The organism is Streptomyces sp. PR69 (assembly GCF_026420845.1).
Taxonomy (GTDB): Bacteria; Actinomycetota; Actinomycetes; order Streptomycetales; family Streptomycetaceae; genus Streptomyces.
In genome coordinates this window covers 229,135-286,121 of record NZ_JAOWCB010000003.1, presented here as the reverse complement: position 1 = coordinate 286,121, position 56,987 = coordinate 229,135, and the positions used below count along the sequence as shown (strand labels likewise).

At 72.0% G+C, this 56,987-nt stretch carries 53 protein-coding genes, 2 tRNA genes and 1 riboswitch (2 of these 56 only partly in view); of the genes, 39 read left to right on the top strand and 16 right to left on the bottom strand.

All coding sequences use genetic code 11. From position 1 onward, the window contains the following. The 18 genes from OF819_RS04575 to OF819_RS04490 all read left to right on the top strand — a co-directional run. A protein-coding gene (locus OF819_RS04575; RefSeq protein ID WP_416370472.1) for a DUF5941 domain-containing protein crosses the window boundary here: on the top strand, positions 1-340 show its 3' portion. 1,799 nt of this gene lie to the left of the window's left edge; the window shows 340 of its 2,139 coding nt (coding positions 1,800-2,139); the start codon falls outside the window, past its left edge; its stop codon occupies positions 338-340. After that, positions 337-1,086, top strand: a complete 750-nt coding sequence (locus OF819_RS04570; RefSeq protein ID WP_267242018.1) for a phosphocholine cytidylyltransferase family protein — start codon at positions 337-339, stop codon at positions 1,084-1,086. The genes OF819_RS04575 and OF819_RS04570 overlap by 4 nt, the downstream gene beginning before the upstream one ends. Continuing rightward, positions 1,074-2,135, top strand: a complete 1,062-nt coding sequence (locus OF819_RS04565; RefSeq protein ID WP_267242017.1) for an iron-containing alcohol dehydrogenase family protein — start codon at positions 1,074-1,076, stop codon at positions 2,133-2,135. Before OF819_RS04570 ends, OF819_RS04565 begins: the two co-directional genes overlap by 13 nt. Continuing rightward, entirely contained in the window at positions 2,113-2,892 is a 780-nt protein-coding gene (locus tag OF819_RS04560; protein ID WP_267242016.1) for a CDP-alcohol phosphatidyltransferase family protein, read from the top strand. Before OF819_RS04565 ends, OF819_RS04560 begins: the two co-directional genes overlap by 23 nt. Before the next feature lie 20 nt (positions 2,893-2,912). Continuing rightward, the gene (locus tag OF819_RS04555) at positions 2,913-3,785 is read left to right on the top strand and encodes a glycosyltransferase family 2 protein (protein ID WP_416370471.1); all 873 of its coding nucleotides are present in this window, start codon (positions 2,913-2,915) and stop codon (positions 3,783-3,785) included. A gap of 79 nt (positions 3,786-3,864) precedes the next feature. Next, complete coding sequence (locus tag OF819_RS04550; RefSeq protein ID WP_267242014.1) at positions 3,865-4,794, top strand: ABC transporter permease; 930 nt, start codon at positions 3,865-3,867, stop codon at positions 4,792-4,794. Continuing rightward, entirely contained in the window at positions 4,787-5,581 is a 795-nt protein-coding gene (locus tag OF819_RS04545; protein WP_267242013.1) for an ABC transporter ATP-binding protein, read from the top strand. Before OF819_RS04550 ends, OF819_RS04545 begins: the two co-directional genes overlap by 8 nt. Positions 5,582-5,923: 342 nt before the next feature. Further along, the gene (gene hpnC / locus OF819_RS04540) at positions 5,924-6,862 is read left to right on the top strand and encodes a squalene synthase HpnC (RefSeq protein WP_267242012.1); all 939 of its coding nucleotides are present in this window, start codon (positions 5,924-5,926) and stop codon (positions 6,860-6,862) included. Between the two features lie 8 nt (positions 6,863-6,870). Beyond that, on the top strand, positions 6,871-7,809 hold the full coding sequence (hpnD, locus tag OF819_RS04535; RefSeq protein ID WP_267242011.1) for a presqualene diphosphate synthase HpnD: 939 nt from the start codon (positions 6,871-6,873) through the stop codon (positions 7,807-7,809). Between the two features lie 79 nt (positions 7,810-7,888). Then, positions 7,889-9,277 carry a hydroxysqualene dehydroxylase HpnE gene (gene hpnE / locus OF819_RS04530; protein ID WP_267242010.1) on the top strand — a complete coding sequence of 463 codons (1,389 nt, stop codon included), beginning with the start codon at positions 7,889-7,891 and terminating at the stop codon, positions 9,275-9,277. Beyond that, positions 9,274-10,392 (top strand): polyprenyl synthetase family protein, encoded by a 1,119-nt coding sequence (locus OF819_RS04525; protein WP_267242009.1) that lies wholly within the window; start codon positions 9,274-9,276, stop codon positions 10,390-10,392. The genes hpnE and OF819_RS04525 overlap by 4 nt, the downstream gene beginning before the upstream one ends. A 147-nt stretch (positions 10,393-10,539) precedes the next feature. Continuing rightward, on the top strand, positions 10,540-12,549 hold the full coding sequence (gene shc, locus OF819_RS04520; RefSeq protein ID WP_267242008.1) for a squalene--hopene cyclase: 2,010 nt from the start codon (positions 10,540-10,542) through the stop codon (positions 12,547-12,549). After that, complete coding sequence (locus OF819_RS04515) at positions 12,549-13,235, top strand: 1-hydroxy-2-methyl-2-butenyl 4-diphosphate reductase (RefSeq protein ID WP_267242007.1); 687 nt, start codon at positions 12,549-12,551, stop codon at positions 13,233-13,235. Before shc ends, OF819_RS04515 begins: the two co-directional genes overlap by 1 nt. A gap of 5 nt (positions 13,236-13,240) precedes the next feature. After that, entirely contained in the window at positions 13,241-14,263 is a 1,023-nt protein-coding gene (gene hpnH, locus OF819_RS04510) for an adenosyl-hopene transferase HpnH (RefSeq protein WP_267242006.1), read from the top strand. 36 nt (positions 14,264-14,299) lie between these two features. Further along, complete coding sequence (gene dxs, locus OF819_RS04505) at positions 14,300-16,183, top strand: 1-deoxy-D-xylulose-5-phosphate synthase (protein ID WP_267242005.1); 1,884 nt, start codon at positions 14,300-14,302, stop codon at positions 16,181-16,183. Then, positions 16,180-17,586 (top strand): aspartate aminotransferase family protein, encoded by a 1,407-nt coding sequence (locus OF819_RS04500; protein WP_267242004.1) that lies wholly within the window; start codon positions 16,180-16,182, stop codon positions 17,584-17,586. The genes dxs and OF819_RS04500 overlap by 4 nt, the downstream gene beginning before the upstream one ends. A gap of 77 nt (positions 17,587-17,663) precedes the next feature. Continuing rightward, the gene (locus OF819_RS04495) at positions 17,664-18,311 is read left to right on the top strand and encodes a helix-turn-helix domain-containing protein (protein WP_267242003.1); all 648 of its coding nucleotides are present in this window, start codon (positions 17,664-17,666) and stop codon (positions 18,309-18,311) included. A gap of 25 nt (positions 18,312-18,336) precedes the next feature. Beyond that, positions 18,337-18,474, top strand: coding sequence for a DUF6126 family protein (locus tag OF819_RS04490; protein ID WP_267242002.1), 138 nt, complete (start codon positions 18,337-18,339; stop codon positions 18,472-18,474). A gap of 17 nt (positions 18,475-18,491) precedes the next feature. Here the strand turns inward: OF819_RS04490 and OF819_RS04485 are convergent, their stop codons facing one another. After that, on the bottom strand, positions 18,492-19,304 hold the full coding sequence (locus OF819_RS04485; RefSeq protein WP_267242001.1) for a tyrosine-protein phosphatase: 813 nt from the start codon (positions 19,302-19,304) through the stop codon (positions 18,492-18,494). A 488-nt stretch (positions 19,305-19,792) separates the two neighbouring features. Beyond that, positions 19,793-19,961: riboswitch (cyclic di-AMP (ydaO/yuaA leader) on the top strand. Positions 19,962-19,965: 4 nt separating this feature from the next. Here OF819_RS04485 and OF819_RS04480 point away from each other — a divergent pair. Next, positions 19,966-20,994 (top strand): M23 family metallopeptidase, encoded by a 1,029-nt coding sequence (locus OF819_RS04480; RefSeq protein WP_267242000.1) that lies wholly within the window; start codon positions 19,966-19,968, stop codon positions 20,992-20,994. 207 nt (positions 20,995-21,201) lie between these two features. After that, positions 21,202-21,993: an SGNH/GDSL hydrolase family protein gene (locus tag OF819_RS04475; RefSeq protein ID WP_267241999.1), complete on the top strand. Its 792-nt coding sequence runs from the start codon at positions 21,202-21,204 to the stop codon at positions 21,991-21,993. A gap of 707 nt (positions 21,994-22,700) precedes the next feature. On the opposite strand, the gene OF819_RS04470 is transcribed toward OF819_RS04475, so the two are convergent. Together OF819_RS04470 and OF819_RS04465 are read right to left on the bottom strand one after the other, a co-directional pair. Beyond that, positions 22,701-23,321, bottom strand: a complete 621-nt coding sequence (locus OF819_RS04470; RefSeq protein ID WP_323748895.1) for a TetR/AcrR family transcriptional regulator — start codon at positions 23,319-23,321, stop codon at positions 22,701-22,703. Positions 23,322-23,508: 187 nt separating this feature from the next. Further along, the gene (locus OF819_RS04465) at positions 23,509-24,105 is read right to left on the bottom strand and encodes a carboxymuconolactone decarboxylase family protein (protein WP_267241998.1); all 597 of its coding nucleotides are present in this window, start codon (positions 24,103-24,105) and stop codon (positions 23,509-23,511) included. Between the two features lie 148 nt (positions 24,106-24,253). On the opposite strand from OF819_RS04465, the gene OF819_RS04460 reads away from it, so the two are divergent. From OF819_RS04460 to OF819_RS04425, 8 genes are all read left to right on the top strand, one after another. After that, positions 24,254-24,694: a PPOX class F420-dependent oxidoreductase gene (locus tag OF819_RS04460; protein ID WP_267241997.1), complete on the top strand. Its 441-nt coding sequence runs from the start codon at positions 24,254-24,256 to the stop codon at positions 24,692-24,694. 74 nt (positions 24,695-24,768) lie between these two features. Then, a complete protein-coding gene (locus OF819_RS04455; protein ID WP_416370470.1) occupies positions 24,769-25,932 on the top strand; it encodes an MBL fold metallo-hydrolase in 1,164 nt (387 codons plus the stop codon). Between the two features lie 363 nt (positions 25,933-26,295). Then, the gene (locus OF819_RS04450; protein WP_267241995.1) at positions 26,296-28,143 is read left to right on the top strand and encodes a sensor histidine kinase; all 1,848 of its coding nucleotides are present in this window, start codon (positions 26,296-26,298) and stop codon (positions 28,141-28,143) included. Positions 28,144-28,150: 7 nt separating this feature from the next. Beyond that, positions 28,151-28,585 (top strand): roadblock/LC7 domain-containing protein, encoded by a 435-nt coding sequence (locus OF819_RS04445; RefSeq protein ID WP_267241994.1) that lies wholly within the window; start codon positions 28,151-28,153, stop codon positions 28,583-28,585. Between the two features lies 1 nt (position 28,586). Next, entirely contained in the window at positions 28,587-28,961 is a 375-nt protein-coding gene (locus tag OF819_RS04440; RefSeq protein ID WP_267241993.1) for a DUF742 domain-containing protein, read from the top strand. Beyond that, on the top strand, positions 28,939-29,577 hold the full coding sequence (locus tag OF819_RS04435; protein ID WP_267241992.1) for a GTP-binding protein: 639 nt from the start codon (positions 28,939-28,941) through the stop codon (positions 29,575-29,577). Before OF819_RS04440 ends, OF819_RS04435 begins: the two co-directional genes overlap by 23 nt. Then, positions 29,574-30,176 carry a GAF domain-containing protein gene (locus tag OF819_RS04430; protein ID WP_267241991.1) on the top strand — a complete coding sequence of 201 codons (603 nt, stop codon included), beginning with the start codon at positions 29,574-29,576 and terminating at the stop codon, positions 30,174-30,176. Before OF819_RS04435 ends, OF819_RS04430 begins: the two co-directional genes overlap by 4 nt. A gap of 109 nt (positions 30,177-30,285) precedes the next feature. Beyond that, a tRNA-Pro gene (locus OF819_RS04425) sits at positions 30,286-30,359 on the top strand. Between the two features lie 98 nt (positions 30,360-30,457). Here the strand turns inward: OF819_RS04425 and OF819_RS04420 are convergent. Then, entirely contained in the window at positions 30,458-31,579 is a 1,122-nt protein-coding gene (locus OF819_RS04420) for an amidinotransferase (protein ID WP_267241990.1), read from the bottom strand. A 300-nt stretch (positions 31,580-31,879) separates the two neighbouring features. Here OF819_RS04420 and OF819_RS04415 point away from each other — a divergent pair, with 300 nt between their 5' ends. Both OF819_RS04415 and OF819_RS04410 read left to right on the top strand, forming a co-directional pair. Next, a complete protein-coding gene (locus tag OF819_RS04415; RefSeq protein ID WP_267241989.1) occupies positions 31,880-32,668 on the top strand; it encodes a hypothetical protein in 789 nt (262 codons plus the stop codon). 954 nt (positions 32,669-33,622) lie between these two features. Continuing rightward, positions 33,623-34,342, top strand: coding sequence for a sigma-70 family RNA polymerase sigma factor (locus OF819_RS04410; protein WP_267241988.1), 720 nt, complete (start codon positions 33,623-33,625; stop codon positions 34,340-34,342). 43 nt (positions 34,343-34,385) lie between these two features. Here the strand turns inward: OF819_RS04410 and OF819_RS04405 are convergent, their stop codons facing one another. From OF819_RS04405 to OF819_RS04380, 6 genes are all read right to left on the bottom strand, one after another. Then, entirely contained in the window at positions 34,386-35,459 is a 1,074-nt protein-coding gene (locus tag OF819_RS04405; RefSeq protein ID WP_267241987.1) for a pyridoxal-phosphate dependent enzyme, read from the bottom strand. Beyond that, positions 35,380-36,480, bottom strand: a complete 1,101-nt coding sequence (locus tag OF819_RS04400) for a GHMP kinase (protein WP_267241986.1) — start codon at positions 36,478-36,480, stop codon at positions 35,380-35,382. The genes OF819_RS04405 and OF819_RS04400 overlap by 80 nt, the downstream gene beginning before the upstream one ends. Beyond that, positions 36,477-37,301, bottom strand: a complete 825-nt coding sequence (locus OF819_RS04395; RefSeq protein ID WP_267241985.1) for a Rossmann-like domain-containing protein — start codon at positions 37,299-37,301, stop codon at positions 36,477-36,479. Before OF819_RS04395 ends, OF819_RS04400 begins: the two co-directional genes overlap by 4 nt. Positions 37,302-37,420: 119 nt before the next feature. Next, positions 37,421-38,221: an ABC transporter ATP-binding protein gene (locus OF819_RS04390; protein ID WP_267241984.1), complete on the bottom strand. Its 801-nt coding sequence runs from the start codon at positions 38,219-38,221 to the stop codon at positions 37,421-37,423. Further along, positions 38,218-39,864, bottom strand: a complete 1,647-nt coding sequence (locus OF819_RS04385; protein ID WP_267241983.1) for a FecCD family ABC transporter permease — start codon at positions 39,862-39,864, stop codon at positions 38,218-38,220. Before OF819_RS04385 ends, OF819_RS04390 begins: the two co-directional genes overlap by 4 nt. Then, positions 39,854-40,885, bottom strand: coding sequence for an ABC transporter substrate-binding protein (locus OF819_RS04380; RefSeq protein WP_267241982.1), 1,032 nt, complete (start codon positions 40,883-40,885; stop codon positions 39,854-39,856). The genes OF819_RS04385 and OF819_RS04380 overlap by 11 nt, the downstream gene beginning before the upstream one ends. Positions 40,886-41,103: 218 nt before the next feature. On the opposite strand from OF819_RS04380, the gene OF819_RS04375 reads away from it, so the two are divergent. The 5 genes from OF819_RS04375 (at position 41,104) to OF819_RS04355 (ending at position 46,695) form a co-directional block, all read left to right on the top strand. Further along, positions 41,104-42,354 carry an MFS transporter gene (locus OF819_RS04375; RefSeq protein WP_267242075.1) on the top strand — a complete coding sequence of 417 codons (1,251 nt, stop codon included), beginning with the start codon at positions 41,104-41,106 and terminating at the stop codon, positions 42,352-42,354. A gap of 151 nt (positions 42,355-42,505) precedes the next feature. Further along, positions 42,506-43,732: a cytochrome P450 gene (locus OF819_RS04370; RefSeq protein WP_267241981.1), complete on the top strand. Its 1,227-nt coding sequence runs from the start codon at positions 42,506-42,508 to the stop codon at positions 43,730-43,732. Positions 43,733-43,835: 103 nt separating this feature from the next. Next, the gene (locus tag OF819_RS04365) at positions 43,836-44,555 is read left to right on the top strand and encodes a (Fe-S)-binding protein (RefSeq protein WP_267241980.1); all 720 of its coding nucleotides are present in this window, start codon (positions 43,836-43,838) and stop codon (positions 44,553-44,555) included. Continuing rightward, positions 44,552-45,997 carry a lactate utilization protein B gene (locus OF819_RS04360; RefSeq protein WP_267241979.1) on the top strand — a complete coding sequence of 482 codons (1,446 nt, stop codon included), beginning with the start codon at positions 44,552-44,554 and terminating at the stop codon, positions 45,995-45,997. The genes OF819_RS04365 and OF819_RS04360 overlap by 4 nt, the downstream gene beginning before the upstream one ends. Next, positions 45,994-46,695, top strand: coding sequence for a LutC/YkgG family protein (locus OF819_RS04355; protein WP_267241978.1), 702 nt, complete (start codon positions 45,994-45,996; stop codon positions 46,693-46,695). The genes OF819_RS04360 and OF819_RS04355 overlap by 4 nt, the downstream gene beginning before the upstream one ends. A gap of 71 nt (positions 46,696-46,766) precedes the next feature. Here the strand turns inward: OF819_RS04355 and OF819_RS04350 are convergent, their stop codons facing one another. After that, positions 46,767-47,285, bottom strand: coding sequence for a DUF309 domain-containing protein (locus OF819_RS04350; protein ID WP_267241977.1), 519 nt, complete (start codon positions 47,283-47,285; stop codon positions 46,767-46,769). Between the two features lie 140 nt (positions 47,286-47,425). Between OF819_RS04350 and OF819_RS04345 the strand changes: the two genes are divergently transcribed. Continuing rightward, a tRNA-Pro gene (locus tag OF819_RS04345) sits at positions 47,426-47,499 on the top strand. 94 nt (positions 47,500-47,593) lie between these two features. On the opposite strand, the gene OF819_RS04340 is transcribed toward OF819_RS04345, so the two are convergent. The 5 genes from OF819_RS04340 to OF819_RS04320 form a co-directional block, all read right to left on the bottom strand. Then, a complete protein-coding gene (locus tag OF819_RS04340) occupies positions 47,594-48,364 on the bottom strand; it encodes an AfsR/SARP family transcriptional regulator (protein ID WP_267241976.1) in 771 nt (256 codons plus the stop codon). Between the two features lie 323 nt (positions 48,365-48,687). After that, positions 48,688-49,905: an alpha/beta hydrolase family protein gene (locus OF819_RS04335; RefSeq protein ID WP_267241975.1), complete on the bottom strand. Its 1,218-nt coding sequence runs from the start codon at positions 49,903-49,905 to the stop codon at positions 48,688-48,690. A gap of 121 nt (positions 49,906-50,026) precedes the next feature. Beyond that, positions 50,027-50,656: a TetR/AcrR family transcriptional regulator gene (locus tag OF819_RS04330; protein ID WP_267241974.1), complete on the bottom strand. Its 630-nt coding sequence runs from the start codon at positions 50,654-50,656 to the stop codon at positions 50,027-50,029. Positions 50,657-50,659: 3 nt separating this feature from the next. After that, a complete protein-coding gene (locus OF819_RS04325; RefSeq protein WP_267241973.1) occupies positions 50,660-52,273 on the bottom strand; it encodes an MFS transporter in 1,614 nt (537 codons plus the stop codon). Between the two features lie 164 nt (positions 52,274-52,437). Next, complete coding sequence (locus OF819_RS04320; protein ID WP_267241972.1) at positions 52,438-53,229, bottom strand: 4'-phosphopantetheinyl transferase family protein; 792 nt, start codon at positions 53,227-53,229, stop codon at positions 52,438-52,440. A gap of 213 nt (positions 53,230-53,442) precedes the next feature. Between OF819_RS04320 and OF819_RS04315 the strand changes: the two genes are divergently transcribed. From OF819_RS04315 to OF819_RS04305, 3 genes are all read left to right on the top strand, one after another. Then, on the top strand, positions 53,443-55,296 hold the full coding sequence (locus OF819_RS04315) for a fatty acyl-AMP ligase (protein ID WP_267241971.1): 1,854 nt from the start codon (positions 53,443-53,445) through the stop codon (positions 55,294-55,296). A gap of 81 nt (positions 55,297-55,377) precedes the next feature. Continuing rightward, positions 55,378-55,746, top strand: a complete 369-nt coding sequence (locus OF819_RS04310) for an acyl carrier protein (RefSeq protein ID WP_267241970.1) — start codon at positions 55,378-55,380, stop codon at positions 55,744-55,746. Beyond that, positions 55,743-56,987: the start of a type I polyketide synthase gene (locus OF819_RS04305; protein ID WP_267241969.1), read on the top strand. The gene runs 1,872 nt beyond the window's last position; 1,245 of the gene's 3,117 nt are visible here — the first part of the coding sequence; the start codon lies at positions 55,743-55,745; its stop codon lies beyond the right edge, outside the window. The genes OF819_RS04310 and OF819_RS04305 overlap by 4 nt, the downstream gene beginning before the upstream one ends.

Below are 56,987 nucleotides of genomic sequence, written 5' to 3'. Positions count from 1 at the left end.
CGGCGTCATCCTCGCGCTCGCCGCCAACGCTCAGGTAAACGGAGCGTTGCCCGCCGCCTTCGGACTGGTGTCCGCCGTCGCCTACCATCACTACGACACGGTGTACCGCATCCGCGGCGGCACCGGCGCGCCCCCGCAGTGGCTGGTGCGGGCGACCGGCGGCCACGAGGGACGGATCCTGGCGGTCACGCTGGCCGCCGCGCTGCTGCCCGCCGCGGACTTCACCCTCGCGCTGACCGTCCTGGCCGGGGCCGTGGCTCTTGTGGTGCTCGCCGAGAGCATCCGCTTCTGGGTGTCCTCCGGAGCACCCGCCGTACACGACGAAGGAGAACCAGCATGATCGGCCTTGTACTGGCAGCCGGTGCCGGACGGCGTCTGCGCCCCTACACCGACACGCTTCCGAAGGCCCTCGTGCCCGTGGACCCCGCGGGCGACGGTTCTCTCACCGTTCTCGACCTCACCCTCGGCAACTTCGCCGAGATCGGCCTCACCGAGGCGGCCGTCGTCGTCGGCTACCGCAAGGAGGCCGTCTATGAGCGCAAGGCGGCGCTGGAGGCGAAGTACGGGCTGAAGCTCACCCTCGTCGACAACGACAAGGCGGAGGAGTGGAACAACGCCTACTCCCTGTGGTGCGCCCGTGACGTCCTCAAGGAGGGCGTGATCCTCGCCAACGGCGACACGGTCCACCCGGTTTCCGTCGAGAAGACGCTGCTCGCCGCCCGCGGCGACGGTCAGAAGATCATCCTCGCGCTGGACACCGTGAAGCGGCTCGCCGACGAGGAGATGAAGGTGATCACCGCCGAAGGCCGCGGCGTGACGCGGATCACCAAGCTGATGGACCCGGCGAGCGCCGCGGGCGAGTACATCGGCGTCACCCTCATCGAGCCCGAGGCCGCCGCCGATCTCGCCGACGCCCTGAAGGCGACGTTCGAGCGCGACCCCGACCTCTACTACGAGGACGGCTACCAGGAGCTCGTCAACCGCGGCTTCCAGATCGACGTCGCCTCCATCGGCGAGGTCGAGTGGGTGGAGATCGACAACCACGACGACCTCGCGAAGGGCCGTGAGATCGCGTGCCGGTACTGACCCGTCTCATCCCGTCCCCGGTCGTCGTCGACATCTCCCGCGGCGCCCTCGACTCACTGGCCGTGCTCCTCGCCGACCAGCGGATCTCGCCCTCCGGGAAGCTGGCCGTCGCCATCAGCGGCGGCTCCGGCCAGGCGCTGCGCGAGAGGCTCGCGCCGGCGCTGCCGGGCGCCGACTGGTATCCCGTCGCCGACGGAGCCATCGACTCCGCCGTCTCGCTCGCCGACGCCATGAAGGGCAAGCGGTACGACGCGGTCATCGGCCTCGGCGGCGGCAAGATCATCGACGTGGCCAAGTACGCGGCCGCCCGGGTCGGACTGCCGATGGCCGCCGTCGCGACGAACCTGGCGCATGACGGCCTCTGCTCGCCGGTCTCCATCCTCGACAATGACAACGGCCGCGGCTCGTACGGCGTGCCGTCGCCCATCGCCATGGTCATCGACCTCGACGTGGTCCGCGACGCCCCGATCCGTTTCGTGCGCTCCGGCATCGGCGACGCGATCTCCAATATCTCGGCGATCGCCGACTGGGAGCTGTCGCACGAGGTCACCGGTGAGCAGGTGGACGGGCTCGCCGCCGCGATGGCGCGCACCGCGGGCGAGGCCGTGCTGCGGCATCCGGGAGGCGTCGGCGACGACGAGTTCCTCACCGTCCTCGCCGAGGCGCTGGTCCTCTCCGGCATCGCCATGTCGATCAGCGGCGACTCGCGGCCCTCGTCCGGCGCCTGCCATGAGATCAGCCACGCCTTCGATCTGCTCTACCCGCAGCGCGCCGCCAGCCATGGCGAGCAGGTCGGCATTGGCGCGGCCTTCGCGATGCATCTGCGCGGCGCGACGGAACAGGCGGGGCTCTTCGCCGAGGTGCTGCGCCGGCACGGCCTGCCGGTGCTGCCCGAGGAGATCGGATTCTCCGTGGGCGAGTTCATCGCCGCCGTGGAGTACGCCCCCCAGACCCGGCCGGGCCGCTTCACCATCCTTGAGCACCTCGACCTCGCCACCGACCAGATCAGGGACGCATACGCCGACTATGCCAAGACCATCAGTTGCTGAACTCCGTCCGGTCGTCCACCCGGAGGGAGTCAAGGACCGCAGAAGCGGGGAGCACTGGGCCGGGCGCCTGTACATGCGCGAGATCTCGCTGCGTGTCGACCCGTATCTGGTGAACACCAGGATCACGCCCAACCAGCTGACGTACCTCATGATCGTGGTCGGCGTGCTGGGCGGCGCGGCCCTGCTGATCCCCGGGCTGACCGGCGCGATCCTCGCCGCCGTGCTCTTCCAGGTCTATCTGCTGCTGGACTGCGTCGACGGCGAGGTCGCCCGCTGGCGCGGCCAGACCTCGATCACGGGCGTCTATCTGGACCGGATAGGCCACTATCTCTGTGAGGCGGCCCTGCTCGTCGGTTTCGGCGTGCGCGGGGCCGATGTCCTCGGCGACGGCCGGCCCGAGTGGCTGTGGGCGTTCCTCGGCACGGTCGCCGCCCTCGGCGCGATCCTGATCAAGGCCGAGACCGACCTGGTCGACGTGGCGCGCACCCGCAGCGGACTGCCCGCCGTCAAGGACGAGGCGTCCGTGCCCCGCTCCTCGGGTCTCGCGCTCGCCCGCCGCGCCGCGGCCGCGCTGAAATTCCACCGGCTCGTCGGCGGCATCGAGGCCAGCCTGTTCATCCTCGCCGCCGCGATCCTCGACACGGTCCAGGGCGAGCTGTTCTTCACCCGCCTCGGCATCGCGGTCCTGGCGGGCATCGCGGTCCTGCAGACCCTGCTGCACCTGGTCTCCATCCTCGCCTCCAGCAGGCTGAGGTGAGGGCGGGGGAGATGAGCGAGATGAAGCTGGGCGCGGTCGTCATCACCATGGGCGACCGCCCCGAAGAGCTGCGGGCGCTGCTCGACTCGGTCGCCAAGCAGCACGGCGACCCCATCGACGTGGTGGTCGTCGGCAACGGCGCGCCCGTCACGGGCCTCCCCGAGGGCGTGCGCTCCGTGGAACTGCCCGAGAACCTGGGCATCCCCGGCGGCCGCAATGTCGGCATCGAGGCGTTCGGCCCGGCCGGCTCGGACGTGGACGTACTGCTCTTCCTCGACGACGACGGGCTGCTGCCCGACGCCGCCACCGCCGACCTGGTCCGCCAGGCATTCGACGAGGACCCGCGGCTCGGCATCGTCAGCTTCCGCATCGCCGACCCGGTCACCGGGCAGACCCAGCGCCGCCATGTGCCGCGGCTGCGCGCCTCTGACCCGATGCGCTCCTCCCGGGTCACCACCTTCCTCGGCGGCGCCAACGCGGTCCGCACCCAGGTCCTCGCGGAGGTCGGCGGCCTGCCGGACGAGTTCTTCTACGCCCACGAGGAGACCGATCTCGCCTGGCGTGCGCTGGACGCCGGGTGGGCCATCGACTACCGCGCGGACATGGTGCTCTTCCATCCGACGACGCCCCCCTCCCGGCACGCGGTCTATCACCGTATGGTGGCCCGCAACCGGGTCTGGGTGGCGCGGCGCAATCTGCCGGCCCCGCTGATCCCCTGCTATCTGGGGGTCTGGGTGCTGCTCACCCTGCTGCGGCGGCCCTCCGTGCCGGCGCTCAAGGCATGGTTCGGCGGATTCCGGGAGGGCTGGCGCACTCCTTGCGGTCCCCGTCGGCCCATGAAGTGGCGTACGGTATGGCGGCTCACCCGGCTGGGCCGACCTCCTGTCATCTGACAAGCTCGGTTCTGAGAGCATCGGGCTCACGCATCAGAGCCCGAACTGTCGCGCATCTTGAAGACGAAAGTTTCCACTTGTGAGTGACACAACCCATGACGGCGCCATCACGATGAGCCCTCCGCCATCGCCGGACGCCGGTCTGTCGCCGGCGGAGCTCGCCGCCAAATACGGACTGACGGTGAGCGGCGCCCGGCCGGGGCTCGCCGAGTATGTCCGCCAGCTGTGGGGCCGCCGCCACTTCGTCCTGGCGTTCTCGCAGGCCAAGCTCACGGCCCAGTACAGCCAGGCCAAGCTGGGACAGCTGTGGCAGGTGGTGACGCCGCTGCTGAACGCCCTCGTCTACTTCCTGATCTTCGGTCTGATCATCGGCGCCAACCGGGGGATGGGCAACGAGATCTATGTCCCGTTCCTGGTGACGGGCATCTTCGTCTTCACCTTCACCCAGACCTCCGTGATGGCGGGTGTGCGCTCGATCTCCGGCAATCTGGGCCTGGTGCGCGCCCTGCACTTCCCACGGGCCGCGCTGCCCATCTCCTTCTCCCTGCAGCAGCTCCAGCAGCTGCTGTTCTCGATGATCGTGCTGATAGCGATCGTGATGGCCTTCGGCAGCTACCCCTCGCTGTCCTGGCTGCTGGTCATCCCGGCGCTCGCACTGCAGTTCGTCTTCAATACCGGGCTGGCGATGATCATGGCGCGTCTCGGCGCCAAGACCCCGGACCTCGCCCAGCTGATGCCGTTCATCATGCGCACCTGGCTGTATGCGTCCGGCGTGATGTTCTCCATTCCGCTGATGCTCAAGGACAAGCCGGCGTGGATCGCCGATGTCCTGATGTACAACCCGGCGGCCATCTATATGGACCTGATCCGCTTCGCCCTGATCGACGGATACGGCAGCGAGAACCTGCCCGAGCATGTCTGGGCCTCCGGCCTCGCCTGGGCGCTCATCGTCGGCATCGGGGGCTTTGTGTACTTCTGGAAGGCTGAGGAGCGGTACGGCCGTGGCTGACAACACCGACAACACGTCCGGCGCCCGCGTGCCCACCGTGATCGCCGACGAGCTGCACATCGTCTACCGGGTCCACGGAGGCTCCGGCGGACGCGGCAGCGCCACCGCGGCGCTCAACCGGATACTCCGCCGCGACAAGGGCGAGTCCCGCGGGATGCGCAAGGTGCACGCCGTGCGCGGTGTGTCGTTCACCGCGTACCGGGGCGAGGCCATCGGCCTGATCGGCACCAACGGCTCGGGCAAGTCCACCCTGCTGCGCGCCATCGCCGGCCTGCTGCCCGCGGAGAGCGGCCGGGTCTACACCAACGGCCAGCCCTCGCTGCTGGGCGTCAACGCGGCGCTGATGAACGATCTCACCGGCGAGCGCAACGTCATACTCGGCGGCCTGGCCATGGGCATGTCACGGGAGCAGATCCGGGAGCGCTACCAGGGGATCGTCGACTTCTCCGGGATCAACGAGAAGGGCGACTTCATCACCCTGCCGATGCGCACCTACTCCTCCGGCATGGCGGCCAGGCTCCGGTTCTCCATCGCCGCGGCCAAGGACCACGATGTGCTGATGATCGACGAGGCGCTGGCCACCGGTGACCGCCGCTTCCAGATCCGCTCCGAGGAGCGCATCCGCGAGCTGCGCAAGGAGGCGGGCACCGTCTTCCTGGTCAGCCACAGCAATAAGTCGATCAGGGACACCTGTGAGCGCGTCCTGTGGCTGGAGAAGGGCGAGCTGCTGATGGACGGCCCCACCGACGAGGTCATCAAGGCGTACGAGAAGGAGACCGGCAAGTAGCGCCGGCGCGCCCGGAGGAAAGCCCCCGCCCCGAGCATCCAGCGGGGGCTTTTCCGCGTCCTGCCAAGAGGCGGTGTTCCGGCAATGCGGACAACACCCGCACGCAACGGAGCGCGTTGTACAACGTAAGCTGTACCGGTGCTGACGCCCGGCGGCGTGTCCGAAATAGGATGTAATGGGTCGGCAGTGTAGAACGGGAGATGTGACGGCAATGACGGGAAATCTCCAGCTTCGCGAAGTCTTCGCCGTCCCCGCGCCGGGCAGCCCGCAGTGACCGGCGCCCGGCAGCCCGCAGCGGCGGGCGCCCGCGGCCCGGGGCGACTGACGGAACCGGCCGAGGGCATGGAGAGCCCCACGGAGCACACCGTCGCCGCGCACGCCGCCCCCGGGGCCGACGCGTCCGCCACCCTCGACAAGGCCGCGCACGAGAACTTCCCCGTCGCCCCCTTCTTCCTGCCCCGCGCCTGGCGCAGCGACCTGATGGCCGTCTACGGCTACGCCCGCCTCGTCGACGACATCGGCGACGGCGACCTCGCACCCGGCGGCGCGGACGCCCGCAGCCTCGGCGTCGCCCCCGAGCGGGCAGACGACAGGCTCGCCCTGCTCGACGCCTTCGAAACCGACCTCCACCGTGCCTTCGACCCCGCAGGCGACGCGCCCGGCCATCCCCTGCTGCGCGCCCTGGTCCCCACCGTGCGCCGCTGCTCCCTCACCCCCGACCCGTTCCTCGGCCTCATCGAGGCCAACCGGCAGGACCAGCGCGTACGCCGCTACGAGAGCTACGACGACCTCGCCGCCTACTGCGAGCTGTCCGCCAACCCCGTCGGCCGGCTGGTGCTGCAGATCACCGGCACCGCGACGCCCGACCGCATCCGCCGCTCCGACGCCGTGTGCACCGCGCTCCAGATCGTCGAGCACCTTCAGGACGTCGCCGAGGACCTCGGGCGCGACCGCGTCTATCTGCCCGCGGAGGACATGCGGCGCTTCCATGTCACCGAGGCCGACCTGGCCGCCCCCACAGGGGGCGCGTCGGTGCGCGCGCTGATCGCCTTCGAGGCCGAACGCGCCCGGCGGCTGCTGGATGAGGGCGCCCCCCTCGTGGGTAGCGTCCACGGAAGGCTGCGGCTGCTGCTCGCCGGATTCGTCGCCGGGGGCCGGGCCGCCCTCGCCGCGATCGCGGCCGCCGGATTCGATGTACTGCCAGGGCCGCCGAAGGCCTCCACGGCGCAGCTGCTGCGGGAGACGGCCGCCGTTCTGCGAAGAGCCCGTAGAGAGAGGTGAGCCGGACGATGGAGTCACCGACCCAGCCGCCCGCGCCGGTCATGGCCGCATACACCTACTGCGAGGCCGTCACCGGACGGCAGGCGCGCAACTTCGCCTACGGCATCCGGCTGCTGCCGACCGACAAGCGCCAGGCCATGTCCGCGCTGTACGCGTTCTCCCGGCGCGTCGACGACATCGGCGACGGCGGACTGGACGCCGACGCCAAGCGCGAGCGGCTCGAAGCCACCCGCGAACTGCTGCAGCAAGTCCGCCGCGGCGCGGTCGGCGAGGACGACACCGACCCCGTCGCCGTCGCCCTCGCCGACGCGGCCAGGCGCTTTCCGATCCCGCTGGGCGGCCTCGACGAGCTGATCGACGGCGTGCTGATGGACGTGCGCGGCGAGACCTATGAGACCTGGGACGATCTGAAGCTCTACTGCCGGTGTGTCGCCGGAGCGATCGGGCGGCTCTCCCTCGGCGTGTTCGGCACCCAGCCCGGCGCGCGCGGAGTCGAGCGCGCCGCCGAGTACGCCGACACGCTCGGCCTCGCCCTGCAGCTCACCAACATCCTGCGCGACATCCGCGAGGACGCCGCACACGGCCGCACCTATCTGCCCGCCGACGACCTCGCCAAGTTCGGCTGCTCCGAAGGCTTCCACAGCTCCGCGCCGCCGCCCGGCTCCGACTTCGCCGGCCTGGTGCACTTCGAAGTCCGCCGCGCCCGGGCCCTGTTCGCCGAGGGGTACCGGCTGCTGCCCATGCTCGACCGGCGCAGCGGCGCCTGCGTCGCCGCCATGGCCGGGATCTACCGCCGCCTTCTGGACCGGATCGAGCGCGACCCGCAGGCTGTACTGCGCGGCAGGGTCTCACTGCCCGGCCGGGAGAAGGCCTATGTCGCGGTACGCGGACTGTCCGGGCTCGACGCCCGCCATGTCACCCGCCGGAACCAGAGGGGGCGCGCCTGATGCATCCGCGGCGCACCCCTGCAACCCGCCGCCGCCCGGCGGCGTCCCAGAATCAGGCGGCCGTCCGAGGGGAGGGCGCATGACGGAACACGACAGCCGCGCCGGACACTCGGCCGTGGTGGTCGGCGGCGGACTCGCCGGCATCACCGCGGCGCTGGAACTCGCCGGCGCCGGACTCGACGTCACCCTCGTCGAAGGCCGCCCCCGGCTGGGCGGCCTCGCCTTCTCCTTCCGCCGCGGCGAGCTCACCGTCGACAACGGGCAGCATGTCTATCTGCGCTGCTGCACCGCCTACCGCTGGTTCCTCGACCGCGTCGACGGCGCCCGTCTCGCCCCCCTCCAGCGACGGCTGGACGTCCCCGTCCTCGACGTCGCCCACCCCCGCGGCCCGCGGCTCGGCAGGCTCCGGCGCACCGCCCTGCCCGTGCCGCTGCACCTCGCCGCCAGCCTGGCCGCGTATCCGCATCTCTCCCTCGCCGAGCGGGCGAGCGTCGGCCGCGCCGCACTCGCACTCAAACGGCTCAACCCGGCCGATCCGGCACTCGACGGCATCGACTTCGCCACCTGGCTGGGCCGCCACGGCCAGTCAGGGCGCACCGTCGAAGCCCTGTGGGACCTCGTCGGCGTGGCGACGCTGAACGCGACCGCGCGACACGCCTCCATGGGACTGGCCGCCATGGTCTTCAAGAGCGGCCTGCTCTCCGAACCCGGCGCCGCGGACATCGGCTGGGCCCGCGTGCCGCTCGGCGAACTCCACGACACGCTCGCCCGCAAAGCCCTCGACTCGGCCGGGGTCCGCACCGAGCTGTCCACCCGCGTCCGCTCCCTCACCCGCACCGGTGACGGCCGCTGGCAGATCGGCCTCCGGGGAGACCAGCTGACCGCGGACGCCGTCGTCCTCGCCGTCGCCCAGCGCGAGGCGCACGCGCTGCTGCCGCACGGGGCGCTCGACGACCCCGACCGGCTCCTCGACATCGGCACCGCCCCGATCCTCAATCTGCACGTCCTGTACGACCGCACCGTGCTGCGCCGCCCCTTCTTCGCCGCCCTCGGCAGCCCCGTCCAGTGGGTCTTCGACCGCACGGACGCCTCCGGAGCCAAGGACGGCCAGTATCTGGCCGTCTCCCAGTCGGCCGCGCACGACGAGATCGACACGCCCGTCGCCCGGCTCCGCGAGACCTATCTGCCGGAGCTGGAGCGGCTGCTGCCCGCCGCCCGGGACGCCCGCGTGCGGGACTTCTTCGTCACCCGCGAACGCGCCGCCACCTTCGCGCCCACGCCCGGCGTCGGCCGCCTCAGGCCCGGTGCGCGCACCCGCGCCCCCGGCCTGTACCTTGCGGGCGCGTGGACCGCCACCGGCTGGCCCGCGACCATGGAGGGCGCCGTGCGCAGCGGACTGCGCGCCGCGGGCGCCGCTCTCGCGACGCTCGGCCGCCACCACGACCATCCGATCAAGGAGGCGGCATGAGCCTTCGCACCGGAACAAGAGGAGAGACCGTGCCCCCAGTGCCCTCGGCGCACGCTGCCGAAGACACCGCAGACAGAGCCCACAGCGTGGACATCGCCGCGCTGCTGGAGCGCGGGCGGGCGATGACCGCCCCGGTGCTGCGCGCCGCCGTGGACCGGCTCGCGCCGCCCATGGACACCGTGGCCGCTTACCACTTCGGCTGGATCGACGCCCAGGGGCGGCCCGCCGAAGGCGACGGCGGCAAGGCCGTGCGCCCGGCGCTCGCGCTGCTGTCCGCACAGGCGGCCGGCGCGCCCGCCGAGGTCGGCGTGCCCGGCGCGGTCGCCGTGGAACTGGTGCACAACTTCTCCCTGCTGCACGACGACCTGATGGACGGCGACGAGCAGCGCCGCCACCGGGACACGGTCTGGAAGGTGCACGGACCCGCCCAGGCGATCCTCGTCGGCGACGCGCTGTTCGCCCTGGCGGGCGAGGTGCTGCTGGAGCTCGGCACCGTCGAGGCGGGCCGCGCGGCCCGGCGGCTCACCGTCGCCACCCGCAAGCTGATCGATGGCCAGGCACAGGACATCTCGTACGAGCACCGCGAGCGGGTCACCGTCGAGGAGTGCCTGGAGATGGAGGGCAACAAGACCGGTGCGCTGCTGGCCTGCGCCGTCTCCATCGGCGCGGTCCTCGGCGGGGCGGACGACCGGGTCGCCGACCGCCTTGAGGCATACGGCCGCCACCTCGGCCTCGCCTTCCAGGCCGTCGACGATCTGCTCGGCATCTGGGGCGACCCGGAGGCCACCGGCAAGCAGACCTGGAGCGATCTGCGCCAGCGGAAGAAGTCCCTGCCGGTCGTCGCCGCACTCGCCGCCGAAGGGCCCGCCGCCGCCCGGCTCGGCGAACTGCTCGCCGCCGACGCCAAGAGCAGCGACGTCGAGAGCTTCTCCGAGGAGGAGTTCGCCGCACGGGCCGCGCTGATCGAGGAAGCGGGAGGGCGCGAGTGGACCGCCCAGGAAGCGCGCCGACAGCACGCCGTGGCCATCGAGGCGCTGCACTCGGTCGACATGCCCGGTCCCATCCGCGACCAGCTCGCCGCGCTCGCCGACTTCGTGGTCGTCCGCAAGAGATGAGCGACCCGCGCATACCCGCGTTCTGAGGGGGGCCGACACCGCCGAACCGAAGTTCACCGGTCCCCAGGAAGTCGCCGGCCGGCACCGCATGCGGCGTCGGCCGACGGCAGACCCAGCAGCTGAGAACGACTGCACGAAGGGGAAGCCATGACAGCGACGACCGACGGAAGCAGCGGGCCCCCCGTGGCCGGCCCCGCCGCGTCCGGCGAAGCGACCGGCATCCGTCCCGCGGCGGGCGGCGCCGGCAGTCTCGCACGGAGCGCCGAGGACGCCATGCGGCGCGCGGCCGACTGCCTCCTCGGCCACCAGGACGCCCAGGGCTGGTGGAAGGGCGACCTGCAGACCAATGTGACGATGGACGCGGAGGATCTGCTGCTGCGGCAGTTCCTCGGCATCCGGGACGACACGGTCACCGAGGCCGCCGCCCGCTGGATCCGCGGCGAGCAGCGCTCCGACGGGACGTGGGCCACTTTCCACGGCGGCCCCGGCGAACTGTCCACGACCGTCGAGGCCTATGTGGCGCTGCGGCTGGCCGGCGACCGCCCCGAAGACCCCCATATGGCGCGCGCCTCCGCCTGGATCCGCGAGCAGGGCGGCATCGCCGCCACCCGGGTCTTCACCCGCATCTGGCTGGCGCTCTTCGGCTGGTGGAGCTGGGACGACCTGCCCGAACTGCCGCCCGAACTGATCTTCCTGCCGCCGTGGTTCCCGCTGAACATCTACGACTTCGGCCAGTGGGCGCGGCAGACCATCGTCCCCCTGACCGTCGTCTCCGCGAAGCGCCCGGTGCGGCCCGCGCCCTTCCCGCTGGACGAGCTGCACACCGACCCCGCCCGGCCCCGCCCCCGCCAGGCGCTCGCCCCCGCGGTCAGCTGGCAGGGCTTCTTCCAGCGCGCCGACAAGGCCCTGCACCTCTACCACAAGGTCGCGCCGCGGCGGCTGCGCCGCATCGCGATGAACACCGCGGCCCGCTGGATCATCGAGCGCCAGGAGAACGACGGCTGCTGGGGCGGCATTCAGCCGCCCGCCGTGTACTCGCTGATCGCCTTGCATCTGCTCGGCTACGACCTCGACCATCCCGTGATGCGCGAAGGACTCGCCTCCCTGGACCGGTTCGCCGTCTGGCGCGCGGACGGCGCACGGATGATCGAGGCCTGTCAGTCGCCGGTCTGGGACACCTGTCTCGCCGTGATCGCGCTCGCCGACGCGGGACTGCCCGCCGACCACCCGGCTCTCGTCAGGGCCGCCGACTGGATGCTGGGCGAGCAGATCTCCCGGACCGGGGACTGGGCCGTACGCAGGCCCCATCTCACCCCGGGCGGCTGGGCGTTCGAATTCCACAACGACACCTACCCCGACATCGACGACACCGCGGAGGTCGTCCTCGCCCTCGGCAGGGTCAGGCACCCCGACCCCCTCCGGGTGGACATCGCGATCGCGCGGGGCGTGCGCTGGAACCTCGGCATGCAGTCAAAGAACGGCGCCTGGGGCGCGTTCGACGCCGACAACGACTCCCCCTTCCCCAACCGGCTGCCGTTCTGCGACTTCGGCGAGGTCATCGACCCGCCGTCGGCCGATGTCACCGCGCACGTCGTGGAGATGCTCGCGTACGAGGGACTGGCCGCCCACCCGAGGGCACGGCGCGGCGTCGCCTGGCTGCTCGGGCAGCAGGAGCCGAGCGGCGCCTGGTTCGGGCGCTGGGGAGTCAACTATCTGTACGGGACCGGCTCCGTCGTACCCGCTCTGATCGCCGCCGGGGTGCCCGCCGCCCATCCCGCGATCCGGCGGGCCGTGGACTGGCTGGCCTCCGTGCAGAACGAGGACGGCGGATGGGGCGAGGACCTGCGCTCCTACCGGGAGCGCCGGTGGATCGGGCAGGGCGTCTCAACCGCTTCCCAGACGGCCTGGGCGCTGCTGGCGCTGCTGGCCGCGGGGGAGCGGGAGAGCAAGGCGGCCGAGCGGGGAGCGGCCTGGCTGGCGGCGACCCAGCGGCCCGACGGCAGCTGGGACGAGCCCCAGTTCACCGGCACCGGCTTCCCCTGGGACTTCTCCATCAACTACCACCTGTACCGGCAGGTCTTCCCGCTCACCGCCCTCGGCCGCTATGTGCGCGGTGAGCCGCGCATGATCCGCGCGGGCGTCCGCGAGGGGGGCTGATGGAGACCTTCCGGGGCTCAGCCCCCGAACCGCCGGACGGCGGGCAGCCGCTGCGCGACGCGTCGCCCCTGCTGATCGCCTGCGCCCTCGGCATCGAGAAGCTCGCCCTGCGCAGCGGCGGCCGGGGCCACGGGGGCCCCGCGCCGGCGACCGTGCTGCGCACCGGCATGGGGCCGCAGAGCGCGGAGAAGTCCCTGCGCCGCGCTCTGGCCGACCCCGCGGCCGCGGCCGCGGCGGTCGTCGCCTCCGGCTTCTGCGCCGGGCTGGCCCCCGGCATGCACCCCGGTGATCTGGTCGTCGCCGACGAGACCCGGCTGGGGGACCGGGTCACCCGCTGTACGGACGCCGCCCGGCTGGTGGCGGCGGTGGCCAGGGCCGTGCCCGGCCGTACCGTGCACACCGGCCCGCTCACCGGCTCCGACCATGTCGTGCGCGGCCTGGAGAGGGCCGAGCTGAGGGCGTCGGGCGCCCTCGCCGTCGATATGGAGTCCGCCGCCACGCTCGGCGCGGCGCTGGCGGCCGGGCCGCGTCCGGTTGCGGCCGTCCGGGTGGTCGTGGACGCTCCAGAGCATGAACTGGTCCGCATCAGCACGGTACGCGGTGGAATATCAGCCTTCCGCGTTCTTCGCTCCGTCGTTCCCGCTTTCTTTGAATGGCACCGTTCTTTGCTGCTCCCCAGGAGGTGAGCCAGATGGCCATGCCGCTCCGCCAGACCATCAGGGTCGGGACCTACCTTCTTGAACAGAAACTCCGCAGGCGCGAGAAGTTCCCGCTCATCGTCGAGTTGGAACCGCTCTATGCCTGCAACCTCAAATGCGAGGGCTGCGGCAAGATCCAGCACCCGGCGGGCGTGCTCAAGCAGCGGATGCCGGTGGCCCAGGCGGTGGGCGCGGTGCTGGAGTCGGGCGCCCCGATGGTGTCCATCGCGGGCGGCGAACCGCTGATGCACCCCCAGATCGACGAGATCGTACGGCAGCTGGTCGCCAAGCGGAAATATGTGTTTCTCTGCACCAATGCCCTGCTGCTGCGAAAGAAGATGGAGAAGTTCACCCCCTCACGCTATTTCGCCTTCGCCGTGCACATCGACGGACTGCGCGAACGGCATGACGAGTCCGTCGCCAAGGAAGGCGTCTTCGACGAGGCTGTGGCCGCCATCAAGGAAGCCAAGCGGCGCGGCTTCCGGGTCACCACCAATTCCACGTTCTTCAACACCGACACCCCGCAGACCATCGTCGAGGTGCTCAACTACCTCAATGACGAGCTCCAGGTCGACGAGATGATGATCTCGCCCGCCTACGCCTATGAGAAAGCCCCCGACCAGGAGCACTTCCTGGGCGTGGAGCAGACCCGGGAACTCTTCCGGAAGGCATTCGCCGGAGGCAACCGGCGGCGCTGGCGGCTCAATCACTCGCCGCTGTTCCTCGACTTCCTCGAAGGGAAGGCCGACTTCCCCTGCACCGCCTGGGCCATCCCCAACTATTCGCTTTTCGGGTGGCAGCGCCCCTGCTACCTCATGAGCGATGGATATGTGCCCACCTACCGGGAGCTCATCGAGGAGACCGACTGGGACAAATACGGCCGCGGCAAGGACCCCCGTTGCGCCAACTGCATGGCGCACTGCGGCTATGAGCCCACCGCCGTGCTCGCCACGATGGGTTCGCTGAAGGAGTCCCTGAGGGCGGCGCGGGAAACGGTCTCGGGACCACGCGAGTGATCCGGGCGGCGACAGAGAGGGGGCGGGAGCACAGCCATGCTGGAGAACATCCGGGGACCACATGACCTCAAGGCGCTTGAGCGCGCCGAACTCGAAGAACTCGCCGAAGAGATAAGGCAGTTCCTTATCCATGCGGTGGCCAGGACCGGCGGCCATCTGGGCCCGAACCTCGGCGTGGTCGAGCTGACCATCGCCCTGCACCGGGTTTTCGACTCGCCCAGGGACAAGGTCCTGTGGGACACCGGCCACCAGAGCTATGTGCACAAGCTGCTCACCGGCCGCCAGGACTTCTCCCGGCTCAGGGCCAAGGGGGGCCTGTCCGGCTACCCCTCCCGAGCCGAGTCCGAGCACGACGTCATCGAGAACTCGCACGCCTCGACCGTTCTGGGCTGGGCCGACGGCCTGGCCAAGGCCAATGAGGTCCTCGGGCGCGACGACCATGTCGTCGCCGTCATCGGCGACGGGGCGCTCACCGGCGGCATGGCCTGGGAGGCGCTGAACAACATCGCGGACGCCAAGGACCGCCCCCTCGTCATCGTCGTCAACGACAACGAACGCTCCTACGCCCCCACCATCGGCGGCCTCGCCAACCACCTCGCCACCCTGCGCACCACCGACGGCTATGAACAGGTGCTGGCCTGGGGCAAGGACGTCCTTCAGCACACCCCCGTCATCGGCCGCCCCCTGTACGAGTCGCTGCACGGCGCGAAGAAAGGCTTCAAGGACGCCTTCGCCCCGCAGGGCATGTTCGAGGATCTCGGGCTGAAGTACGTCGGGCCCATCGACGGCCATGACATCGACGCCGTCGAATCGGCCCTGCGCCGCGCCAAGCGGTTCCACGGCCCCGTGCTGGTCCACTGCCTCACCCAGAAGGGCCGCGGCTATGCCCCCGCCCTGCTGGACGAGGCCGACCGCTTCCACACCGTCGGCGTGATGGACCCCCACACCTGTGAGCCGCTCACGCCCTCGAAGGGCCGCTCATGGACCTCGGTGTTCGCCGACGAGATCGCCGGGATCGGCGCGGAGCGGCCGGACGTCGTGGCGATCACCGCCGCGATGCTGCAGCCCGTCGGACTGACGGAATTCGCCAAGCGCTTCCCGGACCGGGTCTGGGACGTGGGCATCGCCGAGCAGCACGCCGCCGTCTGCGCCGCCGGCCTCGCCACCGGCGGGCTCCACCCGGTCGTCGCGGTGTACGCCACCTTCCTCAACCGCGCCTTCGACCAGGTGCTGATGGATGTGGCGCTGCACAAGTGCGGCGTCACCTTCGTCCTCGACCGGGCCGGCGTCACCGGCGCCGACGGCGCGTCCCACAACGGCATGTGGGACATGTCCATCCTCCAGGTCGTCCCCGGACTGCGGATCGCCGCCCCGCGCGACGCCCAGCGGCTGCGCGAGCTGCTGCGCGAAGCCGTCGACGTCGACGACGCGCCGACCGTCGTGCGCTTCCCCAAGGAGTCCGTCGGCGATCCCGTCCCCGCGCTGGACCGGATCGGCGGCATGGACGTACTGCACCGGCCCAGCCGCACCGGGGACCCCGAAGTGCTCCTGGTGTCGGCGGGCGCGCTGGCGGGGGTCTGTCTGGAGGCCGCCGGACTGCTTCAGGCGCGCGGACTCGGCTGCACCGTCGTCGACCCGCGGTGGGTCAAACCGGTGGACGCACACCTTCCGCCGCTCGCGGCACGCCACCGCCTCACCGCGGTCGTCGAGGACAACAGCCGCAGCTCGGGGGTCGGCGCGGCCGTCGCCCAGGCGCTGCGCGACGCGGAGGTGGATATGCCGCTGCGCACCTTCGGCATCCCCGAGCAGTTCCTCGCCCACGCCAAGCGCAGCGAGGCCCTCGCCGACGCGGGCCTCACCGGGGTGGAGATCGCAGGACAGATCAGCGCTGCACTGGCCGCCAAGGAGAACGCCTCATGACCTCGACGGGCGATATGACGGGCACCGGCTTCGACCTCGCCAGACTCCTCGCGGAGCGCGGCGGCGAACGCCACCGGCTGCATACCAGGCATCTCAACCACCAGCTGCCCCGCATGCTGCACACCATCGGCTTTGACAAGGTCTACGAGCGGGCCGAGGGCGCGTACTTCTTCGACGCGGACGGCAACGACTATCTGGACATGCTCGCCGGCTTCGGGGTGATGGGCCTGGGCCGGCACCACCCCGTCGTACGCAAAGCGCTCCATGACGTCCTGGACGCCTCACTCGCCGATCTGACCCGCTTCGACTGCCCGCCGCTGCCGGGGCTGCTCGCCGAACGTCTGCTGGCCCACAGCCCGCATCTGGACCGGGTCTTCTTCGGCAACAGCGGCACCGAAGCCGTGGAGACCGCGCTGAAGTTCGCCCGGTACGCCACCGGGCGGCCCAGGATCCTGTACTGCTCCCACGCCTTCCACGGACTGACCGTCGGCTCCCTGTCGGTCAACGGCGAGCCCGGGTTCCGCGAGGGATTCGCCCCCCTGCTGCCCGACACCGCGGTGCCGCTGGGCGATCTCGCCGCGCTTGAGGCGGAGCTCGCCCGCGGCGATGTGGCCGCCCTGGTGGTGGAGCCCATCCAGGGCAAGGGCGTGCACGAGGCGCCGCCCGGCTATCTGCGCGGCGCCCGGGAACTGCTGCACCGGCACGGAGCGCTGCTCATCGCCGACGAGGTGCAGACCGGGCTCGGCAGGACCGGTGACTTCTACGCGTACCAGCACGAGGACGGCGTCGAGCCCGATCTGGTCTGCGTGGCGAAGGCGCTCTCGGGCGGCTATGTGCCCGTCGGGGCCACCCTCGGCAGGGACTGGATCTTCAAGAAGGTCTACTCGTCGATGGACCGGGTGCTCGTTCACTCCGCGAGCTTCGGGTCCAACGCCCAGGCGATGGCCGCCGGGCTCGCCGTGCTGTCGGTGATCGAGGACGAGCAGATCGTCGCGGGCGCGCGGGCGGCGGGGGAGCTGCTCAAGACGCGGCTCATCGCGCTCAAGGACCGCTATGAGCTGCTGCACGATGTACGCGGCCGCGGGCTGATGATCGGCATCGAGTTCGGCGGACCGTCCTCGCTGAAGCTGCGCGGGCGCTGGGCTATGCTCCAGGCGGCCCGCAAGGGCCTCTTCGCGCAGATGGTGGTGGTGCCGCTGCTGCAGAAGCACCGGATTCTCACCCAGGTGTCCGGAGACCAGCTTGAAGTGATCAAGCTCATTCCGCCGCTGATCATCGGCGAACGCGAGGTCGAGCGGTTCCTCGCCGCCTTCACCGCGGTCATGGATGACGCCCACAGCGGCGGCGGGCTGATCTGGGACTTCGGAAAGACACTGGTGAAGCAGGCGATCGCCGCCCGCTGAGTCGGCCGTCCGCGGAGCGCTTTTGCCTCACAGGCAAGAAATTTGCCCATGAGGAAAGATCCTGGCGGAATGGAGGCATGCCAAGCCTCCCCGGAGGCCGCCGCCCCGGCGCCTCCTCCGCCTCCTTCTCCGCCTCTTCTGCCCCCTCCTCGTCTGCTCCGGGCGAGGCGCTGCCCGACGTCGCCCCGCGGCTCCGGGAGCTGCGCCGCAGGCGCGGCCTCACCCTGGAGAGCGCAGCCCAGCGGGCGGGGCTGTCCCCGGCCCATCTCTCCCGGCTGGAGACCGGCCGTCGCCAGCCCTCGCTGCCGATGCTCCTGGCGCTCGCCCGGATCTATGGGACGACCGTCGCCGAGCTGCTCGGCGAGACGCCGCCGGAGCGTGAGCCGGTGATCCGGGCGGGCAGCCGGGAGCCCGCCGAGGCCGATGGCTGGACGTATCACCAGACAGGCGGGCCCGGGCGGGCGTTGCAGGCGCTGCGGCTGGAGATCCCGTACGGCACCCAAGGTGATCTCGTACGGGTGCATCCCGGCGAGGAGTGGCTGTATGTGCTGCGCGGCGGGCTGCGGCTGACGCTGGGGGAGAGCGTCCATGAACTCGCCCCCGGCGACAGCGCCCACTATGACTCGCTCACCCCGCACCGGCTGGCGGCGACCGGGCGCGAAGGCGCCGAGGTGCTGTTCGTCCACACGCTGCTGCAGAGCCCCGATGTGCATCCGCATATCTGAGACCCGGGAAAGGATCGTGACATCAATGGGCAAACCAGGGCAGAAACCTGAGCGTTCATTCCCCACAGGGCTGGTGGTGCGGCTCTTTGCGTATCTGGTGGCGGGCCATCTCTTCGCGGCCTTCCTGTACCTGCTGTTTCTGCTCGGGGGGCAGAACCAGTGACCGCCGCCGACGGCTGCTCAGGCATCCTCAAGGAAATGCGAATGCAGCCGCTCGCGGGTCTCCGGGGCGAGCTTCAGCCCGTCGTTCAGATACCGCTCGACGTCACCCCAGGTTTCCTCGATGGCGGCGAAGGCGGCGTCGAGGTACTCGGTGCGCGCGTCGAACAGCGGGCTGAGCAGGTCCATCACTTCGGGTGACGTCCCGGAGGGTGCGTTGTCCCCGCGCTTCACCAGATAGCGGCGGTGCGGGTCGTTGGACTTGAGATAGTCCGCCACGATGGCGTCCCGCTCCACGCCCAGGGCGAGCAGGGCGACCGCGATCGACAGCCCCGCGCGGTCCTTGCCCGCGGCGCAGTGCATCAGCGCCGGGACGCTGTCCTCCGCGAGTGCGTGCAGCACCTGGCTGTGCTCCGCGGTCCGCTCCTTGATGATCAGCCGGTAGGTCTCCGTCATCCGGCCGGCCGCCTTGCCGTTGGCCAGTATCGACCTGAGCTCGTCGAGATCGCCGTCCCGGACCATCTTCCAGAACTCCGCGCCGTCGGCCGGGTCTGTCAGCGGCAGATTCACATTGCGCACGCCCGGCAGCTCGATGTCCGGGCCTTCGAGCTTCTGGTCGGCCGCGTTGCGGAAGTCGAAGATCGTATGGAGGCCCAGGCCCGCAAGGAAGGTCGCGTCGCCCGCCGTGGCGTGTGCCAGATGGCCGCTGCGGTAGAGGCGTCCGTACCGCACCTGCCGTCCGTCCCCGGTCGGCAGTCCGCCGACGTCGCGGAAGTTGCGGACTCCGGTCAGCTCGGGCTCGGTGGACGGGGTCTGCGACAGCTGCTGCGTCACTTAGGGCTCCCTCGTGTGACGGCGTCGGCGTTGACAGCCGACGGTGGCGTTGTCCCGACCATACGACATCACTTCACAGGCCAAATGATCTCACTGGGCAGGCGCACCCGGGTTCTGTCCGGCAGGCCGGCCTGCCATGCGCAGCCCCCCACGGGCACACCTGAGCGCCGCATCGGTGAGCGGAGTGGCGATTCAGGGGAACTGTCGACTTCTGCCCGAATTAGCCGTTTCGCCATAACGTGCCCTGACTGGAGAGGAGATGGGAAAGCGCACGTGAGCAGCATCATATCCGTGACGGTCCGTGGCGGGCCCCGGGCAGTGAATTCCTTTCTGAGGTGGGAATTTGAAGCGCCTTCATCGACGGAGGGTGACCAGAATTCCCCGCCGAAATCACGACGTTCAATGCCTGCGGAATCGGGAGGCTTGTTCCGCTGTGCTCGGCTCGTTTACGGTCACGACCGATCCGGACGGACCGCCTAATCCTGCCGCCGTTCGGAATGACGACCCCACACACGCGTGGCAGGAGCGGGGGAACCAGGTAAGTCGCCGCGCCGGAGTTGCCGCTCCGGACGGCTTGGGGTGAAGCCGCGTCACCGCGCGGCCGGGCATCTCCAGCCCGAACCCGACAGCTCACCTCGCAGGCGCCGGAGAGGAATTCGCCATGCCCGCGAAGGGTAAGCACCGCCGTCCCAAGAGCAGTCCGCTCGCCCGCGGTTTTGTCGCCGCGGGCGCCGGCGGCGCCGCCATCGCCATCCCGCTGCTGTCCGCCGCGGGCGCCCACGCCGCGGAGAAGTCCGCGCCCGCCGCCGCGCCCCGGCAGGCCGTGACCGCCGCGGCCGCCCAGACCCCGGCCGGCGACGCCAAGCCCGGTGACGCGGCCGAGAAGCAGGCGCGCAAGGCCGCGCCGACCACCTACGAGGTCGTCCCCGGCGACTATCTGTCCAAGATCGCCGACGAGCACGAGGTGCGCGGCGGCTGGCAGCGGCTGTACGCGGACAACCGCGAGGCCGTGGGCGACAACCCGTCGCTGATCCACCCGGGCCTGAAGCTCACCCTCCACGGCAAGGCGGCGGCGCAGTCCGCCCCCGCGAAGCCGAAGGCGAAGACCGAGGCGAAGCCCAAGGCGAAGGCGGAGAGCAAGGCCAAGAGCGCTCCCAAGGCGTCGAAGAAGAAGGCCGCTCCCGAGCGCTCCACGTCCAAGGCGTCCGCCGCCGAGTCCACGGATGCCCAGAAGACCCAGCAGGCCCAGCAGCCGCAGGCCGCCCAGCCGGCCGCCAGCGCCTCGGGCTTCTCCGCGCCCCTCTCCGGCGCGAGCGTCACCACCCCGTACCGCGCCTCCGGCGCCAGCTGGTCCAGCGGCTACCACACCGGCGTCGACTTCGCCGCCGCCACCGGCGCCACGGTCAAGGCCGTCACCGCGGGCACCGTCGTCTCCGCCGGCTGGGGCGGCGCGTACGGCAACGAGGTCGTCATCCGCCACAACGACGGCACCTACTCGCAGTACGCCCATCTGTCCGCGCTGTCCGTCTCCTCCGGCCAGAGCGTGAGCGCCGGCCAGCAGATCGGCCTGTCGGGCTCCACCGGCAACTCCACCGGCCCGCACCTCCACTTCGAGGTCCGCACCGGCCCGTCGTACGGCTCCGACATCGACCCGGTGGCGTACCTGCGCCAGCACGGCGTGTCCCTCTAACGTCTGAGGTCTGACGTCTGAGCCTGACGTCTGGCGTCTGAGCCCGACGCCCATCGCCTAGCCGTCCGCGCCCCTCGCCGCCCAGCGCCGCGAGGGGCGCGGCGGTATTCCGGCTTGGCGGAAACTTGACCGGTGGCAAAGATCACCTGCCGTCAACCCCTCCTTACGGTCGCGTAGGTCACATCTGCGGGGGAATGATGCTGCCTTGTGGCAGACGATTCGAGAACAGAAAACAAGGGCGCATTCGAGTCGTACGCGGCGATCGGTGACAGCTTCACCGAGGGCGTGGGCGATCCGGGCCCCGACGGGACGTACGTCGGCTGGGCCGACCGCCTCGCGGTCCTGCTCGCCGACCGCATGCCGGAGCACGCCTTCCGCTATGCCAACCTCGCCGTACGCGGCCGTCTCCTCGACCAGATCGTCGAGGAACAGGTCCCCCGGGCCAGACAACTCGCCCCGGATCTGGTGACGTTCTGCGCCGGCGGCAATGACATCATCCGCCCGGGCACGGACCCGGACGACGTCGCCGAACGCTTCGAGCGCGCCGTCGCCGACCTCGTGGGCGCGGTCGGCACCGTCATGGTGACCACCGGCTTCGACACGCGGGGCGTGCCCGTGCTGCGCCATCTCCGCGGAAAGATCGCCACCTACACCGCGCATGTGCGGGCCATCGCCGACCGGTACGACTGCCCGGTGCTGGACCTGTGGTCGCTGCGGTCCGTCCAGGACCGCCGCGCCTGGGACTCCGACCGGCTCCATCTCTCCCCGGAGGGCCACACACGCGTCGCCCTGCGCGCCGCCCAGGTCCTCGGCCTTGAGATCCCCGCCGATCCGGACCAGCCGTGGCCCCCGCAGCCGCCGCGCGGCGTCCTGGACGTCCGTCGCGACGACATCCACTGGGCCCGCGACCATCTGGTCCCCTGGATCGGCCGCCGCCTCCGTGGCGAAAGCTCCGGCGACCACGTGGCCGCGAAGCGCCCGGACCTGCTGCCGCTGTGACAGACCGGGGGCTTCGCCCCCCGGCCCCCTCCTGCGGAGTCGACCCACGGGGCTGCCGCCCGGCGCTGCCCGGATGGCCGTGCGCTGTCGTCCACCGGCGGAGCCGCCGCCCCCCCGAGCCCTAGGGGCGGCCGCTTCGCGCCGTCGAGACGGCGATGGCATGGCCTGCGCCCGGACGGGTCGCCGCCTGCGCCTTCGCCACTGCTCGGCATCGGCGATCTCTGCGCCGCCCGCGGGCGGCCTGCGCCGCGGGGCTGGCGCGCCTGCGCCTTCGGCGCGTCGGCGGGCGGCGAGGTGCGTGGGCCGGCCGCCGCAGCAGTGGTGCTGTCCATGGGCGGGGGCGTCAGCCCGCTGGCTCCTCCCCCTCGGAGAGGGGGACTCGGGGCGGAGCCCCGAGGGGCTGTCCGGCGGATCTTTCCGCTGCCCCTCGCCATTCCCGTAACTGGGGGCAAGCCCCCAGGGATACCCAGACAGAAGTGCCACAGCGGGCTGAAAGATCCAGCCCCGCCGGAGACCAGTCGGCAGCCGGGGCGGCAGTTGCCCCACGGACCGGGTTCCGGGCCGTGGAGGCTCGGGGGCGTCGGAGGGCGGGTAAGCGCCACGCGTGGCTGTCGCCGCGCCTGATCACGGGTGCGGGCGCCGCCCGGCAAGCCCGGAGGGGGCTGAGGGGCGGAGCCCACAGGGGAGACCGCCGTCGCGGGGCCGGGTCAGCGGGCCGTCGCCGCGAGGGCCGCGCGGTCCAGGGACAGCTCGCGGGCGAGCGCGTCGTCCGCCCACTCCAGCATCGCCGCCCGCGAGAGCTGCCCCGCGTACGAGGTCATCTGCACCGCGAGCCCGTCGAGGAGCGCCGTCAGACGCCACGCCGCCGACGCCGGGTCGGCGCAGGCGAACTCGCCGGCGGCCGCGCCCTCGGCGATGACCTCGGTCAGGGCCGCCTTCCACTGCTGGTCCAGATCGCGCGCCACATCGCGCAGGGCGGGTTCGCGCAGCGCCGCCGCCCAGCCCTCGATCCACAGCCGCCAGCCCTTGGCCTGGCCGGTCGGGGCGTACCAGCGTACGGCGGCGCGCAGTCGGCGCACCGCGGTCGTGCGGCGGCCGAGCAGCTTGCGCAGATGCGCCAGGTCGGCGTCGGCGGCGTGCGCGAACGCCTCGGAGACAAGCTGCTCCTTCGAGGAGAAGTGATACAGCACCAGCGCATTGCTCACGCCGAGCGCCGAGGCCACGTCGGCGATCCGCACGGCGGCCACACCCCGCGCCTCGATCTGTTCGACGGCCGCGTTCAGCAACTCCTCGCGCCGCTCCGCAACGCTCAGCCGTACTCGTGCCACGGCCGTCACCCTACACAGCCGCACACAGCCGCTTTCCGACGCCCCACATGCCCCAAACGCCACGGGCGTCACCGGTGGACGCCGTAGCGCTCCGCGGCGATCGCACACGCCGCCGCCCGCGCGTCAGCCCCTCCGGCGCAGCGGTCATGCGACTCGGTCTCCAGGACCAGAGGCGCTGACTGAGCAGTCAGCCGGCATTCGAGCCGCCCTCCGCCTCTGCCGGCGCGGCCGCCCGCATCGCCGGGACCTCGCAGCGGTCCTTGAAGCCCTGACTCGTCAGCCCGAGAGCGGAGTTCATCCGGGACCGCAGATTCTCCACCGCGACCATCGCCGTCAGTTCCACGAACGCCGGTTCGCCGAGGGCCAGGCACAGCCGCCGCGCCAGCTCGTCGTCCACCTCCGGCGGGGTCGCGGTCATCGCCTCCGCGTACTCCATGACGTCGCGCTCCAGCGGGGTGTAGACGTCGCTGTCCCGCCACGCCGGCACGTCCTGCAGCTTGCGTGCGTCCATGCCCCGCGTCCGGCTCACCCAGTAGCCGAAGTCCATGCACCAGCTGCACCCGATCGCCGCGGCCGACGTCATTTCGGCGAGCTCCTTCAGGCCGGGGTCGAGCTGCTTCCACTTGGCGACTGACTGCTCGAAGCGCACATCCGCCCAGAGCACACGGGGGTTGTGGGCGAGCGCCCGTACGGGGTCGAGGACCCTGCCGTACACCCGGCGGGAGTACTTCTCGACGAGGCGGAAGAGCAGCGTGCGCGGCGGGTCGAGCGAAACGCGGGCCATGACGGAATCCCTTCTCTGCGGTGTCGGGCGCTTGTGCGCCCTTCACCCGTACGACGGATCCCGCACCGAAGAATGTGACATCTCCCCGAGCGCACAGAACACCGGCGGCATCAGGAACACCGGCGCCCCGGCATGCGTTGGTCCCGGCATGACGGACAACGAGGCCCAGCAGGACGCGCTCCTGTCACTGCTCGCCGAATACGACGGCGGCGTACTGGTCACCCTGAAGCGGGACGGCAGACCCCAGCTGTCCAATGTGAACCACGCGTACTACCCGGACGAGCGGATCATCCGCGTCTCCATCACCGACGACCGGGCCAAGACCAGGAATCTGCGCCGCGACCCCCGCGCCGGCTACCACGTCACCAGCGCCGACCGCTGGGCCTGGACGGTCGCCGAGGGAACCGCCGAGCTGACGCCGGTCGCCGCGGACCCGTACGACGACACCGTCGAAGAGCTGATCGCCCTCTATCGGGACGTCCAGGGAGAGCATCCGGACTGGGACGACTACCGCCGCGCCATGGTCCGGGACAAGCGGCTCGTCCTGCGGCTGCACATCGAACGGGCCTACGGGCAGCCCGCCCGCTGAGCCCTGTCGGACCCGCCGCCCATAATGGGAAAGACCCACGCCACCAGGAGGTTGCCGTGACCGGCCCCACCTCGATGCATCCGCTGCGCGCCCGGTTGCGCGCGCTGCGCCCGGCTGCCTTCGGGGCCGATCCGTCCGGCGCGCGCTGGGAGCGCATCCGGCGCTCGCCGAATTTCTCCGACGGCTCGTTCCAGAATCCGCAAGGGGCGGTGACCAGACCCTCCAACGGCTCGATGGTCGAGTTCGCCAAGATCTACTTCCAGAAGGAGGCACGGGCGCTCCGCTCGCCGGTCGGCCCGGTGCCCGTCCATCCCACCACCCTCGCCGAGCTGGCCAAGCCCCCGGCGTCCGGGCTCCGGCTCACCTGGATGGGTCACTCCAGCGTGCTTGCGGAGATCGACGGCCGCCGGGTGCTCTTCGACCCCGTCTGGGGCGAGCGGTGCTCCCCCTTCTCCTTCGCCGGCCCCAAGCGGCTGCACCCCGTGCCCGTGCCGCTCGCGGCGCTCGGCCCGGTGGACGCCGTCGTGATCTCCCATGACCACTACGACCACCTGGATCTGCCCACCATCCGCTCCCTGGCCTCCACCGACACGGTCTTCGCGGTCCCGCTCGGCGTGGGCGCGCACCTGGAGCGCTGGGGCGTCGCCGCCGACCGGCTGCGCGAGCTGGACTGGCAGGAGTCGACGCGGATCGCCGGCCTCACCCTCACCGCCACCCCCGCGCGCCACTTCTGCGGCCGAGGGCTGCGCAATCAGCAGCACACCCTCTGGGCGTCCTGGGCGGTGGCCGGACCCGAGCACCGGATCTACCACAGCGGCGACACGGGCTATTTCCCCGGATTCGCCGGCATCGGCGCCGAGCACGGCCCCTTCGACGCCACCATGATCCAGATCGGCGCCTACTCCGACTACTGGCCGGACATCCATATGACCCCCGCCGAAGGCATGCGCGCCCATCTCGACCTCCAGGGCGGCCACCCGTCCGGGGTGATGCTCCCCATCCACTGGGGCACCTTCAATCTCGCCCCGCACCCCTGGGCCGAGCCCGGGGAGGGGACCGTCGACGCCGCGGCCGAAGCCGGCGCCCGCATCGCCCTGCCCCGGCCGGGGGAGCCCTTCGAGCCGGCCTCCCCGGCTGTTCCCTCCGGCCTGTGGTGGCGGGCCGTCGCCACCGCGCCTGCCCGGGGCTGGGCCGCGGCTGCCGGCGCGGATGCCTCCGAAGTGGCCCCCACCGCCTGACCTCCGACGCGCCTGACCTGCGAGGGACGGCCGGCGGCCCGGCGGCCCATGACGTCAGCGACAACGACAGCCCGAAAACAATCGGGCTGTCGTGCGAACCCTCATGCCAGGGCAGGACACTTCACGGGGAACTTTGTCAACTGCCCATCGCACGTGCCTCATTGGCGACTACCGTGTGTTGCCGGTGATCAACGATGGGCCTGTCCGGCATCCGCCGCCCCGTCGATGGGGCGGCGCGGTGTGCCCTGGCGGCTCGGCCGAGCGGTCCGGCGCACCGGATCCGCTTCGGTGAGCCGGAAGAGACCCATTGCATCACACCTGCGCAGTACGCCGTTTCCTGGGACCCACGTACCAAGGACGCTGATGTCTCAACTTCGCGCACCCGCCGCGCGGTCCGACCGCCGTGAAGGCGGGCGGCACGGCCGGCCAGGCGCCCGCTCCCTGTCGTCCGCGGGGAGGCAGCATCCCGCGCCCTCTCCGCCCGGATCCCGCATACGTCCGCGACTGCTGCGCGCCGCGGTCCTGCCAACCCTGGCCGCCTCGCTCAGCGGCGCCGGGGCCGTCGTCGCCACCGTCCGCGCCGCCGCTCCCCAGCCGTCGCCCGGACTGTGGGCGGTGCTCACCGCGGCCGCCGCGCTGGCCATGGCGTCCATCGCGGCCGCCGCGCTCGGCGCGGACCGCACCGCCAAGTCCGTGCTCGACCGCTGCGCCGCGCTGCGCCGCACCGCCGCCCGCGGCCAGGCGGATCTGAGGGTCCTCGTCGACCGGCTCAGAAGGGGCGAGGGCCCGCCCGCCCGCGACGACGCGCCGTCCACTCCGCTGGGCGGGGACGAATTCGACCTGCTCACCCAGGAGCTGGGGCGCGCCCAGGAATCCGCCGCCACCGCGGTGGTGCAGGCGTCGCGGCTCTCCACCAGCGTCGGCAACGAGCAGAAGGTCGAAGTCTTCGTCAATCTCGCCCGGCGGCTCCAGTCCCTGGTGCACCGCGAGATCCAGCTCCTCGACGAGCTGGAGAACGATGTCGAGGACCCCGAGCTGCTCAAAGGCCTGTTCCATGTCGATCTGCTCGCCACCCGCATCCGCCGGCACGCCGAGAACCTCGCCGTGCTGGGCGGCGCGATCTCCCGCCGCCAGTGGTCCAACCCCGTGCCCATGACCGAGGTGCTCCGCTCCTCGATCGCCGAAGTCGAGCAGTATCCGCGGGTGAAGCTGGCGCCGCCCATCGACGGCACGCTGCGCGGCCACGCGGTGGCCGATGTCATCCATCTGCTGGCCGAACTGGTCGAGAACGCCACGCTGTTCTCCGCCCCGCACACCCAGGTGATGCTGCGCGCCCAGCATGTCACCGCCGGGCTCGCCGTGGAGGTCGAGGACCGGGGCCTCGGCATGCCGCCCGAGGAGCAGGCCAGGATGAACGCGCTGCTCGCCGACCCCGACCAGGTCAGCGTCGCCCAGCTGCTCCAGGACGGGCGGATCGGCCTCTTCGTCGTCTCCGCGCTGGCCCGCCGGCACGGCATCGCCGTACGGCTGCAGTCCAATATCTACGGAGGCGTCCAGGCCGTACTGGTCCTTCCGCAGGGACTTCTCGGCGCGGAGCAGGACGACCCCGACGCCGCGCTGACGACGCAGACCACACAGACCCTGGAGGCCGTGGAGGCCGTGCAGAGCAGCGCCGTTCAGGCCGGGCCGCAGACGGCAACCCCGCCGCACGGCGTACGCCGGGGCGGACACCCCGCCGGTCCTCCGCACGGCCCCGCGGGCTACGCCTCGCACCCCGCACACGCCCCGTACACGGCCTCGGCGCAGATTCCCACGCCCCACCGCGGCAACCGCCCGCTGCCCGTCCGAGGGGAGCACGACGACCGCCCCAACCCGGCGGCCGCGTTCCCCGGCGTCACTCACGCCGCCCCGTCGCAGCACCCCGCGACCGAGACCGGCCACCCCTCCGCCGACGTCCCGCCGGGCGCCCGCGGCGACGGCTGGGCGCACGGGGAGCGCCCGAAGCTGCCCAGGCGCCGGAGCCAGGAACATCTCGTCCCGCAGCTCAGAGACGCGCCGTCGCCCCGCAGGGACGGCGAGCACATCCTGCACGACCCCGGCCTGATGGCGGCCTTCCAGCGGGGCGTCGGCCTGGCCGAGTCCCAGTTCGGCGCCGACCAGGCAGTCCCCCGGCCGCACCGGCAGCGTCACGACAACCTTTCCAAGGAGTAGATGCACCATGGCGAGCGATGGGCCGACCGGACCTGCCTCGGACCTCGACTGGCTGCTCAGCGGCCTGGTCCAGCGTGTCCCGTACACCAAGAACGCGGTACTGCTCTCCGCCGACGGGCTGGTGAAATCCGTACACGGACTCGACAACGACAGCGCCGACCATATGGCCGCACTCGCCTCCGGCCTCTATTCGCTCGGCCGCAGCGCCGGAGCCCGCTTCGGCGACGGCGGCGAAGTGCGCCAGGTCGTCGTGGAACTGGACTCCACACTGCTGTTCGTGTCCGCCGCAGGGTCCGGAACCTGCCTCGCCGTGCTCGCGGGACGGGAGGCCGACGCGGCGGTCCTCGGATACGAGATGGCGATGCTGGTCAAGAGCGTCCGCCCGTACCTCGTCACACCCGCCAGACAGTCCGCGGGAGCGCCGGGCGCATTGGGACAGTGATATGCCGGCGCCCCCCGAAGGGCCGCTGCTCGACGATGTGGCCGGCCGGCTCATCCGTCCGTACACGGTGAGCGGCGGCCGCACCCGGCCGACGGCCACGCTGGAACTGCTCTCACTGGTGATGGCGACCGGGTCCGTGCCGCCCCGCGCACAGCTTGGCCCGGAGCATCTCACGGCTCTCGCGCTGTGCGGCGGACCGACCTCCGTCGCTGAGATCGCAGCCTGTCTCCGGCTGCCCGCCGTCGTCGCCAAAGTGGTGCTCTCCGATCTTATGGACTGCGGAGCGATCACCGCGCGAGCGCCCCGCCGCCCCGACACACCGACCGACCGTTCCCTGCTGGAGGCAGTGCTCGATGGCCTACGACGACGGCTCTGAACTGACGCCCGCACGGGCATGCGGACCGGACGAGCTCTTTCCCACCGCGCTGAAAGTCCTGGTGGCGGGCGGCTTCGGGGTGGGCAAGACCACTTTCGTGGGCGCGGTCAGCGAGATCGACCCGCTGAGCACGGAGGAGCTGCTGACGCAGGTCAGCGTCTCCACCGACAGTCTCGACGGCATCGAGTCCAAGGCCACCACCACCGTCGCCATGGACTTCGGCAGGATCACCCTCGATCAGCGGCATGTGCTCTATCTCTTCGGCACACCCGGCCAGGAGCGGTTCTGGTTCATGTGGGACGAACTCTCAGAGGGCGCCCTCGGCGCCGTCGTCCTCGCCGACACCCGGCGGCTTGAGGACTGCTTCTCGGCCGTGGACTTCTTCGAACGCCGCGGCATCGGATTCGTCGTCGCCGTCAATGAGTTCGACGGCGCCTACCGCTATGACCCCGCGGAGGTGCGGGCCGCCATTGACCTCAAGCCGGATGTGCCGGTCGTGCGGTGCGATGCGCGGATCGCCAGCTCAGGGATCAAGACCCTGGTCACCCTCGTCCAGCATCTGCTCACCACCACCGCGCCGTCCGCCCCGGCGTCGAGCTACGGAGCACCGTCATGACGTACGACCCGATCGGTCATCTGCTGCTCACCCCCGTCGACCGCGAGGCCCCGGCGAGAGTCCGCCGACTGCGTCAGCTGGGCCTGGGCGACCGCCCCGATCCGGCCTTTGACGCGTTCGCCCATAAGCTGGCCCAGGTGACCGGCGCACCCTACTCCATGGTCAACTTCATCGACGAGCACCGGCAGTTCTTCGCCGGGCTGCACACCCCGGGGCACACCCCGCACGACGCCCGCAGCGGCGGCGAGCTCACGGCTCTCACGGCTGGGGTCACGACGGCCCCGGGCACCCCCGACATCGGCCGCTATATGGCCCGGGACCATGGCTACTGCCCGCATGTGGTGGTACGGCGCAAGGCGCTGGTGCTGGAGGACGTCCGCGACTATCCGCGGTTCGCCGGGAACCCGGTCGTCGACGAGATCGGCATCCGCTCCTATCTGGGAGCTCCGCTGATCGACCGTACGGACATCGTCCTGGGCACGGTCTGCGTGGTCGACACCGAGCCGAGACCGTGGGGGCGGGCAGGCCTTGAGACGATCAAAGCACTCGCCGCCGAGCTGGTGGAGCAGATCCACCGCAGGGAAGACGGCGACGGCTGACGCCCGCGGCCGACCCGGACGCCGGCAAAGCGGTTCGTGACCAGTCGCCGATGTGCGGTATTGTTCTCGTGCGCGTTCGGCCGGGGGAAGCCCCAGGCCAGACGGGCATCGGGACGTGGCGCAGCTTGGTAGCGCACTTGACTGGGGGTCAAGGGGTCGCAGGTTCAAATCCTGTCGTCCCGACACGGAAAACGCCCTCTGATCTGGGAAATCCACAGATCAGGGGGCGTTTTGCAGCTTATGGCCGGTGACGGCCGGCACGCTGACGCCGGCGGAGTGCGTCAGCGGACATACGACTCAAGCGTGCCGCGACGCCGGACATCGAGGGTCGCGCAGTGGAATGAGCCTCCGAACGGCGCGTAGTGCAGCAGGTCGCATGGAATCGGCTCGAAGCCCCATCTTTCGAGTGCGCGCAGCAGGTCTGTGTGGTGCCGTTCCGCGATGACGCGCTTTCCGTCGATCACAAGAACGTTCAGGCTGAGCCACTTGCCGCACATCGAAGTGATCCTGAGCAGACGCTCGTCGATCGGTTTGGGCTCAGGGGGGATCAGGATGTCCCAAGAGCGCAGCGCGTCGGGCAGGCGGTCGACGTCGATGTACTCAGGGTTGATCATCACCTTGCCGGGAGCGAGCAGGGCGAGTGTCGTATCGATGTGCATGGGCGTACGACAGCGGCTCTCGATCTCGTGGATGCGATAGCCGGAGCCGAGATGGCGGCGCAGCCAGTCGATGCCCATACGGTTGGTGACATTGCTCCGTGTGACGAACAGGTCGCGTCCCGCGCGCACGAAATCCGCCGCGTCGAACACCGGCTCGAACTCGGTGAGGATATAGCGCATGGGCTCGCCGGGCCTGGGGGCGCGGAAATCCGCCTCGTACAGCGCATCGGTCAGCTGCGGCTTGGGGGCCGCCGTCCACCGTGCGCCGCGCCGGAAGTAGTCCTTGAGGATCGTTCGATAGGGGTGCGTCTCGAAATACCGGCACGGCCATGCCATCGGAGTCTCGATGATCTCATCGCCGATGACGAGCATGCTGTCACGCGGACAGGACGTGGCGAAGCCCCGCGACGACCAGTCCGGGGTGCTGAAGCGGCGTCTGTGGTCGACCGCGTCCGGGCGTCGGACCGTGACCCCGAGGGACCGCAGGAGGGCGACGTACTGTTCGAGCTCATGCTGCGCTGTCTCGACCAGCATGCGCGGATAGGCGAAACCCGAGGCAGGCCTGTACAGCCGCGCCGCCCACGGTGGGAGGTTGCAGGTCACGACCGGATGGCTGGTGGGCATCGTCGCGCCGTCGAGGCGTCCGACGATGATCTCCTCCAGCGGGTCCCACTCGTTGTGCGACCCGACCGGCGAAACGAGAGGTTCCGCGGCGTCGTCAGCGGCGGGCGGCGTCTCCGGCATCACGGGCGGTCCTCTGCCCGCGTGGGGATGTGTTTCCGTGCCGCCGCCATGCTCACCCGCTCTCGATTGCGAGAATCAGTAATTCTCTGTACTCGATACATTACCCAAAGTGGCATCGGTTGTCGGCCGCGTCAATGGCCGGAGCCCGCATGCGGCGGCACACAGCGCTACAGTGGCGCTCTTTTGTGTCCTGAGTCACAGGTGGGACGCTGAGCGCGGCGAGAGCCAGCTGCGTACCCCACGGTGCAAGCCGTACGGCGATGTGCGGCGACGACGCGACAGCGATGGGGATGGGGCCGGATGACGGCGGGGCGAGGGACGCGCGCGGTGCGCGCCGCGGTGTTCGCGGTCGTCTGCGTGCTGCTCGCGTCTCTGGGCCACGCGGTGATGTCCGGCACTCCGGTGCCCGGCTGGGCCATGGCCGCCGGATGCGCGGCGACCGCCGCCGCTGCCTGGGCCCCCGCCCGGCGCGAACGCGGCCTCGGCGCGGTCACCGCCGCCACCGTGGCGGTGCAGACGCTGCTGCACAGCGGCTTCTCACTCGCCCAGGCGGCGGAAGGGACGGCGGCCGCTCCCGGCGGTCGCGCCTCGGTCGTCGACGGCTGGCTGGGCCATGTCACCAGCGGCGCGCTGGGCACGCTCCATCCCGCAGGCGGCATGGCCGTGTCCGGGGGGCACGGCCAGGCTGGCCATGCCGGCCAGGCGGTTGACGCCGGGGCAGCCCTGGTGCACGGCGCCGCCGGTGTGACGCCGCTCGGCATGGTCGCCGCGCATCTGCTGGCCGCGCTGATCTGCGGGCTGTGGCTGGCCCATGGGGAGCGTGCGGCTTTCCGGGTGCTGCGCGCCGTGGCCGCGTGGGTTGCCGCGCCGCTGAGGGTGCCGCTGTGGGTGGCGTTGCCGCCGTCGCGGGGGGTGCGGGTGCGGTGCCGCCGTGGCCATGCCGTGTGGGTGCCGCGGCGGCGGCTGCTCGTCTACGCGACCCCGCTGCGAGGTCCTCCAGCCCGGGGCCCGTTCCGGAGGGTCTTTCCCCCACCCCTCTCCCTACGCCCTGGGGCATGGGGGACCCCCACTTCCCGTAACTGGGGCTGAAGCCCCAGACCCCGTGCGGAGGCTCCGCCCCCGGACCCCCGCGCCTCAAACTCCCCCAGCTACCGCTGGGGGTACCCCCACGAGGCTGGATTGTGCAGCCCCTCGCGCCTCAAGCGTCGGCGGGGCTGGGTTTCCGGTCCCCGCGCCTCAAGCGTCGGCGGGGATGACTGTGCGCCTCAAAGGCAGTGGGGCTGGATTGTGCTGCGCGGCCTCGCCTCGGTCGTCCGAAAGGCTGGGGCGTACCGTTCGTGCGTCTCGATCACCGGGGCTGGATTGTGGAGTTGCTCGGCTCCATCGCCGGTGGGCCGGGTTGTCCCGCCCTCGCGCCTCGATCTCCTCCAGCGTCCGCTGGGAGGCACCCCGTGGAGGTCTCCTGCGGCACCTCCGTGGGGGTCCTTCGGACGGGGTCTGGGGGAGGAGTCCGGGCGGCAGCCGGGGCAGCTGAGGGCACGGCCTTCAGGCCGTACCCGGGGGCGGGCGGCGCGAAGCTGCCGCCCGCTGGGGTGCGGGGCGGCAGCCCCGTAAGCCCTCTCCCCGGAGGGGTCTGGGGGCTTGCCTCCAGTTGCGGGAAGTGGGGTCACCCCCACGCCCTCAGGGCGATGCCGTTGCACCACCGGCCTTCTCGGTCTCCGCCGGGCGGCTTTCCGGAGCTCCCGGCCCGGGACCGCCGGGCGGCAACGGCGTTGGCCCCTCCGAGGGGAGGGGGAGGGGTGGGGGAGACAACCCCCGGACCGGGCCCGGGCCATGGCCGTCACCGCCCTGGTCGCCGGGCGGACGCAACACCTCCTGGCCGCTGTCGGGCGCCGACAGCCGGCACCCCGACGCCCGCGCGGCCACCGCCGTACGCGCTCGGGACTCCGGCCCGCCGACCATACGGGGCCGGAATGACAGACCGGCCTGAACCGTCCGGGATCGGGCCGGGATATCGAGGACCACCGAGAGGGACATCAGCCGATGACCACCGCCCTGCCCTGCAGCCCGACAGATTCCGGCGACGTCTCCGCCCGCCACGCCCCGGCCGGTGCGCCGACCCCGCGTGACGCGGCCGTGACCGGCTGGGCGCTCAAGGCCCGCGGCGGCGACCGTGAGGCCGTGGAGCAGTTCGTCCGGGCGCTGCACCGTGACGTCTGGCGCTATGTCGCCGCGCTCAGCGCGGACCGCCAGTCGGCCGACGATCTGACCCAGGACACGTTCGTGCGGGCCCTGGGCAGTCTGCACCGCTTCGAAGGCCGTTCCTCCGCCCGTACATGGCTGCTGACGATCGCGCGCCGCACGGTGGTCGACAGTCTGCGCCGTGCCGCGGCCCGGCCTCGGCTCGCCGGGGCCGACGACTGGCAGTCCGCCGCCGAACGCGCTCAGCCGCGCGGTCTGCCCGGCTTCGAGGACGGCGTCGCACTGCTGGAGCTGCTTGCCCTGCTGCCCGCCGAGCGGCGCGACGCCTTCGTGCTCACCCAGCTTCTCGGGCTGCCGTACGCGGAGGCCGCCCAGGTGTGCCGCTGCCCCGTCGGCACTGTGCGCTCACGGGTGGCGCGGGCCCGCGCGACGCTGATGGACCTGCTGTACGAGGCCGAGGACACGGAGACGCGCTCAGCCGAACCGGCCGCCCCGGCCCCGGCCGTGGGCGCGGTCGCCGGGGCCTCGGGCCCGAGGCCCTTGGCCGGGGCGGGTGTTTGAGCGTGACGTGTGCGCGATGACGCGGCGCGTCGCCCCGCGGGCCTCAGCCCGTCGCGGCCGCCGTCACCGCTTCCGTCGGCGCCGGGGCCCCGGACCAGTCCATACGGGACCAGGGCAGGGCCAGCGACCGCGTCGTCATCACTGTGTGCGGGGCCAGGTCCTCCAGGCGCGCCGCCTCCGCGTGGCGGGCGAAGACCGAGTCCGCGTACCGGTGGCCGGTGTCGGCGGCGATGAAGAGCACCGTGCGGTCGGGCGTCAGCCGCCGCTCCCAGCGGGCGGCGAGATACCCCGCCCCGGTGGACAGCCCGGCGAACACCGCGTGGCGGCGCAGCAGATCGACGCTGCCCGCGAGCGCCGCCTCGAAGGACACCCAGTGGACGGCGTCGTACGACCGGTGCCGGACGTTTCCGAAGGGGATCGAGCTGCCGATCCCCGCGATGATGATCTCGGGGTCGGAGACATGCTCGCTGCCGAAGGTGACGCTTCCGAAGGGCTGCACGCCCACCAGCTGGACGTCCGGCCGGATGCCGGGCCGGACTTCGGGCCCGGATTCAGGCCGGACGTCCGGCCGCGCGGCGCGCAGATACCGGGCCAGCGCGCCCGTAGACGCGCCCGAGCCGACGCCCCCGACGACCGTCAGCCGCTCCTGTCCCGTCTCCCGGCGGATGCGGTCGGCGACCGACCGGTAGCCGAGGTAGTGGATGTCGTCGTGGTACTGGCGCATCCAGTGGTACTCGGGGTGCTCGCGCAGGATCTCCTGGATGCGCTCCACCCGGCGCTTCTGGTCCAGCTTGAGATCGCTGCTCGGCTCCATCTGCTCCAGCCGGGCCCCGAGGATGCCCAACTGCGTGCGCAGGGTGCGGTCCACGGTCGTGGAGCCGACGATATGGCAGCGCATGCCGTAGCGGTGACACGCCAGCGCCAGCGCGTACGCGTAGATGCCGCTGGAGCTGTCCAGCAGCGTGTCCCCGCGCCGCACGGCCCCGGTGTCCAGCAGATGCCGCACCGCGGCCAGCGCGGAGACGACCTTCATGGTCTCAAAGCGCAGGCAGATGAGTCCGTCGTCGAGACGCACCAGGTCCGGCCTGCCGATCGACTCCGCTATGTGCTCGTCCATGGAAGGATTCCTCGTTGATCGTGAAGCGGGTGGGGGTGTCGCAGGTCGTGAAGATCCGGGAGACCGGCATGCCGTGACCGGCCAGCGCGGTCGCGCAGTCGCGCAGGCGTCGCCGGAGGCCGTCCGCCGGTTCCGCCGCCGGGTCGAAGAGGAGTCCGGCGACGCTGCCGCTGTGGGCGATCTGCACCCCGCACGCGCCGACGCGCGCGGCGATCTCCTCCAGCGTTCTGAACTCCTCCTGCGGCAGCCGTCGTTGGCCGAGGCGTGCGCTCTCGGTGCTGACGCGGCCCAGGAGCCGGGCGTCACGGTCGGCGACCGCGCGGCGCAGGGCCGTGCGCAGCTCCTCGTACGCGTCCAGATCCGCCTCGCCGCAGGTGTGCCGGGGCAGCGCCAGGGTGTCCACCGGGCGGCCGCCGCCCAGGGTGCAGCCGACCACGACGGCGGGCGGCAGGGCGCTGCCGAACACCTCCAGCACCCGCCCTTCGCGCTGGGCGAACAGCAGCGGGCCGCCGTCGAGCATCAGCGGGTCGGACGCCTGTTCCGCACGGACGGCGAGCCGGGCGATCGCCTGAGGCGTCAGGCTCATCCCGTGGGCCGCCGCGACCGCGCGCACGGCGGCGATCACATCGCTGCTGGAGGAGCCCATGCCCAGCCCGACGGGGATGTCACCGTCCAGCCGCAGCCGGCCGCCGCAGGGCTCGGTCCGCCCCAGCCGGCAGCACTCCGCTTCGGCGAGGGCTGCCGCGCGCAGCGCCTTGGCGCGGTCCGCGGGGGTGACGGAGAGGTCCTCGGGCGGCGTGCCCGGGCGGCGGGTGAACCGCGCCCGGGTGCCGAGGCCCGGCAGCGGCAGCGTCACCAGGCCCGCGACGCGCTGTCCCTGCCCGTCACGGAAGACCCCCTGCAGGATCTCGCCGTGGTGGCAGCTGGCGTATCCGGCGCCGGTGAGCCGCTGAGCGGCCCCGGCCGCACCGGATGCGGCCGTACGCTCCCCGGCCGCGGCGGGTCCCCGGGACCCGGTCACGAGCCGCCCTTCTGCAGCGCGGCGCGGTAGCGGTACAGGGCGGTGGGCTCGGCGCTGAACTGCGAGAAGGGAAACGGTTCTGCGGAGACGGCGGCGACACCGTCGCCGAGGAAGGCGCGGGCGACGGCGCTGCCGGTCTGCGCGTAGACGACCAGCGGCGCCCCGCGCTCGCGGCAGCGCGCCAGGATGGTGTCGAAGGAGCCGTTGCTCATCGTCATGCCGGTGGCGACGACGGCCTCCGCCGCGCCGAGCACCTCCTCCATGTCGTCCGTCACCGCATCGCCCCACTGCGTGGCGCGCAGGTTGAAGTCGCACGGCAGCGGGACGCCGCCGCGCTCCCGGATCGCCTCGATCAGCGGATTGACGACGCCGATCAGCGCCACCTTCGCGCCGTCGGGTATGTCCAGCAGCCCGGCGATCGCCGCGTCGCGGGCGCGTGCCCGGACCTCAGGCGGCCCTGCCGGCAGGGTGACCGGCTCCGCATCGCCGGCCTCCGCGGCCTCGCGGTGCGGGCGGGTCTCGGCGAGATAGGCGTCCAGGGCGGCGATCCGCAGCGGCAGCGGGCCCTCGCGCAGCAGGCTGTCGAGCGGGCTGCCGGACGCCTCGCGGCAGACGGCCGGGTCGATTTCCCCGGCCTCGAAGGCGCAGGCTCCGAAGGAGCCGCCGAGCCGCAGCAGGACGTACTGGTTGAGATAGGTGGTCGCGCCGCCCTTGAGCCGGGTCCCGTGGTGGGCCCAGAAGACGCTCGTCGCGGTCAGCTCGGACGGCAGCGGGCCGTGCTCGCCTGCGAGCACATCGTTGAACAGGCTTTCCACGCTCATGCGGGTCGTACGCTCCTTGGCTGAAGTGTCATCGAGTGGCGGCAAGCGCCGGGTTGGGGTCTGGTGAATGGGGAGGGTCTGGTGAACAGGTCTGGTGAACGGGGAGGTGCCGCCGGCCGTCAGACGCTGACGCCTTCGGCGCGGCGGCCGTCCGCGGCGAGCGGGCCGCGGTAGACGACCGTGAGATGGCCCAGGGCGTCCCGGGCGACGTCCGCGTCGACGCCGAAGACCTCCGCGAGGCGCCGCGGCGTCAGCACCTCCTCGGGCGGGCCCTCGGCCGCCGGCCGGCCGTCGTGCATCAGCAGCAGCCGGTCGCAGTAGCGGGCCGCCAGCGACAGGTCGTGCAGCGCCACCAGCACGGTCTGGTCGGTCGCGGCCAGCAGCTGGAGCAACTCCAGCTGATGCTTCACATCGAGGTGGTTGGTCGGCTCGTCGAGCAGGATCGCGTACGGCTGCTGGGCCAGCGCCCGCGCGATATGGGCGCGCTGGCGCTCCCCGCCGGACAGCGCCTTCCACGACCGGCCCGACAGCTCCGTCAGGCCCATGCGTTCCAGCGCCGCCGCCACGACGGCCCGGTCATAGGCGTCATGGCCGCGCCAGCGGTCCCGGAAGGGCATGCGCCCGAGGCCGACGACATCGGCCACCCGCAGATCGCTGTCGGTGTCGGCGGCCTGCTCGACGAACGCGGCATGCGCGGCCAGCCGCCGTGTGCTCCAGCCCGCGACCGGCTCGCCGTCGTACCGGACCTCCCCGGACGACGGCGTACGCAGCCCGGCGAGGCAGCGCAGCAAGGTGGACTTGCCCGAGCCGTTGGGCCCGATCAGCCCCACGGTGCTGCCCGGAGCCACGTCCAGGTCCACGTCGCAAACGATGTCCCGGCCTGCTGCCGACCAGCTCAGCCGGTGTGCGGCGATTCTCACAACTCACCTCGTCTGCGCAGTACGAGCAGAAACAGCGGAACGCCAAGCAGCGCGGTGAACACTCCGACCGGCACCTCCTGCGGTGCGAACGCCACCCGCGCGAGCGCGTCCGTCCACACCAGGAACACCGCTCCCGCCAGCGCCGAGAACGGCAGCAGGACCCGGTGCAGCGGGCCGATGAGGAAGCGCACCAGATGCGGCACGATCAGCCCGACGAAGCCGATGGCCCCCACCGCCGCGACCGCGACCGCCGCGATCAGCGACGTGACCACGAGCAGCGCCAGCCGGGTGCGGCGGACGTCGACGCCGAGCGAGGCGGCGGTGTCGGCGCCGAAGGCGAAGCCGTCGAGGGCGGCCGAGAACAGCCACACCGCCGCGAGGCCCGCGGCCGTGACGACCGCGCACACCGCCACCGCGTCCCAGCGCGCCGACGCCATGGAGCCGAGCAGCCACTGGGTGACCGCGCGGATGATGTCCGCGTCTCCCGACGCCATCAGGATCATCGAGGTCAGCGCGGTGAAGAGCTGCGCCACGACGACACCCGTGAGCACGACCCTGACCGAGTCGAGCCCGCTGCGCCGCAGCAGCAGCATCAGCAGCCCGAAGGACAGCAGCGCACCGGCGAACGCCCCGCCCGCCACGGTCAGCGAGCCGACCCCGACGCCGAGGACCACGACCGCGGCCGCCCCTGTGGAGGCCCCGGAGGAGACGCCGAGGAGATAGGGGTCGGCCAGGGCGTTGCGGGTGACGGCCTGCAGCACCGCGCCGCACACCGCGAGCGCGGCGCCGACCAGCGCGGCGAGCAGCACTCGCGGCACCCGCAGATCCCAGATGAGGGAGTCCACGAGCGGCGGCAGGGGCGTGACGTCCAGACCGAGCCGGGAGCCGACGGTCGCGGCCAGGTCGGCGTAGGAGACATCGGTGGTGCCGATGCGCACGGAGACGGCCGCGGAGGCGACGAGTACGACGATCGCGGCGGCGTACAGCGCCGCTGTCGACAGTGCCGAACGCCCCACGGCCGGCGGCGCGGTGGGCGCGGCCGCCGGGGCCGCGGACGCCGTCCGGGTGTCCCCGCCGTGGGCGTCCCGGCGGGCAGAAGGACGCAGCAGACCTGCCGTCGGCTGCCGGGAGGGGGAGACGTCGTCGTCGCGGGCCGCGGCCCCGGCGTCCCGGCGCGGCGGCTTCGCCCCCGGCCCAGGCGCGACGTCCGGCCGCGAGCCTGTGCCTGCGGCCCGTACGTTCGCCGGGCCGGCGCCCCGGTGGGCGTCCTGGTGCGGCGGTTTCGCCGCGGGCTCCCGCGCCGTGCCTGGCGGTTGGCTTGTGCGTGGGGCTTGTGCGTCTGCGGGGCCGGCGCCCCGGTGGGCGTCCTGGTGCGGCGGTTTCGCCGCCGGTTCCGGGGCCTTGCCCGTCGGTGAGCCTGTGCGCGGGGCCTGTGCTTCCGTCGGGCTGGCGTTCCGGCGGGCCGACATCCGCGGCGGTTTCGCCGCCGGTTCCGGGGCCTTGTCCGGTCGTGAGCTGGTGCCCGCGGCCTCTGCTTCCGCCCGGCCGGAGGGCGCATTCGCGCTTGCACCAGCGGGCGCGGCCCCGGCGGCGGCGTGGCCGCCCGCCGGGCCCGCGGTCACGGTGTCCGCGTCAGCGGACATAGCCCAGGTCCTTCATGCCCTGCGTCAGCCGCGGCAGGGCGCTCACCGTGCGGACCGACGCGTCCATTTCGGTGCCGGGGATCTCGATGAAGCGCTTCTTGACGACGGCGTCCAGCTTGGACGTCACCGGGTTGTCGCGCAGCGCGGCCAGCTTCTCCTCCGCTGTGTCGCCGGCCTTGCCCCGCTCGGAGAGGTCGCCGAGGACGATGAAGTCCGGGTTGCGCTTGGCGATCTCCTCCCAGGTGACGGCGGGCCAGTCCTCGGACAGGTCGTCGAAGGCGTTCTTCGCGCCCACGACCCGGCTCATCTCGCTGGGCATCGCGGTCCCGCCCGCGACATACACGCTCTCGCCGAAGATGGAGTACACCCACACGACGCTCGGTTCGCCCTGGACGCCGTCCGCGATTCCGGCGGTCTTGTCGAGCGTGGCGCGCTGTTCCTTGATGAGCTTCGCGGCGCGGTCCTCGACGCCGAACGCCTTGCCGAGGTTCTCGAAGTCCTTGAAGAGCAGATCGAAGGGCCTGCTGCCCGCCGGGTTCTGGTCCGGGCAGTTCACGGCGCTCACATAGGAGGGCACCTTGAGCTTGTCGAGCTCCTCGCGGGTGCCGACCCCGTCCTTGGTGAAGTGCGTCGTGTAGCCGCTGACGACGAAGTCGGGGGTGGCGGCGCGCAGTTGCTCGGCGGTGAGGAGCTTGGGGCTGAGCACGGGCACGTCCGCGTAGGCGTCCGCGTACTCCTTGGCGATCTTCGTCTTGAGGTTGGCGGTGCCGGCCATGCGGTCCTTCAGGCCGAGCGCCAGCAGCACCTCGGTCGACGACTGGTCCAGGGTCACCGCGCGCTTCGGGGGCGCTTCGACAAGGACCTGGTGGCCGCAGCTGGTGAGCGTCGTCTGACCGGCCGCCGCCTGCTTGGCCGGCGAAGAGCCGCCCTGGGAGCCGGTGTCGGAGCCGGATCCGGCGCAGCCGGCGGTCGCGAAGGCGAGGGCCAGGGCGGCGGCGCCGAGGCGGACGGGGTGGTGCATGGAATGTTCCTCCGGTCTGGGGGTCTGGGTGTGCGGGCGCGTCGGGCAGGGGTGCGCACGGCGAGGGCACGCGGTTCACGGCGTGCCCTCGACAACCGGTAGTGTAATGGTAATCGTTTTCAATAAGCTAGCCCCGGGGGCGCATCCCGCACCCCCGGAATCCCTCAGATCCCCTTCGTTCCTCTCCACACCGACAGGAGTTCCCCACCGTGGCGACCATGTCCCCGCAGACCGCCTCAGACACCAGCCCGCCCCCCAAGCGGCGCTCCGTCCTTCTCGACCCGGCGTTTCTGCGCCTGTGGACCGGGACCACCGCATCCGGCCTGGCGACCTGGGCGCTGCCCTTCGTCCTCGGGCTCGCCGTGCTCGACCGCACCATCGGCGCGGCCACACTCGGGCTGCTGCTGGCCGCCCGCACCGCCGGATTCCTGATAGCCGTCGCCGTCGGCGGCGTACTCGCCGACCGCTACTCCCGCCGCGGCGTCGTGCTGTGGGCCGCGCTCTCCGCGGCCGTGGCGACCCCGCTGCTGGCCGCAGGACTCGGCCGCTCCCTGGCCCTGATGGCGGCCGCGGCCGTCGTCGCCGGCGCCGGACAGGGCGCCTGCCGCCCGGCCTTCCAGGCGCTGACCGCCGAAGTCGTCGACGAGGAGCGGCGGCAGCAGGCCAACGCGGCCATGACCCTCTCGGTGCGGGTGACGACCCTCGCCGGCCCCTCGCTTACCGCGCTGGCCGCCGTCTTCCTCCACACCTCGGCGCTGCTCGTCGGCATCGGCCTGCTCTGGCTGGCCGCCGCGCTGGTGCCGGGCCGCGGAAAGCCCAAGGCGACGCCGTCCGAAACCCCCGCCCAGCGCCCCTCCTTCGGCCGCGACTTCGCCGAAGGGCTGCGCGAGGCGCGCAGGCACCCGTGGTTCCTGGCCGGACTCGGCGCGCTGACCGCCGTCATCGCGACCGGCTACTCCGCGACCGGCGTCGCCCTTCCGCTGGTCAGCCGCGACCGCTACGACACCGAGGTGGTGCTCGCCGCCGCCATGACCGCCTACACCGTCGGCGCGCTGGCCGGCGCCCTGGTGATCGGCCGCTGGCGCCCCGCCTCCCCGGGCTGGGCCGCCCTCGCCGGGCTCGCCTGCTACGGCTTCGCCCCGCTGAGCCTGATGTTCCCCGTGCATCCGGCCGTGGTGATCGCCGCGTACGTCGTCGCGGGCATCGGCATCGAACTGTTCAACGTGCCCTGGTTCACCGCCACCCAGCGCGAGGTGGCCCCCGACAAGCTGGCCCGCGTCTCGTCGCTGGACTTCATGCTGTCCTACGGCCTCGCCCCGGTCGGACTCGCGCTCATCGCCCCCGCCATCGACGCCTTCGGCACCGGCCCCGTGCTCGCGGGCTGTGCGCTGATCTGCTTCCTCGGCCCCGCCGCGGCGGCCCTGACGCCCAGTGCGCGCCACTTCGCCCGCACACCGGCGGCGGGCTGAACGGCGGGCTCCCCGTCCCCGCGTCACCCCGCGACACCCCGGCGTGTTCTATGGACGGCCGTGCTGCGAACTCCCGTACTGTGAGGTTCACTTGCCAGGACGATGCCCGCAGACACGGCCGTGCCAGAACAGCGACCCGGAGGCGACCTGCGTGACGACGAGCAGAGACCAGACCAGGCTGGACGCGCTGCAGCGTGACCCGTATCCGCACTACACGCAGGCCCGCGAAGCCGAAGGCCTGACCTATGTGCCCGAGCTCCAGGCCTGGCTGGTCTCCCGCGACGCGGACGTACGGGAGGTGCTGCGCAGGCCCGATGACTTCTCGTCGGCGCACGCCCTGCTGCCGGACGCTTTTCCCTCGCCGGCCGCGCTGGAGGTCCTCGCCCAGGGATTCGGCAAACGCCCCACGGTCGTCTCCACGGACGGCGAGGCCCATGAGCGCCACCGGGCCCCGCTCAACCGGGCCCTGACGGCATCACGGGTCGCCGGCCTCGTGCCGTACGCGGCCGAGCGGGCCGAGGAGCTGGTCGACGCCTTCGCCGCGGACGGGCGCGTGGAGCTGATGCGGGCGTACGCACGGCAGCTGCCCGGCCAGGTGATCGGACGGGTCGTCGGGCTCGACCCGGCGGATGTGCCGGCCGCGGTGCACGGCGGCCACCGGGCGGAACAGCTGCTGTTCCGCCCGCTGGACGCCGCCGAACAGCTCCGCTGTGCCCATGACGTCGTGGCCCTGCAGCTGATGCTCGACCGCTGTGTGCGCGCCCGGCGCGAGGACCCGCGCGACGACCTGTGCTCCATGATGACGGCCGCGTATGCGCCGGGAGACGGCGAACTCACCCTCGAACAACGCCATGAGCTGGTGTCCAACCTCCAGAACTTCCTGATCGCCGGGCATCTGACCACCACCGCGCTGATCGGGACCGCCGTTCTGAATCTGCTGCGCGACCGCGCCCAGTGGGAGGCGATATGCGACGACCCCGGGCTCATCCCCGCAGCCGTGGAGGAAGCGGCCCGCTATGACAGCCCCGTGCAGGGATTCCGCAGGACCACCACCCGGCCGGTGACCCTCGCGGGCACCGAACTGCCCGCCGGGGCCACGCTCTTCGTCGCCTACGGCTCCGCCAACCGCGACGAGCGCCGCCATGAGCGGCCCGACGCCTTCGACGTCACCCGCCCTCTCTCCCGCCGCCATCTGGCCTTCGGCCACGGCGCCCACGGCTGCCCCGGCGCACAGCTCGCCCGCGAGCAGCTGAGGCTGACGCTCGCGCTGCTCGCCCGCAGGCTGCCCGGACTGCGCCTGGACGCCGATCACCCGCAGCCGGTCATGCGGCCCACGCTGATCCACCGGTCACCGGAGGAGCTCCATCTCACCTGGTGAACCGGGCGGCCGCTCACGGCAGAGGGCGGCAGCGGGGCGGCAGCGGCCGTGGCGAGGCGGCAGCGGCCGCGTCGGGGCGGCGGGGCGGCCTATCCTCCGGACCATGCGTGTCGCTCTCTTCGTCACCTGCGTCAACGACGCGGTGTATCCCGCCACGGGCATCGCGACCGTCGAGCTGCTGGAACGGCTGGGTGTGACGGTGGACTTCCCCGCCGGACAGACCTGCTGCGGACAGCCCGCCTTCAACACCGGATACAGGCGCGAGACGCTGCCCCTGGTGCGGCGGACCGTGCACACCTTCCAGGGGTACACCCATGTGGTGACCCCCTCCGGCTCGTGCGCCGCCATGGTGCGGCGGCACTATCCGGAGCTGGGCGGAGCCGCCGGGGCGGAACTGGCCGCACGCACCTATGAGCTGACGGAGTTCCTCGTCGACGTCCTGGGCGTGACCGACGTCGGGGCCCGCTTCCCCCACACGGTCGCCTACCACCCCTCCTGCCACGGCGCACGGCTGCTGGGTCTCGGAGACCGGGCGCAGCGGCTCCTCGCCGCCGTCAAGGACCTGGAGCTGGTCGAACTGCCCGGCGCGGACGAGTGCTGCGGCTTCGGCGGCACCTTCGCCGTCAAAAACCCGCAGGTCTCGGCGGCCATGGGCGAGGACAAGACGGCGAACGCCCTGGCTGCCGGAGCACAGGTGCTGTGCGGGGCGGACAACTCCTGTCTGATGCACCTCGACGGGCTGCTGCGCCGCCGGGACGCGCCCCTGCGCACACTGCACATCGCGGAGATCCTCAACACCACGGAGGAGACACCACGCCCATGAGCCGTCGCCCCGCCCCCGTGCACCTCGGCATGCCGTCCTTCCCCCGCGCCGCCGCAGAGGCCGTGCACGACCGCACACTGCGCGCCAACCTCCGCCACGCCACCCACACCATCCGCGGCAAACGCGCCAGGGCCGTCGCGGAGCTGGACGACTGGGACCGGCTCCGGGAAGCCGGGAAGCGCATCAAGGACCACACGCTGCGCCATCTCGACGTCTATCTGGAGCAGCTGGAGGCAGCGGTCACCGAGGCGGGCGGCGCCGTCCACTGGGCCGAGGACGCCGCCGAGGCCAACCGCATCGTCACCGCCCTCGTCAAGGAGACCGGCGAACGCGAGGTCGTCAAGGTCAAGTCGATGGCCACGCAGGAGATCGGCCTCAACGAGGCGCTGCGGGCCGAGGGCATCGCCGCGTACGAGACCGACCTCGCGGAACTCATCGTGCAGCTCGGCGACGACCGGCCCTCCCATATCCTCGTGCCCGCCATTCACCGCAACCGCCGCGAGATCCGCGACATCTTCGCCGACCGGATGGGCCAGTGGGGCCGGCCCGCGCCCGCGGGCCTCGGCGACGATCCGCGGGAGCTCGCCGAGGCGGCCCGGCTGCATCTGCGGGAGAAGTTCCTGCGCGCGAAAGTCGCCGTCTCCGGGGCCAACTTCATGGTCGCCGAGACCGGCACGCTCGTCGTCGTCGAGTCCGAGGGCAACGGCCGGATGTGCCTGACCCTCCCCGAGACCCTGATCTCCGTCGTCGGCGTCGAGAAGACCGTGCCCACCTGGCGGGACCTGGAAGTCTTCCTGCAGACCCTGCCGCGCTCCTCGACCGCCGAGCGGATGAACCCGTACACCTCGATGTGGACGGGGACGGCCGCCGCGCGGGCCCGGCACGGCGACGGCCCGCGGACCTTCCATCTGGTCCTCCTCGACAACGGCCGCACCACAGCGCTCGCCGACGAGGTCGGCCGGCAGGCGCTGCGCTGCATCCGCTGCTCGGCCTGTCTGAATGTGTGCCCGGTGTACGAGCGGGCCGGCGGCCATGCGTACGGCTCCGTCTACCCCGGCCCCATCGGGGCGATCCTCAGCCCGCAGCTCCGCGGCATCGGCAGCGACGTCGACGCCTCGCTGCCGTACGCCTCCTCACTGTGCGGGGCCTGCTACGAGGTGTGCCCCGTCGCCATCGACATCCCCGAGGTGCTGGTCCATCTGCGGGAGCGGGTCGCGGCCCGCGGCGGCCCGGGACACCGGCTGGAGAAGGCCGTCATGAAAACGGCGGGATGGGTGCTCGACCACCCGGGCGCCCTGGCCGCCGTCGAACGCGCCGCCTCCCGGACGCGGGCGCTGCACCCGGACAGGCCGCCCGGCGCCGGAGCGTGGACCGCGGAGCGCGAGCTGCCCGCACTGCCCCCGGAGCCGTTCCGCGACTGGTGGAGGAAGAACCGCACATGACGCCCCCCGAACCCCCCGGGCACCGCGCACCCTGTGCGCCTGGTGCACCTCGTGAACCTCGGTCATCGCGCGACCGCATTCTCGCCCGTGTACGCGCCGCCGTCGCAGGCGGCCCTGACGCGCCCGCCCCGGACCGCGACTACCTCACCAGCCACACCCCCGACGACCCCGACGCTCTGGCGGACCTGCTGCACGCCAACCTCACCGAGTACCGGGCCGTCGTCCACCGCACCGACGAGGCCGGTCTCCCCGCACTGATCGCCCGGCTGCTGGCCGACCACGGCGCACGCAGCGTCGCCGTGCCCGACGGGCTGCCGGACGGCTGGCTCAGGGCCGCCGACGCCGAGCGGCGCACCGACGAAGGGCCGCTGACCGCCCGTCGGCTCGATGAGACGGACGCCGTCGTCACCGGCTGCGCCCTGGCGATCGCCGAGACCGGCACGATCGTGCTGGACGGCGGTCCAGGCCAGGGCAGACGTGCCCTCAGCCTCATCCCGGACCTGCATGTCTGCGTGGTGCGCGCGCCCGGTCAGATCGTCGCGTCCGTGCCGCGGGCCCTGCCCCGCCTCGACCCGGCCCGCCCGCTGACCTGGATCTCCGGGCCCTCCGCCACCAGCGACATCGAGCTGCACCGGGTGGAGGGCGTCCACGGCCCGCGCCGGCTGGAAGCCGTCCTGCTCACCGGGGTGTGCCGCTGAGCGCTCCGCGGGATGTGCCGCTCCGGACACGCTGTCGGCTCACGCTGCGTCCCGGACTTCACCGAAGCCGCTCAGCGGGGCGCGGAGCGCAGCCGGGGCGAGGCGGCCGCCGCGTCCACCGTACGCTCCGGCTCCTCCTCCAGCCGCGCCGCCAAATGCCGGGCCCAGACGACCAGTCCGGCCACATCGATGCCGTACGGACACACCTCGCCGGTCAGCTCCGTATGCCCGCGGATGCGGTTCGCGCCCCGCAGCAGCAGCCGCGCACCGCCCTTCGCATTGCCCCGCGCGCCATGCGTCAGCCCCACCGCCAACTGGGCGAGGCCGCGCCACAGCTCCGCCTCGGACGCCGGCCCCGACTTCCACGCATCCTCGAACACCTCATGCGCATGGAACGGCATGCCCGCGTCCAGCAGCCGCTGCGCCTCCGCCACCGTCGCGTCGGGGGAGCGCACCACCCCCTCGGGCTGCCGCTCCACCCCGGCCGCCCCATAGGGAAGCGGGCGGCCGAGACCGTCACGGGGCCGGGCGCTGCGGGCGCGCCCCTGGTCGTCACGGTCCCGCGACCACTCGCCTGGTCTGTCGTCCATTCGTCGATTCTCGGCCCGCGGACCGCCGCGGGGCCACTTGACGCACGCAGGCCCCCGGGAGGCGATGTGATCCGGGCACGGGGAGTGAGGTAATGTTCTTCTCGCACGCCGGGGCCGGGAACACCGGACAAGGCGGGCATCGGGACGTGGCGCAGCTTGGTAGCGCACTTGACTGGGGGTCAAGGGGTCGCAGGTTCAAATCCTGTCGTCCCGACTGATGAAGTCGCATGGCTGAGGGCCGCGACCGGAAGCATCCGGCGCGGCCCTCAGCCATTGCGGGCTATTGCGGGCCCGTGCGGCACGGGTGGTCAGTGCGCGAGCGGCGCCATGCCCGCCGTGTCGAGGAAGGTCGCGTCCGCGCGCAGGATGGCTTCCTGGGCGCGGCGCAGTCCGGGGCCCGGTTCGACGCCGAGCTCCTCCCGGATCACGCGGCGGGCGCTGCGGTACACATCCAGCGCGTCGCCCTGGCGGCCGACCCGGTAGAGCGCGATCATCAGCTGCCGGTAGAAGGGCTCCCGCAGCGGATGCCGGACGACCAGGCCCATCAGATCCTCGATCACCTCATGGTGGCGGCCGAGCGCCAGGGCCGATGCGATGCTCAGCTCGGTGCAGTTGAGCCTTTTCTCCTCCTCGATCGCGGCGAAGGACTCTATGCCGCAGGAGCCGGAAATTCCGTCGAGCACGGGCCCCCGCCATATTTCAAGCGCCCGTTGGAGGAAGTCGGAAGCGAGGGCGAAGTCCCCGGCGGCATAGTGCACCCGGCCGATTTCATAGAGCTTCTCGAACTCGCCGGCGTCGAGCGTCGCCGCGCTGACGTCGAGGATATAGCCGGGCGGCGCCGTCAGGATCGGCGAGCAGCCGCCCGGCTGGTTCAGCAGCTTGCGCAACTGCGATACGTATACCCGCAGGCTGGCGGTCGCGCAGCGCGGAGGATCCTGCTCCCACAACTCCATGACCAGCCGGTCGCCGGGGATGGTCTCGCCCGCGTGCATGATCAGCAGGGCGAGCAGCTTGGCGATCTTGGGTGGGGCGGGCGTCAGGTCGACGCCGCCCCGGGTCACCCGGAGGGGACCCAGCACCTCGTATCGTATTGGACGGTCGGCCAGCGCAGAGAACCGGGACACGTGAACCCCCTGAATGCGTGCTGCGCATTCACATAGAGCATCATTCCCCCGTCGGCTCCTAAGCGTAGCGGCAGACAGCGAATGTGTGGCGGATCTGTCGTTATTTCCCAAGCTATCACCGATTGGCCGCGCCCGGCTCACGGGCTGTTGCGGTCCGGTTAATTGATGGGAAAATGGCCTGAGTTAATTGAATTATTGAGGTGGGCAAAGGTGGCTGAAAAACGGTTCAGGCCGGCAGGGCGCCGGCCTGAACGCAAGCTGTGTGACCCCGACGTCCGTCAGGCGGTGTTCGCCCAGAGGGGGCCGAGCGTCTGCGACAGCCACGAGAACAGCCGGTCGTGGTACAGGTGCATGGCGCCGGAGTGGCAGTGCGCACCGCCGCCCTCGTCCCGGGTGAAGACATGCAGCGTCTTCGGGGAGTTCAGCGCCGCGTACACCTTCTTGGCGTGTTCCAGCCCCGCGAAGAACATGTCCTCCTCGGCGTCGAGCACCAGCACCGGGCAGTCCACCGTGCCCAGGACCTCACAGAGGCCGAACGCGGGCAGCTTGCGGAGCAGTTCGGCGGGGGTGTCCGCGCCGAACGTCCACATCGCCTGACGCAGCAGCCAGCGGGTGAACGTCTGCTGCGCCGCTATCCCGTATACCACCGGGTCGGCGAAGTCGTCACAACCCTGCTCGACCCATTCCAGCACGAAGGGCGGCAGGGCCACCACATCGCCCAGCTGCCATACCGCGTCATGGGCGGCGCAGCCCGCCAGCCGGTGCTCGAACGCCGCCGCCCGCAGGCACAGCAGCCCGCCCAGACTGGTGCCGACCAGCGCCAGCCGCGAGGCGTCCACTCCCGGCAGGGTCAGCGTGAAGTCCACCACGGGCCTGACCACCTCCTCCCAGTCCGGGCGGAAGGTGAGCCCCTGGTCGCGCAGGACCGAGCCCTGGCCGGGCCCTTCGAAGCACAGGCAGTGGTAGCCGCGCGCCACCGCGGCGGCGGCGATGAAGAAGTATCCCTCCTCCAGCGTGGAGTCGATCCCCCCGTGGTGGATGATCGTCGGCCGGGGCGCGCCGGAGTCGTCCGCCCGGTAGAAGTAGCCGGGCAGGGAGGTGTTCTCGTACGGGATGCGCACCGGCTCGGGCGGCCGCTCCAGCAGCACGGCCGCCTGGGAGAAGACGTCCTTCGACGCCTGGAACAGGCGCAGCGCCTCGGCGTCCCGGCCGGGGTCGTCCCGCAGGAAGAACTCGGCGGTGCGGTAGTAGTTGTGGGCGCGCAGCAGCGAGGCGCGTGCGTCGGCGGTCCGGTCCTCGTCCAGTGCGTTGTAGCCCAGCCGGGCGACCCGCTCGGCCATGGCGGCCCACTCGCGGCGCCAGGAGTCGGTGTCGCCTTCCGGGATGCGCGAGGTCACCGCCATGACCTCGCCGAGCTGCGCGCCGCCGAAGTCGGCGTATCCGGCCGTGCGCAGCGCCTGGTAGTCAAAGGCCGGGTCGTCGAAGAGAAATTTCATCGGAGCGGCTCCTGAGATCGATGGATGTCTTGAGGCCGGTGTGCTGCCGATGCTGCGTGTGCTGCATGTGGCTGCCTGTGGTGCCGTACGTGCGTGCTGCGCGCCGCCGGGGGGGGGGAGGTCAGCGGCCGGGGCGGCTCCGGGTTCCGTCGAGGAACACATCGACGACGGACTGGGCGAAGGCCGCCGAGTCCACCGGCCGCTGCCGGAGGATCAGCCGGGAGAGCATGGGCCCGGTGAGCATCTCGATCGCCTGGTCCACATTCAGGTCGGCGCGGAGCTCCCCGCTCTCGATGCCTTCGGACAGCGCCTGTTCGAAGGCCCTGCGCCGCTGGGCCACCACCGTCTCCTCGAAGCGCTCGACGAGATGGGGGCGGCGCGCCGCCTCGCCCACCAGGCCGGCGAGCAGCCGGTGCAGCAGGGTGTCCTGGCCGCGGTGCCGGATCTGGTCCACCAGCGCCACCAGCTTGTCCCGCAGGGGGAGCCCCTCCAGTTGCGGGACGGGCAGATCCAGGCTGCCCAGGGCCGCGAGCACCAGGTCTTCCTTGTTGCGCCAGCGCCGGTAGACGGTGGCCCGGGCCACCCCCGCTCGCTGTGCCACAAGGTCCATGGACAGATCGGCGTAGCTGCAGCCTTCCCCGAGCAGGGCCAGGGCGGCCTGAAGGATGGCGTGGTCGGCGGCGGGATCGCGTCGGCGGCCGCCCCGGGACGGGTTTCCCGGGGCGGCCGCCCGATGAACGTGCGGTGGCATCAGTCAGACCTCCGTTGGCTGGGTGGCTGGGGATGTGCGCTCGGCGGCCCCGCGTCCCGCGCTCGTGCGGGGAGGCAGAAGCAGCAGGCTGACCAGGGCCCCGAGCAGGGTGGCCGCGGCTGCGGCCAGGGCAGTGGTGTGCATGGCCGACACAAAGGCGTCGACGGCTGAGGCGGCGAGCCCCTCGCCGCGGGGGCCGAGCGACTCGGCGGCGGTGAGCGTGGACTCGACGGACTCAAGGGCCCGGTCCTGTACGTCTTCCGGGAGGCCGACGGGCAGGGCGGTGAGACGGTCCGTCATATCCGAGCGGTAGGCGCTGGTCAGGACCGAGCCGAGCACGGCCACCCCGAGCGCTCCGCCGACCTGGCGGAACGTGGTGTTGACGGCGGAGCCGACGCCGGCGCGCTCCTGGGGGAGGGAGGCCATCACGGCGGCCGTCGCGGGCGGCATCACACAGGCGATGCCGACGCCCATGACGAAGAACACGGACTCGATCGCCCAGAGGGAGGTGTGCTGGTCCACCGCGGTCATGGCCAGGAGCGACAGCGTGGCCAGCAGCATCCCGGCGCAGCACACCGGCCGGGTCCCGATCCGCCGGGCGGCGAGGCTGGCCGGGACCGCGAACGCCAGTTGGGCGACGGCCAGCGGCAGCAGCCGGATTCCGGCCTGGAGCGGCGACCAGCCGCGCACGCTCTGCAGATAGAAGACAAGGAAGAACGTCGCTCCGAGCAGCGCGAAGAACACCAGGCCGATGACCGTCACGGCGGCCGAGAAGCGGGGGATGCCAAAGAGGCCGACGTCCAGGGCGGGCCGGGCGGTGCGGCGCTCCCAGAACACGAACCCCGCGAGCACGGCGAGTCCGCCGAGCACCGGCGCCCACACCTTCCACTCCGTCCAGTCCGCGGCCCCGCCCCCCTCGATGACTCCGAACACCACCAGCGCGAGGCCCGTGACCGACAGCAGGACGCCGACCGGATCGAAGCCGCCGCGACGGCTTCGGTCCGCCGACTCCGGCACCACGAGAAGCGCGGCCACGATGCCCACGGCCACGATGGGAATGTTGATCAGGAAGACCGAGCCCCACCAGAAGTGCTCCAGCAGCACGCCGCCGGTGACCGGGCCCACGGCGACGGCGAGTCCGGCCGCACCGGCCCATACGCCGACGGCCTTGGCACGCTCGCCCGGCGGGAACACCCGCATGATGATCGCCAGGGTCGCGGGCATCACCAGGGCCGCGCCCACGCCCAGCGCGGCGCGGGCCGCGACCAGTTCGGCCGCGCTGTCGGCATAGGCGGACCACAGCGAGCAGAGCCCGAAGACGGCGAGGCCGGTCACCAGGGTGCGTTTGCGCCCCCAGCGGTCGGCGAGCACGCCGGTGCTGATCAACAGCGCCGCGAAGACGAGGGTGTAGGAGTCGACCGCCCACTGGAGGCCGCTCGGCGAGGCGTCCAGGCCGATGGGCGCCGGCTCGGCGAGCGTCTTCAGGGCGACATGGAGGATCGAGGTGTCGAGGACGACGAGCAGCAGGCTCACCAGCAGAACGCTCAGCACCAGCCAGCGGCGCGGATCGGCCTGGCGGGGTTGCCCGGCGGGATGGAGTCGGGTCTGGGACGTCACGGTTTTCCGCTCCTCGGAAGAAGAGGGTGCTGCGTGAACGGACGGGGGGTGCTGCGGGGTACGGCGTGGGACCGAAGGCCGTGCGCCCTGAGGCTAGACCCGCCCTCGGGTCGAGTCAATGGTGTATCGAAACATGGCTGTCTCGTATCTCGGGGCGGTCTCACTCAGGCGGACATCCGCGGTCCGGCCTCTGTGAACCGGCCCGCCGGTCCGACCGCGGACGCGACCACGAAGCGCCGCGCCGCCGGGCCGCTGACGAAGCGCCAGCCCGGCGCCGCGGGCGAACGCCACCGCAGGCCGTCCCCGTGCGCCGCACCGCACACCACGAAGGGCACACCCGACAGATCCAGCCGCAGCCCCACCCCCAGGGCCTTGGCATACGCCTCCTTCAGCGTCCAGCGGTGCACCAGCGCCCGATTGCGCGCCTCGGCCGGCAGCCGCGCAAGCCGCGCCAGCTCCTCGGGGTGACAGAACTTCTCCGGCAGCAGCGGCATCGACAGCGGCCGGTCCCGCTCCTCGGTGTCCACACCGATCCGCCGTCCCCGGGCCACCCCCACCACCAGCAGGTCGCCGGTATGGCTGATGCTTACGTCGAAGCCCGCGGGCGCCCGCACCGCGGGGCGGCCGCCCTCGCCGCGCACCAGCTCTGCCCGCGCAGGGTCCGCGGCCGCCGCCGCGGCCACCGCATGGCGGGCCAGCAGCCGTGAGCCGAACAGCCGTCCCCGTACCGCCGGTTCCCGCGCCGAGCGGTACCGGGCCCAGTCCGCGCCCGACAACTCCTTGGCGGGGACTCCCGGCGCGGCGGCCCAGTCGGCCAGCAGACCGTGGCATACGGCGTGCCCGTCGTGCAGCACACGGCCGCGGACGCACCGCCACCCGCCGTCCGCCCGGTCCGTCTCTCCGCCGTGACCGGCTGCCCCGGGGGGCGGCAGCGGACCGATCGAAATCCCGGTCATGGAGGGCTCCTTCACAAGGCACCGCGTGTCACGCAGTGGACGAAAGGCCGGTGGCGGAACGGAGTCTGCCGCACTTCCCCAGGGCCGCGACGTGCACCGCAAGTGGTGCTTTACACGCCCTTTTCAGAGCACCCGAACGATGAGGGGAGCCGGTGGCACCACGTGCCGCACCGGCGCCGCACACACCGCCAGCCCAGACAGAGAGGACGTGCCGTGGCGCTGCCACCCCAGCACCGGACGTTGACCGACGCCATACGCGCCGGCGTGGAGCACTGCCCCGAGCGGGCCGCGTTCGTGTATCTGCACGAAGACGGCCGCGGCATGCGGCCCGAGCGGCTCAGCTACGCGGAACTGGACCGCCGGGCCAGGGCGGTCGCCGTCCGGCTGCGCGAGGCGACCGCCGGACGCGCCGACCGCCCTGTACTGCTGCTCTTCCCGCCGACCCTGGACTTCATGACCGCCTTCCTCGGCTGCTTCTACGCCGGGCGCACCGCCATCCCCGCCCCGCTGCCCGACGAGCCCGGCGAACGCCTCGCCAGGGTCAGCGGCATTCTGCGCGACGCCTCGGCAGGCGCCGTGCTGACGCTGCCCGAGCACCGGCAGGCGCTCGCCGCCTGGCTGGCCGCCTCCGGAGAGCACGATGTGGCATGCCTGGCCGTCCGGGGCGACGGCGAGGACCCGGCCGTGGCCGAGATGTGGACCGCACCGCGCGTACGGGACACGGACGTCGCCTTTCTCCAGTACAGCTCCGGCTCCACCAGCGAGCCCAAGGGCGTCATGGTCACCCACGCCAATCTCGCCGCCAACCAGCAGGCCATCGGCCGGGCCATGGCCATCCCGCCCGGCGTCGTCGCCGGAAGCTGGCTGCCCCTCTACCACGACATGGGGCTCATCGGGATGACGCTGCACCCGCTGTGGCGGGCGGGCACCAGCGTCCAGATGTCGCCCGTCTCCTTCATCAAGCAGCCCCACCGCTGGCTGCACATGATCCATGACTACCGCGTCCAGGGCACCGCCTCGCCCAACTTCGGCTATGAGCTGTGCACCCGGCGCGTCACCGAGGAGCAGTCCGCGGGGCTGGACCTGTCCAGCCTCCACGTCGCCCTCAACGGCGCGGAGCCGGTGCGCTCCGACACCCTGCGCGCCTTCATCGCACGTTTCTCCCCCCACGGGCTGCGCCCGGAGGCCCTGGTGCCCAGCTACGGCCTCGCCGAGAACACCCTGCTGGTCGCGGGCGGAGTCACCGGGCGCCCGCCCGGCGAACTGACGGTCGACGCCCACGCCCTGGAGCAGGACGAACTGCGCGAGCCGCAGCCCGGCCGCACCGCCAGGACCCTGGTGTCCTGCGGGACCCCGCAGGACACCGAAGTCCTGATCGTGGACCCCATGACGCTGCACGTCCTGCCGGACGGGCGCATCGGCGAGATCTGGCTGCGCGGCCCCTCGGCGGCCGCCGGGTACTGGAACCGGCGCGAGCTGACCGCCGAGACGTTCCACGCCGAGACCGCGGACGGCCGCGCCGGATATCTGCGCACCGGCGACGTCGGCGCCCTCCACGACGGGCAGCTCTATGTCACCGGACGCATCAAGGAGATGCTCATCCACTGCGGCCGCAATCTCTACCCCCAGGACCTCGAACTGGCCGTCCAGGAGATGGGCCCCGCCTTCCGGCGCGGCGGCGGCGCGGTGTTCACGGTCGGCGACCCGCACACCGGCCGGACCGGTGTCGTCGTGGTCCAGGAACTGCGCCCCCAGTACGCTGACGAGGCGGGGCTGCCCGCACTCGCCGCGTCGGTGCGGGCGCTGCTCAGCCGGGAGTTCCAGCTGTCCGGGGCCAGTGTGGTGCTGGTGCGCCCCGGAGCGATCCGCAAGACCACCAGCGGCAAGACCCAGCGCACGCTGATGCGGCAGCTCTTCCTCGCCGGCGATCTGCCCGTCCTCCACGAGAGCCTGGAGCCCGCCGTCGCGGCGCTGGCCGCAGAACATATGCGGCAGACGGCGTCCGACGCGGGGCAGGCCGCGCACTCCACAGCCTCCGGGACCCCGCTGGCCGCCCCCGGCCACTGAGACTCCACGCCGGCAATCCTGCCGGATTCCATGCCGATTCCTGCCGACTCCATGTCAGGCGCCATCCAGGGAAGGGCACTCATGCACACCGACACCGACACCGTCACCGACAGCACCGCCGACGCCTTCGCCGTCGACGAATCCCGCACCGCCGCCTCCGGCCTCGCCATGCCCGGCCGCACCGCACGGGAACTCGAGGCCTGGCTCACCGAGCGCGTGGCCTTTCACCTCCACCGCTCACCCCGGGACGTCGACCCCGGCACTCCGCTGGCGGACTACGGCCTCGACTCGGTCGCCGCGCTCAGCATCTGCGGAGAGATAGAGCAGCATCTGCTGCTGCCCCTCGCTCCGACGATCGTCTACGACTTCCCCACGGTCCGGGCGATCAGCGCCCATCTCGCGGAGCAGCTCGGCGGCGGCGCGGCCGGCGACGCCGGGACGGCATCATGACGGCACGCGAACCGATCGCGGTCGTCGGGCTGGACTGCCGCTTTCCCGGCGCCCGCGACCCCAAGGAGTTCTGGGACCTGCTGATCCAGGGCAGAGACGGCACCGGCCGGGTGCCGCCAATGCGCTGGGACGCGGCCCGCTACCACCGCGCACCCTCGGCCGACGGCCCGCTGCCCGGCCGCGCCAACACCCTGCGCGGCGGCTTTATCGACGACCCCGACGCCTTCGACCCCGGCTTCTTCGGCATCTCCCCGCGCGAAGCGGCCGCCATGGACCCCCAGCAGCGGCTGCTGCTCCAGTGCTCCTGGCGCGCCATCGAGGACGCCGCGCTCGCCCCCGCGGAGCTGGCCGCCACCGCCACCGGGGTCTTCGCCGGCGTCATGGCGAACGAGTGGGCCTGTCTGCATCTGACGGACTACGAGCACATCAGCGCGCGCCACGGCTCGGGCAACGGCTACTTCATGGGCGCCAACCGGGTCTCGTACCACCTCGACCTCAAGGGCCCCAGCCTCGCCGTCGACACGGCCTGCTCCTCGTCCCTCGTCGCCGTGCACCTCGCCCTGACCGCGCTGCGTTCCGGCGAATGCGACTACGCCCTCGCGGCCGGCACCAACCTGATCATGACCCCGGCCATCAACATCTTCTACACCCAGGCCGGACTGTCGGCCCCCGACGGCCGCTGCAAGCCGTTCAGCTCCGCCGCGGACGGCATCGGCCGCGCCGAAGGCGTCGCCGTGCTGCTGCTGCGCCGCCTCGGCGACGCCCTCGCCGACCGCCAGCCGGTCTACGCGGTGCTCAACGAGACCAGGGTCAACCAGGACGGACGCAGCAACGGCATCACCGCGCCCAGCCGCTGGTCCCAGCAGCGGCTGATCGAGGACGCCTGGCGGGCGGCCGGCGTCACCGCGGACGACATCCGCTTCATCGAGGCGCACGGCACCGGAACGCTCCTCGGCGACATGATCGAGGCCCAGGCCCTCGGCCAGCTCACCGCGGAACGCAGCGAAGGCGGCAGCATCGCGCTGGGCTCCGTCAAGAGCAACTTCGGGCACGCCGAGGGAGCGGCCGGCCTCGCCGGGCTGATCAAGGCCGTGCTCGCCCTGCACCACCGCACCGTGCCGCCCAGCCGGTACGCCGACGAGGAGAACCCCGGACTCCAGCTGCCCGCACGGCGGCTGGCGCTGCTCAAAGCACCGCAGCGGCTGCCGTCAGGCACCGTGCACGCGGCGGTCAGCAGCTTC

Coding starts and splice junctions, on each gene's coding strand:
- OF819_RS04570 (WP_267242018.1), top strand. CDS start 337: ATGATCGGCCTTGTACTGGCAGCCGGTGCCGGACGGCGTCTGCGCCCC.
- OF819_RS04560 (WP_267242016.1), top strand. CDS start 2,113: ATGCCAAGACCATCAGTTGCTGAACTCCGTCCGGTCGTCCACCCGGAG.
- OF819_RS04555 (WP_416370471.1), top strand. CDS start 2,913: ATGAAGCTGGGCGCGGTCGTCATCACCATGGGCGACCGCCCCGAAGAG.
- hpnC (WP_267242012.1), top strand. CDS start 5,924: ATGGAGAGCCCCACGGAGCACACCGTCGCCGCGCACGCCGCCCCCGGG.
- hpnD (WP_267242011.1), top strand. CDS start 6,871: ATGGAGTCACCGACCCAGCCGCCCGCGCCGGTCATGGCCGCATACACC.
- hpnE (WP_267242010.1), top strand. CDS start 7,889: ATGACGGAACACGACAGCCGCGCCGGACACTCGGCCGTGGTGGTCGGC.
- OF819_RS04525 (WP_267242009.1), top strand. CDS start 9,274: ATGAGCCTTCGCACCGGAACAAGAGGAGAGACCGTGCCCCCAGTGCCC.
- shc (WP_267242008.1), top strand. CDS start 10,540: ATGACAGCGACGACCGACGGAAGCAGCGGGCCCCCCGTGGCCGGCCCC.
- OF819_RS04515 (WP_267242007.1), top strand. CDS start 12,549: ATGGAGACCTTCCGGGGCTCAGCCCCCGAACCGCCGGACGGCGGGCAG.
- hpnH (WP_267242006.1), top strand. CDS start 13,241: ATGGCCATGCCGCTCCGCCAGACCATCAGGGTCGGGACCTACCTTCTT.
- dxs (WP_267242005.1), top strand. CDS start 14,300: ATGCTGGAGAACATCCGGGGACCACATGACCTCAAGGCGCTTGAGCGC.
- OF819_RS04500 (WP_267242004.1), top strand. CDS start 16,180: ATGACCTCGACGGGCGATATGACGGGCACCGGCTTCGACCTCGCCAGA.
- OF819_RS04495 (WP_267242003.1), top strand. CDS start 17,664: ATGCCAAGCCTCCCCGGAGGCCGCCGCCCCGGCGCCTCCTCCGCCTCC.
- OF819_RS04490 (WP_267242002.1), top strand. CDS start 18,337: ATGGGCAAACCAGGGCAGAAACCTGAGCGTTCATTCCCCACAGGGCTG.
- OF819_RS04480 (WP_267242000.1), top strand. CDS start 19,966: ATGCCCGCGAAGGGTAAGCACCGCCGTCCCAAGAGCAGTCCGCTCGCC.
- OF819_RS04465 (WP_267241998.1), bottom strand. CDS start 24,105: ATGGCCCGCGTTTCGCTCGACCCGCCGCGCACGCTGCTCTTCCGCCTC.
- OF819_RS04460 (WP_267241997.1), top strand. CDS start 24,254: ATGACGGACAACGAGGCCCAGCAGGACGCGCTCCTGTCACTGCTCGCC.
- OF819_RS04455 (WP_416370470.1), top strand. CDS start 24,769: ATGCATCCGCTGCGCGCCCGGTTGCGCGCGCTGCGCCCGGCTGCCTTC.
- OF819_RS04450 (WP_267241995.1), top strand. CDS start 26,296: ATGTCTCAACTTCGCGCACCCGCCGCGCGGTCCGACCGCCGTGAAGGC.
- OF819_RS04445 (WP_267241994.1), top strand. CDS start 28,151: ATGGCGAGCGATGGGCCGACCGGACCTGCCTCGGACCTCGACTGGCTG.
- OF819_RS04440 (WP_267241993.1), top strand. CDS start 28,587: ATGCCGGCGCCCCCCGAAGGGCCGCTGCTCGACGATGTGGCCGGCCGG.
- OF819_RS04435 (WP_267241992.1), top strand. CDS start 28,939: ATGGCCTACGACGACGGCTCTGAACTGACGCCCGCACGGGCATGCGGA.
- OF819_RS04430 (WP_267241991.1), top strand. CDS start 29,574: ATGACGTACGACCCGATCGGTCATCTGCTGCTCACCCCCGTCGACCGC.
- OF819_RS04420 (WP_267241990.1), bottom strand. CDS start 31,579: ATGCCGGAGACGCCGCCCGCCGCTGACGACGCCGCGGAACCTCTCGTT.
- OF819_RS04415 (WP_267241989.1), top strand. CDS start 31,880: ATGACGGCGGGGCGAGGGACGCGCGCGGTGCGCGCCGCGGTGTTCGCG.
- OF819_RS04410 (WP_267241988.1), top strand. CDS start 33,623: ATGACCACCGCCCTGCCCTGCAGCCCGACAGATTCCGGCGACGTCTCC.
- OF819_RS04405 (WP_267241987.1), bottom strand. CDS start 35,459: ATGGACGAGCACATAGCGGAGTCGATCGGCAGGCCGGACCTGGTGCGT.
- OF819_RS04395 (WP_267241985.1), bottom strand. CDS start 37,301: ATGAGCGTGGAAAGCCTGTTCAACGATGTGCTCGCAGGCGAGCACGGC.
- OF819_RS04385 (WP_267241983.1), bottom strand. CDS start 39,864: ATGTCCGCTGACGCGGACACCGTGACCGCGGGCCCGGCGGGCGGCCAC.
- OF819_RS04380 (WP_267241982.1), bottom strand. CDS start 40,885: ATGCACCACCCCGTCCGCCTCGGCGCCGCCGCCCTGGCCCTCGCCTTC.
- OF819_RS04375 (WP_267242075.1), top strand. CDS start 41,104: ATGTCCCCGCAGACCGCCTCAGACACCAGCCCGCCCCCCAAGCGGCGC.
- OF819_RS04365 (WP_267241980.1), top strand. CDS start 43,836: ATGCGTGTCGCTCTCTTCGTCACCTGCGTCAACGACGCGGTGTATCCC.
- OF819_RS04360 (WP_267241979.1), top strand. CDS start 44,552: ATGAGCCGTCGCCCCGCCCCCGTGCACCTCGGCATGCCGTCCTTCCCC.
- OF819_RS04355 (WP_267241978.1), top strand. CDS start 45,994: ATGACGCCCCCCGAACCCCCCGGGCACCGCGCACCCTGTGCGCCTGGT.
- OF819_RS04350 (WP_267241977.1), bottom strand. CDS start 47,285: ATGGACGACAGACCAGGCGAGTGGTCGCGGGACCGTGACGACCAGGGG.
- OF819_RS04335 (WP_267241975.1), bottom strand. CDS start 49,905: ATGAAATTTCTCTTCGACGACCCGGCCTTTGACTACCAGGCGCTGCGC.
- OF819_RS04330 (WP_267241974.1), bottom strand. CDS start 50,656: ATGCCACCGCACGTTCATCGGGCGGCCGCCCCGGGAAACCCGTCCCGG.
- OF819_RS04320 (WP_267241972.1), bottom strand. CDS start 53,229: ATGACCGGGATTTCGATCGGTCCGCTGCCGCCCCCCGGGGCAGCCGGT.
- OF819_RS04310 (WP_267241970.1), top strand. CDS start 55,378: ATGCACACCGACACCGACACCGTCACCGACAGCACCGCCGACGCCTTC.